At 48.4% G+C, this 57671-nt stretch carries 48 protein-coding genes and 2 pseudogenes (2 of these 50 running past the window's edge); 9 read left to right on the forward strand and 41 right to left on the reverse strand.

The features are described 5' to 3' along the window. From WH37_RS08580 to WH37_RS08590, 3 genes are all read right to left on the reverse strand, one after another. Positions 1 to 189 carry the 5' portion of an urease subunit gamma gene (locus WH37_RS08580; protein ID WP_046230112.1) on the reverse strand. 138 nt of this gene lie to the left of the window's left edge, so 189 of the gene's 327 nt are visible here — the first part of the coding sequence; its start codon is at positions 187 to 189; its stop codon lies off the left edge, out of view. 210 nt (positions 190 to 399) lie between these two features. Continuing rightward, positions 400 to 1356, reverse strand: a complete 957-nt coding sequence (locus WH37_RS08585; RefSeq protein WP_177217912.1) for a dioxygenase family protein — start codon at positions 1354 to 1356, stop codon at positions 400 to 402. Positions 1357 to 1434: 78 nt separating this feature from the next. Next, the gene (locus tag WH37_RS08590; RefSeq protein WP_046230114.1) at positions 1435 to 1893 is read right to left on the reverse strand and encodes an ester cyclase; all 459 of its coding nucleotides are present in this window, start codon (positions 1891 to 1893) and stop codon (positions 1435 to 1437) included. Between the two features lie 298 nt (positions 1894 to 2191). Here WH37_RS08590 and WH37_RS35435 point away from each other — a divergent pair, with 298 nt between their 5' ends. After that, a complete protein-coding gene (locus WH37_RS35435) occupies positions 2192 to 2368 on the forward strand; it encodes a hypothetical protein (protein ID WP_156182265.1) in 177 nt (58 codons plus the stop codon). Then, positions 2352 to 2713, forward strand: a pseudogene (locus tag WH37_RS36340) (MFS transporter); the annotation flags it as partial. The gene WH37_RS35435 and the pseudogene WH37_RS36340, both read left to right, overlap by 17 nt. 623 nt (positions 2714 to 3336) lie before the next feature. Here WH37_RS36340 and WH37_RS08600 read toward each other — a convergent pair. After that, positions 3337 to 4365 (reverse strand): Glu/Leu/Phe/Val family dehydrogenase, encoded by a 1029-nt coding sequence (locus WH37_RS08600; protein WP_414811829.1) that lies wholly within the window; start codon positions 4363 to 4365, stop codon positions 3337 to 3339. Between the two features lie 289 nt (positions 4366 to 4654). Further along, positions 4655 to 6772 carry an AAA family ATPase gene (locus WH37_RS08605; protein WP_046230117.1) on the reverse strand — a complete coding sequence of 706 codons (2118 nt, stop codon included), beginning with the start codon at positions 6770 to 6772 and terminating at the stop codon, positions 4655 to 4657. 146 nt (positions 6773 to 6918) lie between these two features. Here WH37_RS08605 and WH37_RS08610 point away from each other — a divergent pair, with 146 nt between their 5' ends. Then, positions 6919 to 10317, forward strand: a complete 3399-nt coding sequence (locus WH37_RS08610; RefSeq protein WP_052736882.1) for an S-layer homology domain-containing protein — start codon at positions 6919 to 6921, stop codon at positions 10315 to 10317. 82 nt (positions 10318 to 10399) lie between these two features. Here WH37_RS08610 and WH37_RS08615 read toward each other — a convergent pair whose 3' ends face one another. After that, the gene (locus tag WH37_RS08615) at positions 10400 to 12061 is read right to left on the reverse strand and encodes an AraC family transcriptional regulator (RefSeq protein ID WP_052736883.1); all 1662 of its coding nucleotides are present in this window, start codon (positions 12059 to 12061) and stop codon (positions 10400 to 10402) included. Positions 12062 to 12255: 194 nt separating this feature from the next. Between WH37_RS08615 and nikA the strand changes: the two genes are divergently transcribed. Together nikA and cntE are read left to right on the forward strand one after the other, a co-directional pair. Further along, a complete protein-coding gene (gene nikA / locus WH37_RS08620) occupies positions 12256 to 13896 on the forward strand; it encodes a nickel ABC transporter substrate-binding protein (protein ID WP_046230118.1) in 1641 nt (546 codons plus the stop codon). A gap of 1 nt (position 13897) precedes the next feature. Next, positions 13898 to 15094 (forward strand): staphylopine family metallophore export MFS transporter CntE, encoded by a 1197-nt coding sequence (gene cntE / locus WH37_RS08625; RefSeq protein WP_052736884.1) that lies wholly within the window; start codon positions 13898 to 13900, stop codon positions 15092 to 15094. A gap of 32 nt (positions 15095 to 15126) precedes the next feature. On the opposite strand, the gene WH37_RS08630 is transcribed toward cntE, so the two are convergent. The 16 genes from WH37_RS08630 to WH37_RS08700 form a co-directional block, all read right to left on the reverse strand. Next, positions 15127 to 15615: a substrate-binding domain-containing protein gene (locus tag WH37_RS08630; protein WP_046230119.1), complete on the reverse strand. Its 489-nt coding sequence runs from the start codon at positions 15613 to 15615 to the stop codon at positions 15127 to 15129. A gap of 139 nt (positions 15616 to 15754) precedes the next feature. Beyond that, a complete protein-coding gene (locus WH37_RS34515) occupies positions 15755 to 15916 on the reverse strand; it encodes an AraC family transcriptional regulator (protein WP_082110713.1) in 162 nt (53 codons plus the stop codon). 12 nt (positions 15917 to 15928) lie between these two features. Next, positions 15929 to 16468: a helix-turn-helix domain-containing protein gene (locus WH37_RS08635; protein ID WP_156182267.1), complete on the reverse strand. Its 540-nt coding sequence runs from the start codon at positions 16466 to 16468 to the stop codon at positions 15929 to 15931. A gap of 213 nt (positions 16469 to 16681) precedes the next feature. Then, positions 16682 to 16771: an iron chelate uptake ABC transporter family permease subunit gene (locus tag WH37_RS34520; RefSeq protein ID WP_414811825.1), complete on the reverse strand. Its 90-nt coding sequence runs from the start codon at positions 16769 to 16771 to the stop codon at positions 16682 to 16684. Between the two features lie 765 nt (positions 16772 to 17536). Then, positions 17537 to 18463: an ABC transporter ATP-binding protein gene (locus WH37_RS08640; protein ID WP_046230121.1), complete on the reverse strand. Its 927-nt coding sequence runs from the start codon at positions 18461 to 18463 to the stop codon at positions 17537 to 17539. Further along, positions 18427 to 19530, reverse strand: a complete 1104-nt coding sequence (locus tag WH37_RS08645; protein WP_046230122.1) for an ABC transporter ATP-binding protein — start codon at positions 19528 to 19530, stop codon at positions 18427 to 18429. Before WH37_RS08645 ends, WH37_RS08640 begins: the two co-directional genes overlap by 37 nt. Before the next feature lie 13 nt (positions 19531 to 19543). Next, positions 19544 to 20557 carry an oligopeptide ABC transporter permease gene (gene opp3C / locus WH37_RS08650; protein WP_046230123.1) on the reverse strand — a complete coding sequence of 338 codons (1014 nt, stop codon included), beginning with the start codon at positions 20555 to 20557 and terminating at the stop codon, positions 19544 to 19546. Then, on the reverse strand, positions 20550 to 21491 hold the full coding sequence (locus tag WH37_RS08655) for an ABC transporter permease (RefSeq protein WP_046230124.1): 942 nt from the start codon (positions 21489 to 21491) through the stop codon (positions 20550 to 20552). The genes opp3C and WH37_RS08655 overlap by 8 nt, the downstream gene beginning before the upstream one ends. Positions 21492 to 21672: 181 nt before the next feature. Further along, positions 21673 to 23358: a peptide ABC transporter substrate-binding protein gene (locus WH37_RS08660; RefSeq protein WP_046230125.1), complete on the reverse strand. Its 1686-nt coding sequence runs from the start codon at positions 23356 to 23358 to the stop codon at positions 21673 to 21675. A gap of 235 nt (positions 23359 to 23593) precedes the next feature. Then, on the reverse strand, positions 23594 to 25105 hold the full coding sequence (locus tag WH37_RS08665) for a monooxygenase (RefSeq protein ID WP_046230126.1): 1512 nt from the start codon (positions 25103 to 25105) through the stop codon (positions 23594 to 23596). 27 nt (positions 25106 to 25132) lie between these two features. Continuing rightward, a complete protein-coding gene (locus WH37_RS08670; protein WP_231594167.1) occupies positions 25133 to 25642 on the reverse strand; it encodes a MarR family transcriptional regulator in 510 nt (169 codons plus the stop codon). A 100-nt stretch (positions 25643 to 25742) separates the two neighbouring features. Continuing rightward, entirely contained in the window at positions 25743 to 26303 is a 561-nt protein-coding gene (locus WH37_RS08675) for a nitroreductase family protein (protein ID WP_046230127.1), read from the reverse strand. Positions 26304 to 26705: 402 nt separating this feature from the next. Then, positions 26706 to 27689 (reverse strand): glycoside hydrolase family 43 protein, encoded by a 984-nt coding sequence (locus WH37_RS08685; RefSeq protein WP_046230129.1) that lies wholly within the window; start codon positions 27687 to 27689, stop codon positions 26706 to 26708. A gap of 22 nt (positions 27690 to 27711) precedes the next feature. Then, positions 27712 to 28557: a carbohydrate ABC transporter permease gene (locus tag WH37_RS08690; protein WP_231594168.1), complete on the reverse strand. Its 846-nt coding sequence runs from the start codon at positions 28555 to 28557 to the stop codon at positions 27712 to 27714. Continuing rightward, positions 28554 to 29411 (reverse strand): carbohydrate ABC transporter permease, encoded by an 858-nt coding sequence (locus WH37_RS08695; protein ID WP_046230130.1) that lies wholly within the window; start codon positions 29409 to 29411, stop codon positions 28554 to 28556. The genes WH37_RS08690 and WH37_RS08695 overlap by 4 nt, the downstream gene beginning before the upstream one ends. A gap of 81 nt (positions 29412 to 29492) precedes the next feature. After that, on the reverse strand, positions 29493 to 30839 hold the full coding sequence (locus WH37_RS08700) for an ABC transporter substrate-binding protein (RefSeq protein WP_046230131.1): 1347 nt from the start codon (positions 30837 to 30839) through the stop codon (positions 29493 to 29495). Between the two features lie 189 nt (positions 30840 to 31028). Here WH37_RS08700 and WH37_RS08705 point away from each other — a divergent pair, with 189 nt between their 5' ends. Continuing rightward, positions 31029 to 32111, forward strand: a complete 1083-nt coding sequence (locus WH37_RS08705; protein WP_046230132.1) for a GntR family transcriptional regulator — start codon at positions 31029 to 31031, stop codon at positions 32109 to 32111. A 96-nt stretch (positions 32112 to 32207) separates the two neighbouring features. Here the strand turns inward: WH37_RS08705 and WH37_RS08710 are convergent, their stop codons facing one another. The 3 genes from WH37_RS08710 to WH37_RS08720 all read right to left on the reverse strand — a co-directional run bounded on the left by WH37_RS08710 (position 32208) and on the right by WH37_RS08720 (position 35497). Next, entirely contained in the window at positions 32208 to 33272 is a 1065-nt protein-coding gene (locus WH37_RS08710; RefSeq protein ID WP_046230133.1) for an LLM class flavin-dependent oxidoreductase, read from the reverse strand. Between the two features lie 266 nt (positions 33273 to 33538). Then, on the reverse strand, positions 33539 to 34675 hold the full coding sequence (locus WH37_RS08715) for an SMP-30/gluconolactonase/LRE family protein (protein ID WP_046230134.1): 1137 nt from the start codon (positions 34673 to 34675) through the stop codon (positions 33539 to 33541). A gap of 42 nt (positions 34676 to 34717) precedes the next feature. Continuing rightward, a complete protein-coding gene (locus WH37_RS08720; protein ID WP_046230135.1) occupies positions 34718 to 35497 on the reverse strand; it encodes an SDR family NAD(P)-dependent oxidoreductase in 780 nt (259 codons plus the stop codon). A gap of 400 nt (positions 35498 to 35897) precedes the next feature. On the opposite strand from WH37_RS08720, the gene WH37_RS08725 reads away from it, so the two are divergent. Further along, a complete protein-coding gene (locus WH37_RS08725) occupies positions 35898 to 36563 on the forward strand; it encodes a TetR/AcrR family transcriptional regulator (protein ID WP_046230136.1) in 666 nt (221 codons plus the stop codon). Positions 36564 to 36586: 23 nt separating this feature from the next. Here the strand turns inward: WH37_RS08725 and WH37_RS34525 are convergent. The 5 genes and pseudogenes from WH37_RS34525 to sigJ all read right to left on the reverse strand — a co-directional run. Further along, positions 36587 to 37117 (reverse strand): annotated as a pseudogene (locus tag WH37_RS34525) (hypothetical protein); the annotation flags it as partial. Between the two features lie 187 nt (positions 37118 to 37304). Continuing rightward, complete coding sequence (locus WH37_RS08735; protein ID WP_052736887.1) at positions 37305 to 37583, reverse strand: Crp/Fnr family transcriptional regulator; 279 nt, start codon at positions 37581 to 37583, stop codon at positions 37305 to 37307. 91 nt (positions 37584 to 37674) lie between these two features. Then, positions 37675 to 38205: a PadR family transcriptional regulator gene (locus WH37_RS08740; RefSeq protein ID WP_046230137.1), complete on the reverse strand. Its 531-nt coding sequence runs from the start codon at positions 38203 to 38205 to the stop codon at positions 37675 to 37677. A gap of 66 nt (positions 38206 to 38271) precedes the next feature. Further along, positions 38272 to 39435, reverse strand: coding sequence for a YhgE/Pip domain-containing protein (locus WH37_RS08745; protein ID WP_052736888.1), 1164 nt, complete (start codon positions 39433 to 39435; stop codon positions 38272 to 38274). A 185-nt stretch (positions 39436 to 39620) separates the two neighbouring features. Then, complete coding sequence (gene sigJ / locus WH37_RS08750) at positions 39621 to 40496, reverse strand: RNA polymerase sigma factor SigJ (RefSeq protein WP_046230138.1); 876 nt, start codon at positions 40494 to 40496, stop codon at positions 39621 to 39623. Between the two features lie 241 nt (positions 40497 to 40737). Here sigJ and WH37_RS08755 point away from each other — a divergent pair, with 241 nt between their 5' ends. Then, positions 40738 to 41058, forward strand: a complete 321-nt coding sequence (locus WH37_RS08755; RefSeq protein ID WP_046230139.1) for an ArsR/SmtB family transcription factor — start codon at positions 40738 to 40740, stop codon at positions 41056 to 41058. Positions 41059 to 41153: 95 nt separating this feature from the next. Continuing rightward, positions 41154 to 42233, forward strand: a complete 1080-nt coding sequence (locus WH37_RS08760) for a saccharopine dehydrogenase family protein (protein ID WP_046230140.1) — start codon at positions 41154 to 41156, stop codon at positions 42231 to 42233. Between the two features lies 1 nt (position 42234). On the opposite strand, the gene WH37_RS08765 is transcribed toward WH37_RS08760, so the two are convergent. From WH37_RS08765 to WH37_RS08815, 11 genes are all read right to left on the reverse strand, one after another. Next, positions 42235 to 42891 (reverse strand): M48 family metallopeptidase, encoded by a 657-nt coding sequence (locus WH37_RS08765; RefSeq protein ID WP_046230141.1) that lies wholly within the window; start codon positions 42889 to 42891, stop codon positions 42235 to 42237. Between the two features lie 3 nt (positions 42892 to 42894). Beyond that, on the reverse strand, positions 42895 to 43371 hold the full coding sequence (locus WH37_RS08770; protein ID WP_046230142.1) for a GNAT family protein: 477 nt from the start codon (positions 43369 to 43371) through the stop codon (positions 42895 to 42897). A gap of 609 nt (positions 43372 to 43980) precedes the next feature. Further along, entirely contained in the window at positions 43981 to 45141 is a 1161-nt protein-coding gene (locus WH37_RS08775) for a hypothetical protein (protein ID WP_143088422.1), read from the reverse strand. A 154-nt stretch (positions 45142 to 45295) separates the two neighbouring features. Further along, positions 45296 to 46507 (reverse strand): VWA domain-containing protein, encoded by a 1212-nt coding sequence (locus WH37_RS08780; protein ID WP_046230144.1) that lies wholly within the window; start codon positions 46505 to 46507, stop codon positions 45296 to 45298. 3 nt (positions 46508 to 46510) lie between these two features. Beyond that, positions 46511 to 48820, reverse strand: a complete 2310-nt coding sequence (locus tag WH37_RS08785; protein WP_046230145.1) for a DUF5682 family protein — start codon at positions 48818 to 48820, stop codon at positions 46511 to 46513. Then, a complete protein-coding gene (locus tag WH37_RS08790; RefSeq protein ID WP_046230146.1) occupies positions 48817 to 49920 on the reverse strand; it encodes an ATP-binding protein in 1104 nt (367 codons plus the stop codon). Before WH37_RS08790 ends, WH37_RS08785 begins: the two co-directional genes overlap by 4 nt. A gap of 57 nt (positions 49921 to 49977) precedes the next feature. Then, positions 49978 to 51765 carry a hypothetical protein gene (locus WH37_RS08795; RefSeq protein WP_046230147.1) on the reverse strand — a complete coding sequence of 596 codons (1788 nt, stop codon included), beginning with the start codon at positions 51763 to 51765 and terminating at the stop codon, positions 49978 to 49980. Positions 51766 to 51794: 29 nt separating this feature from the next. Then, on the reverse strand, positions 51795 to 53234 hold the full coding sequence (locus tag WH37_RS08800) for an SWIM zinc finger family protein (protein ID WP_046230148.1): 1440 nt from the start codon (positions 53232 to 53234) through the stop codon (positions 51795 to 51797). Positions 53235 to 53404: 170 nt separating this feature from the next. Then, positions 53405 to 54613, reverse strand: a complete 1209-nt coding sequence (locus WH37_RS08805) for an MFS transporter (protein WP_046230149.1) — start codon at positions 54611 to 54613, stop codon at positions 53405 to 53407. An 84-nt stretch (positions 54614 to 54697) separates the two neighbouring features. After that, positions 54698 to 55249, reverse strand: a complete 552-nt coding sequence (locus tag WH37_RS08810) for a MarR family winged helix-turn-helix transcriptional regulator (RefSeq protein ID WP_046230150.1) — start codon at positions 55247 to 55249, stop codon at positions 54698 to 54700. Positions 55250 to 55415: 166 nt separating this feature from the next. Then, on the reverse strand, positions 55416 to 57671 hold the 3' portion of the coding sequence (locus WH37_RS08815) for a winged helix-turn-helix domain-containing protein (protein ID WP_046230151.1). Its footprint extends 309 nt past the window's final position; the window shows 2256 of its 2565 coding nt (coding positions 310-2565); its start codon lies off the right edge, out of view; it ends in the stop codon at positions 55416 to 55418.

A 57671-nucleotide genomic window follows, 5' to 3' on the forward strand; every position in this document is an offset into this window, starting at 1 on the left:
AATCGTGCGCCCGAAGCTCATCAGCTCAGCCACGGTCCTCCCGTCTCTTGCACCTTCCATAATTTCATACGTAATAATGGCGACGGCTTCAGGATAATTAAGACGGAGGCCTCTAGCCTGCCTTCTTCGTGCCAAATCCGCTGCCAAGACGATAAACAGCTTCTCCTTCTCTCTCTCCAGCAAATACATCGCTACACTCCTTTTATCGCAACGTCTTTATTGTACCAGCTAAATCCCGACCTTCTTGTCATATATACTAACATGAAAACCCTGATTTTTGGATATTTTAATTGAAAAAATTAAACAATTTCCTTTTCCATACAAAAAAGAAGCCCCCAGCGCCACGTTATCCGTGTTGCTGGAAGCTTTCCTTACCGCCGTTTTCGGAGTACAGCAGTCCTAGTTCGCCGCTAACCGATAATTAAACGTCGTTGTAGGCAACCCGTCCACCTCAGTGAAGGTTACCTGATTGTACGCTGGCAAGCTTTGGGCAATATTATCCTGCGCAGCAGTCATTTTATCGCCACTCAAGCTTGGAATAATAAGCTGTGTAATCACACTCTTATATCCGGTTGCCGTCGTGTTCGTGTGAATATGGCGCGTACGCCCTGTATACTCACCCGGATAAATCGTTGTGTACTCATAATAGCCGTTTGCATCCGTCAGCACATAGCCGCGCAGCGAAAGCTGGCTCGCCGTGTAGCTGCTGGCAGCACCATTGGAATTCGGATGGTAGTTGCCGCTATCATCCGCCTGCCAAATTTCAACCTTGGCACCGGCTACAGGCGTCGTTCCCGTCGCTCCAGCATACACATAACCCTTCACCTTGATTTTCTCGCCTGTGAGGCTGTCATAATTCAAGTTGCCGCCGGTTAATTGGCTCGTTCCCGTAACGTAGTACGGCCCTTGTGTAACCTGCTGTGTAAGTCCCGTATCGTCGGTTGACCCCGATGTGGTCGCACCCGTTGTCGTACCAGTCCCTGTACTGCCCGTACCGCTAGTCCCCGTGCCTCCAGTTGGCGGCGTTCCGGTCGGCGGCTGCCCACCGCCCCCACCACCATTGATAGTGACGGTTTTTGAAGTGCTGTCATACGTTACATTCATGCCGAGCGCCTCCGAGACACCGCGCAGCGGCACGTAGACGGAACCTGCATAATTGAACGGATCCAGCACTGTTCCCGCCTCATCCTTCAATGTAACGGTACTGCCGTTGACATTCACCTTAATGTCGTTGTACACGACAGAAATCGACTTCTGAAGCGACTGGGCAAAGGTCGTAAACGGAAGTGTTACTGCAGCCGTGATTACTACACCAACAACAAAGCCTTTGTAGCCTTTTCCTGCATTTTTAAACATAGCTGTTTCCCCCTTCCCCATTAAAATAGGAAGAAGCTTCAGAACATAAAAGTCCATGCCAGCTTCTTCCCTATCATTCTACCTGTTTCCCTCTTCACTAGCCTGAATGGCAACTGAAAGTTTTGCATTGCGCTCCAATTGAACCCGAATGCCCTCACGGTCGATTTGAATCCAATATTCGGCGATTTTGCCTGCCTCGACCCGATAAACGGCGCTCGCTATTTCAATAACCGGTTTGCCAGTCGGCGCAAAACCATCTATTTCTCCCAAGTGGGCGCCAACCTGCTTCCAGCGCACGTAAACCTCATTCTCCTGAGCTAAAAAATGTTCAACCGTTAACGAGAATGCGCCATAGCTCTCTATCATTTCACGAACATGATCTGCATAATCCGCTGGCGATCGCTCTACCGTCACTTCCTTTTCCGATTGGACCTGATGAGCCAATACGCGTTCTGCCATCACCTCATGTACCGCATCAAGCTCCTTGCCCGAGCGAACCTTTTCAAAAAAATCACGTACAACCTGTGCAGCTGTCATCCTCATCCCTCTTTCAATATTGGTTATGATTCTAGCAAGCTCAATATCCTATTCATGCTATTTTCACAAAAGAACGATCTGAACGGGCTTTCATCAATACTGTAAAATTTAATAACGATCGGTATTCAATTATATTAAAATTGAATAGGAGAATTGTCAATATTCAAGCATTAATCCTTGACAAGTCCACGGCTTTATCATTATAGTAATCAAGCATAATTATATACCGATCAGTATTTTATTTTACGCAATGAACGGCCCTCACAAACCCGAATCCATGAAGGAGTTATTTTTGATAATGAAAAAAAGCACACCGTCTGCGAACATCGCTGTCGGTTTCTCCACAAGCTCAGCTGTACTGTTTGCAGGCATTGCCGTCGTCGGGCTGCTTGCTGTTGTCACCCAAACATGGGTCGCTTTCGCGGCAGCATTAAGCATTAGCGGCAGCGGCAGCGTGAGCAGGACGGCTTGCTGACCCGCGGCTTTGGGCAACGAACAACTGGCATCGCCTTGTGCTGCTGCTTATTTCGTGGCTGGCTATTTGTTACGCCGACCAATCCCTTTTCCCGTTAATTATAGGTATTATCTTGCTCGATTTAGCCGTACAGGCGGTACATGTCACCAATTAGAGCATGATCCTCAGCGTCCGATCAGACGCATGCAGCAGACCGACCACCGATTACATGGTATTTTATTCCATAGACAGCGCATCTGGCTCTATTGCTTCTACTAGCATTTACGCTTATGCTGGCTGGGAGCAAGCGTGAGCGCCATAGCGCTTCTATTTTGGGCAGCAACCCGCTTGACAAAGTCTGCTTAGCTCTCCCTTTTTCAACGGTGCATCCAGCGATCGTACTCGAGTTCCTTCGCTTTGGACCATTATCCCCTTAGCTCAGAAAACATTCGCACACCGTTTCTGAGCTAAGGGGATAACATAGCAAAGCAGAAAGAACAGCATTAGCGCTCAACATTTTTACACTTTATCACTTTATTGTTTTATTACTTTATCGCTTTATCGCTTTATGATTCATTCGCATCCAACCTATTAGAATAATCGTGAGCATACTGCCCAGTATGAGGGCAAACCAATCACAAGCGAGTGTTTGTCTTAAATACTGGGTAACCATTCCGAGTCGTTCCAATCCATTGGTCCAAATACATTGGAATAGCTGAAGCGAATATGCTTGTAATTTCCCAGGAAATAAAGGAAGCTATTACGGCTACCTTAAAAAGCTTGCGAATACCTTTAGGCACCTTCGCAAAACCAAGTTTTCCTTGTTTTTACTTTTAATTCCTGCATAGGACAGCAATAAGGAGGCCACTCCCGGAATAATCAGCAGCATATGAGCTACATAGGAAAGCAGCTTTGGCATAAGTGTAAACTTAGGCAAAGCCGGTCCTTTCTATTAGATGTTCACTTGACTGTTACAAAATCACGCTCATTTACACCCGGTGTTTATCTATTCGCACCTCCGCCAGACGATCCGCTGCACGGAAAGAAGGAATTTGCTGTTGTTTCGATATTTCAAAAATGCGCTGCAGCTGGCTGTAAATCCCCTCTACCTTGCTGAGCACCCGCTCCCGGTTATAACCAAACCATTCATCAGCTACATTAATTAACCCGCCAGAGTTGACGACGTAGTCTGGAGCATATAATATGCCTCGGGCAGCCAGCTGGTCACCGTGCTTTTCTTCCCTCAGCTGATTATTGGCAGCACCTGCAACCACTTTAGCCTTGAGCAGCGGAAGCGTATCATCATTAATAATTCCACCCATCGCGCAAGGCGCAAAAATATCACATTCGACACCATAGATATCATCCACACCTACCGCTTTTGCCCCAAACTCAAGCACTGCGCGCTCCGCATTTGCTTGCACGACATCGCTCACAATCAGCTTTGCGCCCGCTTCGTGCAAATAGCGGCATAAATGGTAGGCAACGCTTCCCACACCCTGTACCGCGATCGTTTTTCCCTTCAGTTCAGCTGAGCCGAAAGCTTCAAGGGCGGCAGCACGGATGCCATGAAATACACCCAGTGCCGTAAAAGGCGAAGGATTACCCCCGCTACCAAACTCTGGCGATACCCCCGTAACGAATTTCGTCTTCTGCCGAATAAAATCCATATCCGCCACTGTCGTCCCCACGTCCTCCGCCGTGATGTATCGACCGTTCAAGGTTTCAATGAATCGTCCAAACGCATGGAACAGCTCCTTGCTTTTATCTGTCACGGGGTTACCGATAATGACCGCCTTGCCCCCGCCCAGATTAAGCCCTGCCGCAGCCGATTTATAGGTCATACTCCGTGCTAGCCGGATAACATCATGGACTGCGGCCTCCTCCGTTGCATAAGGGTACATGCGTGTACCGCCAAGTGCGGGTCCAAGCGTCGTATCATGAATGGCGATAATCGCCTTTAAACCCGATTTCTGATCATAGCAGAAAACTAACTGCTCCACACCATATTGCTCCATGCGCTCAAAATACAAAACACCCACTCCTATCTCCATTAAAACAATGTCAGTTATATATTCGTTTTGATGCGAGAAACGGTCTAATCATATCCGTGAATATCCCTCAAATCAATCTATTCTTCAAAGCTATGATTTGACTCATCAGCTTGCCTAGCCAAATCATAGAACCCCCTCATTAATGAGCAGCAAACAAAAAAACAGCCTTATTTTCTCAACAACCCGGAACCGTAATCGTTCCAAGTGCGAGCAAATAAGGCTGATTAGTCAAGCGGCCTATATTATATTCCTCTTAAGCTTTCAACTTTCCTTCACACTCCCGGGCCAGCACGTAGCCCAGATGGCTGAGCGCTAGCCGCGAATGGCGATAGAACGTGGTGCGGCTCATATGAAAAGCTTCAGCAAGCTGCGACTTTCTATACTCCTTTTGCAGGTAACTTTCTCTTAAAATGCGCTGCTCAAGCTCTGTCAGCGGATAAGGCGGCTTATCCGCCATTAATAAACGTTGCACCTGCTCCCGTACGGCCGCTCCTAAAAGGCCAAGCTCCTGTAAGGCAGGCATCGCCTCCAGTATCGCATCATCATACAAATGCTGAACGATTTGCTTCACTTCATTCCATGACAAAGATTGCGCTGGCCGAGCAATAGACTGAGGCTCCGTTCCAGCCGCCGCATTCCCCGCGTACGTCGTCTGCTGAATGACCCGCTGCACCCAGACCTCGAACGTCACCTGCCGAAAATCCAAATCCCATACCGCCATTTCAGCTGTATGAGCTCTCTCAAGCTGCGGCTGTGACTGCTTTTGAAAACCCAAAAGCGGCAGCAGCCTATTCAATGGCCTATCCGCTGTCGCCATAATCGCGCGCAAGCCGCTGGTCGTAGAAATCAGCCATGCATGGAGCAGCATAGCGCCCAATTCCTCCGGGCGATAATGCTGCTGCTCCACATCTACTGCAGCGAGCAAAATGCACATCGTATCCGCCGCCTCCACGGGGAGCGTACGCAACAGCTTTGCTTGCTCTCCCAGCACGTCGATATAGGCAGGCGCATAACGCTCCAATAACGGCAGCGTCACCGCATTCAGCCATAAGCCCGCGCAAAACGCCAGTGGAATTCCGTTGCTGTCGCGTATGATCCGAATGCCTTCCGGACTATGCCTCGCAATATCATCCAATAAATGATGGTATTCGCCCGGCTCGACAAGCTCCGACTGCCAATCCGATTGCGACAGAGATGCCGATAGAAAACGGTGTAAATGCGAAAGATCGTTCGGCTCAAATCCCCACTGCCGCTCCTGCTTGCGAATCCCCGAAAAATCGACATATGGATGGGCAGCAGGCAGCTGTTCACGGTAGAGTTCCAATGCGTGGGCGGCAATCTGCATTTGCTGCAGCTTATTCACCGACGGAAATTGCTCCGCCAGCTTTCCAAGCACCTCGCTGCGCATTGCCTGATATTGCCCTGGGTCACGCCGCTCATAATCCTCGCGCAAAATCCGCGAAACCACCTGATGCAGGGAAAGGCCATGCGCTGTGGCATGGACACAAGATAATCTACTCAGCGCTATATAGTCGGATGCACCGATCGGACGCTCCAATAGATGATTCAGCATCGTCTGATCCGCTGCCGGAAGCAGAGACAACAGCTGCAAAGCTTCATACATAAATGGAGAAGCCGCTTCCATCAACATCTCCGCACTCAGGATGCCCGAAAGCTGATACCCAAGCTCCCGTTTTTCCTCCTCCTGACGGCGCAGCATATCTATGGTCAAAGCGAGAAGCAGCGGATGACCTTCCGTCTTTTGCGCAATGTCCAGTTGTACGTCCGCAGGCAGCCCGCTATCCTGCAAATATTCATGCACCTCTTCACGAGAAAACAGCTCCAGTGGAAAGGACTGAATCCGAGTTGCCCAAAAAGGGTTCGTATGCCACTTTATCGGCAGTCCCGTACGCGATGCCACAATGAGCAAACATTCGCCTGCTGCAAGCAGAGGAAGCAGGCTGGCAAGCAGCCAGCTTTCGATACGCTCTATTTTTTCACAGTTGTCTATTATAATAACGGAGCGCTGACGGGTTAATTCCGCCACCACATGGGCAAGGAGTGCCACGCTTGCCGCTCGCTTTCGACCATATTCCGTCTCCAAGCTCATCTCCAGATGGGTCAAAAAAGCTCCCGGCGTGTGCAGGCAGACCTGTCCATCCATCCACAGCGTAAATACGGATGAGCGTCTAGCTTGTGCAGCCATTTCCGTGAGCAGCGTTGTTTTTCCAATGCCGCCAATGCCCGACACCAAAAACAGCTGCGAATCAGCATCAGATGCAGCTAGCCACTGGGATAGTGCGTTCCTTTCTCGGGTGAAGCCGATAATTCGCTGAGTAGGGTTTCCTTTTTTAACCGAAAAAAGTTTCATGCCGCACACTACTTTCCATACCAAAGTTGAAACAAAAACGGAACAATCGAACTCTCTAAATATACTATACTATTTCTTGATTCGTATAGATTGCCGCTTTCATAGGCTGCATTATTGACTATTGCACACAAAAGGGGAAATTGGTAATGAAGAAACGTTTATCTATTCCGGCGGCGTTGCTGCTTATCGTCATGATCGCGGGACAATTCGGGCTATTTGCAGCATCTGTCACTGCTGGTTCCACACAAAGCGTTCCAAACACTAAACCGCCTGTTGCAGAAAACGGTTGGGTGCAGGTATTTACCAAAGAGCAGCTGGTCTACATAAACCAGAACCAGACGCTTTATTTGACTGAACAAATCCGCTTAATGAACGATATCGATATATCTGGATATGACTGGGTTCCTTTTGGCGGCAATTCCTTTGCCCCCTTCAGCGGTATTTTTGATGGGCAGGGCCATGCCATTACAGGTGTAGAAATTTATGACAGCTCCAACGAACTCGTTGGTTTTTTTGGCGAAGCTAACGGAAATATTCAAAACATCAGCTTATCTGTCGATATTGTTGGCGGTAACCAAACCGGCGGACTAGCAGGCACACAATCAGGCGGGAGCATAGACCGTGCATACACGGAAGGGAGTGTTATTAGTGGATCAATCAAGCCGACTGTAAGCTCTGCCGGAGGAATAGCAGGAGCTCTTAAAAATGCCAGCCTTGTACGCTCTTCCTCTTCCGCCTCCGTCTCCGTTGGCAGCAACTATAATATGTATGCAGGCGGCCTTGTTGGTTTTGTCTCTTACGGTTCTATAAATGACTCTTACTCTACAGGGGCTATCAGCAATGAACCTTCCAGCTATCACCTTTCCACCAGCGGAATATCAGCCTACCAATTATTTAATACAATTAAAAACACCTATGCCACAGGAAATATTTCCACCTTAAACGCTGGATCTTCCACGCTAAGGGCTGGCATTGCAGCTTATGCCTATCAAACTAATATTTCAAGCACATTCTTTGATACCACGACAACCGGGATGAACGAGGGAATAGGCTATTTTTATGAAAGCACACTCGAGATTACTGGAAAAACAACGCCCCAAATGAAACAGCAAGCCACATATATAGGCTGGGATTTTATAAACACATGGATCATTCATGCCAATGTAAACAACGGTTATCCCTATTTGCGACCTGCTGTTCTAACTTCAGAGCTGCCGAGAGCGGTTCAGGGCTCCCCCTATTCCTTTAACCTTGCAGGCTTTGACGGCGCACATGCAGGATTGACATGGAGCGCCGCCGGTCTTCCGACTGGGATGATCGTCAGCAGCTCGGGCGAGCTTCATGGCACTCCTGCACAGTCCGGCATCTACAACGTCAGGCTTTCGCTAACCGATGCTGGTTCTGCAACGGCTTCACGCGATATTCAGCTTGTTGTTGATCTGCAAGCTCCCGACATCGAAGTATATGCTATCCATCCCGGCCAAGCAGTAGGCTCAACCAAGATAACAGCTGCGCCTAATCAGGCAAGCCATACGTTTGCTTATGTTCTGGGCAGCACCAGCACTTCTCTGCCACTTGTTGGCGATGCATTGCCAAACGATGCGCTCGAGTATGTTTCAGGCGAAGATATCCCTTCCGTGAGTACAGGGCAATACCTTGATCTCTATGAGGTGGATGATCAGCAGCTTATTCAGGCCTGGCGCAGAATCGAGCTTGAGGACCGTCATATCCAGCTGTTCGTGCCGGTTAGCGGTATTCGGCTGGCCCCATCCACCGTCACCTTATCGGAAGGTGGAGAGTCCATGACGCTGACTGCGACTATTGAGCCTGTTGCTGCTACCAATCAAAATATCATTTGGAGCACTAGTGATGCTGCCGTTGCTACGGTCAGCCAGTATGGGGAAGTATTCCCCGTTGCAGAGGGAACAGCTATCATTACTGTTACAGCTGAGAACAGCTCCTATACAGCGGCGGCGACCATTACTGTAATCCCGCCTCCGGCTATGACCGGGACGGTTACAGGCTCGGTGTACGGAGCGGGAAATGCTCCGCTGAATGGCGCCACTGTATCCATAAACAGCATCAGCACGGTAACTGATAGCGAAGGTAAATTCACGCTGGACAACATTCCTAATGGCGAACACACCATTAAAGTGACAGCACAAGGATATGAAACCCTCGATCAAATTGCGAATGTCCTTGCTGGGCAAGTTGTTGATTTAGGTGCTATTACTTTAATCGCCATCGTAACAGCAACGCCTGATCCAACAGCAACGCCAACGCCTGTTCCAACACCAATACCGGCAGTCGGTTCCTCACAGGGAGCTACTTCCGCCGCTGATTTAGCCTTATTAAAGCTTACACTGAACAACCAAGAAATATCGGTGAAAACGACGCTAGAGACCGCCGCTGACGGTCAGCCCGCAATCCGTCTTAAGCCTGATGCCGTTCCTCTGGTGCAGGCATTCGCTTCAAGCGAGGAAGTCTTAATCAAGTTTAATGATAGCAGACCCGTCGTTTTCATCGATTTGCCCGCAGAAGTGCTGCTGAATGTGTTAAGGAAGCAGCCGGGCGCTGCTATAGCTATTGAAGTGAATGGTTCAGGCTATCAACTGCCCCTCCACACGCTGAAAAATATGAAAGACAGCGGTATTGTTACAATCGCGATTGGGAAAGCCTCTCCCGATACCGTAAGCAGCTTGAGTGCCGCTGTTGCGAAGCAGGGCTTTGAGCTGATCGGCAGTCCTGTGGACTTCTCGCTATATATGAATGGTCAGCTGGCAGAAGGCTTTAATGAGGTATACACCGAGCGAGTGCTTTCTCTTAGCTCACCAGTCGATCCAAGGAAATCAACGGCTGTATGGGTTGATGCCAATAATAAGCTGCATTTTGTACCAGCGGTGTTCAAAACGGACGGTCATGCAGGCAGCGCCGTAATCTACACACCGCATAACAGCTTGTATGCCGTCATTTCATCCGATCATTCTTCCTTTGCAGATTTAGAGGGGCACTGGGTGCAAGCCGACATTGAGCTGCTTTCTAACAAGCTGATTGTTCAAGGGTACAGCCATTCTGGCTTTGCACCGGACCAGCAAGTGACCCGTGCCGAGTTTGCCGCATTACTTGTGCGCGCACTTGGGCTTGCCGATCATAAACAAGCAGGCTCCTTTTCAGATGTAGCACAGGAAGCGTGGTACGCGGGAGCCATTGGAATCGCGCAAACAGCAGGTTTAATAGAGGGCTTTGAAAATGGCATGTTCAAGCCAGATGCCCCTATCACACGTGAACAAATGGCTTCTGTCATCGTCCGAGCGCTGAACTTCGCTGGACAAACGCCACAGTCGAATGCAGCGGCACTCGATACTTTCTCGGATCGGTCTGCCATTGCGGACTGGGCATTGGAGCCTGTGGCCAAGCTGTTGGAAGACAATCTTATTCAAGGCTATCCGGCAGCTGCCTTCTCTCCAAAGGAGCCGACGACTCGCGCGCAAAGCGCCGTTATAATATTGCGGATGCTGCAATATTTGAAGTTTATTAACAACTAAACCAGCGCCCCATGCTTGTGTGTGGCATTTGCCGCACAGCATGGGGCGCTGGTTTGGAATAATCTCTCATCCTATCACCCTGCTACGGCAAGCGAAAAATACGCGGCAACGCGGGCAAAAGCCTGTCCCTTGTAATTGGATCATCGAAATTCCATTTTGCCTCCGTTACATAAACCCGGCTGCTGTCAAACGAATGCCAATAAACGCTGTTTATTATTCGCGAAGCCTCGCTTCTGGAACGCTCGCTTTCACCTACTAATAAGAATAGACGGTCAGCGTGATAATCACTCATTTGCTCCAGATTAATCGCTTGGAAAGGAATTCCTTCTTCAATTAATTGCCTCACCTTTACAGCTGGCTCAAACGCCATCGGATGATAAAGCGTCAAGGCGATGCCCCTCATGCCCATCACATACAAATCGCCATCTACCAGGACGAAAATAGCAGCCGTTTCCCTTTCCTTCGTGTGTAAAGCCAAATGCCGCCACATTTCCCCGGCTTTGCGCTCATAGCTTTCAATCCATTGCTTGGCCTGCGCTTCCTTTCCGAACAGCTCCGCCACCTGCATGAGCCGATTATAGGTCGGCTGCAAGCGATCAATGGATACGGTAGGCGCTATTTTGGACAGCTCCTCCATTCGATCCTGACGGAAGCTGCTGTAGAGAATCAAATCCGGACACAGCGCCTTCACCTTGCCGAGCTCCCCCAGCAAGCCAATATCTGAAATATTTTTCAGCTCATTGCGATAAACGACCTTCCTGCCGATGACAGTCATGTCCGCTCCTACTGGCCTAATGCCCAGAGAGAGTAAATCCCCAAGCACATAACCAACTACAACGACTCGTGAAAAAGGGTTAACGTCCTGCTTAATCGTCTGATTGCTGACGCCGCGAGTTTTAGCATATTGCTTTGGAGTCAGCCCCATGGCATGCCGGAACCTGCGTGCAAAATAATATTCGTCCTTAAACCCTGCCTGGCGGGCAATTTCCCGTAAAGGATCATCTGTTAGCAGCAGCAGCTCCTTCGCCCGATTCAAACGAAGCTCCGTCAAATAATCGAGCGGCTTCTTGCCCGTCAAAGTTTGGAACAAAGCGCTATATTGCCAGCGGGCTACACCGGACATTTTCGACAGCTGCTCCACGGTCATTTCCTCGCGGTAATGCTGTACCATATAAGCGATGCTTTCCTGAACAGCCAGCTTAGCATCCGATGAAGAATGTGAAGCCTCAACATGCTCCATCAGCAAAACAAGAAGCTCCTGCAACCGAATCTGCTGTTTGAGTTGGTCCACTTGCTTGCCACGTTGATTATTTGAGGCACCTTCAGCGGCTTGCTCCAGCAAATCAACGAGCCGGGACATCGCTGTCACATCAATTCTCGTCTCGTAGGGTAAAGTTAAGCCAATCTCTAGCGCTGGCTCCCGTTCCCCCATACGATAGGCATCGAAAGCAATAACATACACCGCTCCACGATGACCATCCTTATCCCTTTCTTCTATTTGCGCTTTTGCACCAGGAGCAAGAAGAAAGCATGCCCCCTTTTCGGCATAAATAGAGTGGCCCTCCAGATGGAGCTTACCCCCGCTTTGGGCAAAGGCAACGATGCGATGTCCCTCGCTCTCTAATGAATGGATAGACAGGTCAAGCGCGCAATCTACTATGTTAACATACCTAAGAATATACAAGTAAGACACCGATAGGGAAGCTGACGTTTCACCAGATTTTAACACTGGATGGTCATCCATTGGCAAGCCCCCTTCTCATCATAATTGTACTAGTATATCGGAATATAAATAGGCTATCAAGAAACATCCGAGTCCGCTCTTCATTTTGTCCAATAAAAAAACAGACATTTCTCTATTGTTAGCTATAGAAAGAATCCTTAGTATTATTGAAGGTAATAATCATTCTCAATAGATGAAAAGGGGTACCTGCTCAGATGTCCAGAACAAAAGGAATTACCACCCTGCAGATGATTTCCACTCTATTCGTGTTAGTCATCCTCGCAATGGGATGCTCGCAGCAAGAGGCGTCATCTACCAACAACAATGAGGCGGGAACAAGCACAGCCGCAACGCAGGAAAAAGCGATTACCGTTGCTTGGCTAAGAGATATAGGCCCACTTAATCCTCATGTCTACTATCCATCGCAATTATTTGCCCAGTCCATGCTCTATGAGCCATTAGTCAGCTACAACGAGGGCGGCCAGCTTAAGCCTCATTTGGCCGAGTCGTGGACCATTTCAACCGATGGCAAGGAATATACGTTCAAGCTCCGTCAAGATGTCAAATTCGCGGATGGAACGCCGTTTAATGCAGCCATTGTCCAGAAAAACTTTGATGCTATCATGCTCAACAAAAGCGTTCACAGCTGGATTGGACTCGTAAAAGTGCTTGAAAAAACGGAAGCTGTCGACGAATATACGTTTAAAATAACGTTGACCGCTCCCTATTATCCAACCTTGCAGGATTTGGCAATTGTGCGGCCTTTCCGTTTTCTTGCCGAAGCTGGATTCCCGGATGACGGAGATACGACGAAAGATATCAAGCAGCCGATCGGCACTGGGCCTTGGCAGCTCGCTGACTATAAGAAGGATGAATATGCGGTTTTCACCAGAAATCCGAATTACTGGGGAGAAATGCCGAAGCTGGACAAAATAACGGTCAAAATTATACCGGATGGTGAAACGCGGGTACTCGCTTTCGAGAAAGGCGAGCTGGATCTGATTTTTGGCGAGGGAGCGATCAGTATGGATGCCTTCCAGCAATTAAGGGATTCAGGCAAATATGAGACTGGACTATCCGAGCCTGTTGGCACAAGAAGCCTGCTGCTCAATACGTTAAACGACAAGCTGGCTGATCACCGGGTGCGGCTTGCTCTTCAGCAAGGCTTTGACAAAGCAACCATGGTGGAAGGCGTAACGGGTGGCGTAGAGGAAGCCGCAAACAACATTTTATCGAAAAACTATCCTTACTCCAATATCGACTTTGAGCCTATCGGTTACGATGCTGCTAAAGCAATTGCCTACCTGGAGGAAGCCGGATGGAAGCTCAAGGCTGGTAAAACGGTAAGGGAAAAGGACGGCCAGCAGTTGGAGCTTGAATTAATGTACGATAAGGGCGACCTCATTCAAAAAGCGATGGCAGAAACGATTCAATCCCAGTGGGCCGAAATTGGAGTTAAGCTGAACCTCAATGCTGTTGAGCTCGCTATGATACCTCAGCGCTTGCGGGAAGGCACTTTCGACATCCACTTCTGGTTCAATTACGGCGTGCCCTATGATCCGCATACGCTGATTAATTCGGTCAGCGAGCCGGGATTCGGCATTTCGGAAGCACATAGCAGCCTCCCTATGAAGGCAGAACTGGATCAACAAATTCACGCAGCACTAGCTTCCACGGACGAAGCCGAACGCCAGCAGCTGTATACGTCCATTTTGAAAACGTTGAATGAACAGTCGGTTATTTTGCCAATCTCTTATATTAAACAAACTATCGTTTACCAGAAAAATTTGAAAAACTTCAAATTTCCAGCCAGCCGTTGGGATCATCCTTTTGAAGGACTCGAAATGAATCCGTAAAATGAGAAAAAGCATATCTGTTTCCGTATCCTCGCCTTTTATGAGGCTTTATATTGTGACTTTTTTATTTTTCAGCGCTAATCCGATTATCAATATCGTTGTCCCGCTGCGCGGGAAAGCCGAAGGAGCAAGCAATGCCGAAATTGGCATCATGATGGGTGCTTATATGCTCACCAGCATGCTGCTGCGGCCATGGGCAGGCAATGTGGTGGCCCGCTTTGGCCCGCAGTTTGTGCTGCGTTTATTATTACTCGCAAATTTTGTTATTTTGGCATTATATGCGTTTTTCGGCCTGGAATGGTATGTCATGCTTCGTGCGCTGCAAGGCGTTACGACCGCCTTTTTTTCCTTAGCGCTGCAAATGGGCATTGTCGATACACTGCCTGAAAAGGAGCGTTCGCAAGGGCTGTCGCTATATTTGTTAGCAGGCATGCTACCAACCGTTGTCTTGCCAATGGCTGCGCTTTACTTGTGGAATTGGGGCGAAATGCACACATTCACAGCCACCATGCTCATTATTGGCCTTGCAGCAGGCTTTGTGGGGTACCATTCCCCACTCCCTTCCCGCTTGGCCAGTTCCAGCACGAATGTGCAAACAAGCTCCACACTGGCGCAGCTTAATCAATTATGGAGCAATCGGGCTTTTCTTGTGTGCAGCACGGCCATGCTCATTGCTTCTATCGGCTTTGGCGCTGTCGTCACCTTTATTGCCCTTTATACGAAGCAAAGCGGGGTCGGCAATGCCGGCATCTATCTCATGATTCAGGCTGGCGTCATCGTAATCTCCCGCTTCGCACTTCGGAAGAAAGTCCCCTCCGATGGCAAGTGGCCGGCGGGCTTAACGATCCGTTTGCTGCTTTGTATGACGATAGGCACCGGGCTGCTAGCGATGTCGATTTATTGGGGAACAGCCTATATGTATGTGGCAGCCGCATTAATTGGGTTTGGCATGGCTCTGCTTTATCCTACCTTAATGACGTATTTGACCTTCGTGCTGCCAGCCGCCTCCCGAAATACGCTCATTGGCTTATTTATTGCCATGTCCGACCTTGGCGTTGTGCTTGGCAACATGGCCATGGGACCAATCGCTGATCATTTATCCTACTCCATTATGTACAGCGTTTGCGCCTTATTATTGCTTGCCGCTGCTGCGGTTGTAGGCTTTAACGGCCGCCGTTTGATAACGGATTCCCAATAATTACGTGTACAAAAAAAACGCTCATTGATCGGCTATTTTGCCAGCAAATCAATGAGCGTTTTTATAATATGCTGCCTTCCCAACGGCGTCCAGCTCATTACGAACCAATTAGGAATCGCATGTATATTTCCCTTTTGAATAGCCCCCGTCTCCTGCCACGCAGTTGTTTGTATCATCAGATTGAATATTTCCTCGCTGCCTGCCAGCACATGATGCTTCTGAATAAACAAATGCTCCGTTTCCAGCACAGGCAATGCTTCCGGTGGAATTTCCAGCCTCCACATATCGTTCGGCACTTGTCCGCCCGGCTTTAGAGCAAGCTCTTTATAAATCAGCTCATTAAGTGGATGGGCCGTTTTCCCCTGAATGCCGACAGCCCGGTGACTGACCTGCATAACCGTGATTCGCTCCTCTCCCATTGAATGGTGCAAAAGCTGCTTGGCATCTTCAATGCTCAAATCCAGGCGGGTGAGCACGGCTGCCGCTTCACGCTCCCGGTTTACAAGCTCGGCAATTTTCAAAAAAATTTGTTTCCAATCCTACACGGAAGAATCGAGAAAATACGGTGTTGCGATTTGCTTAAAGCTGTCTTTAAAATGCAAATGGTAATGATCTGCAATAATTAAATCGCAATTGGAATTCTTTAGTTGGCTAAGCTGCTCAGGACTGCAAATGCTCATGAAAGCCAAGGGAAGAAGCGACCGCAATTTTCATCGTTCCGCGTTTCATATGAACGGTTGGCGATACGCCGACTAAACGCTGAAACATGCGGCTGAAATAAAACTCGCTGCGAAAGCCGACGAAATCGGCCACTTCCTTCACACGCCGATCCTCCTAATCGAATATTTGCTTCGCTTTGTCCATCCGAATTTGGCTCAAATATTCAATAGGGCTTGCGACCTTCATTTTGCGAAAGAGGCGCGAGTAAGCGGTCGTCGTCATTTCGGCAGCCTCTGCCAAATGGTCGATGTTTATTTTCCGCATATAGTTTTCTTTCATATAAAGGATGCTGCGCTCGATCCGCTCATCGCTTGCTGCACGCTGCTCCGGAGCATTTGCAATAATAAAGCTAATAAACTCTTCTAACAGCAGCCGCAAGGAAAAAGCATCCGCCCTCGCTGCCCCTCTGCTTTGGTCATACATATGCAGCAAACGTTGAAGCACCTGCTGAGGCTGGCGAATAGGAATATGGCCCGGCAAAAAAGCGCCGGACAGCGATAATGATTTTACCCCTTCGAACCTTTTGCCTTCCTTCATTAGCATGACGGGCTCGAAAAAAAGACCGTAATAAGTAATCGTGCTGCAGCGGTCCGGAATATCAACAATCATTCCCGGCACTAATAAATACAGCTCGAAGGGCCGAATTCTGCACAATACGCCATCTATTAAGAGACTTGCTTCGCCTTCTAAAATAAAACAGAGCACATGCACGCCTATCCGATGGCTGCCTGCTCCTTGATGAACGGGGAACTTCCGTTTCCTCAAGGATGAAAATAAATAGAGCTGATTCGTCTTCGAAGACGCAACGGCATACGGTTTAGCACCGACCTTTCGTAAAACCGTGACAATTTCTTCTATTATATAGGATTACGCCGCAGCTGCCCCCGAATTGAGCCCAATAATGCCTGGCGAAGCAAGCGGATTGCGAGTAATGATTTGCAAAATCATGCCAGACAAGGCGAGGCCGCATTGCCGCAGCCCGATAAAATGAGGAGCAAAATCATGAACCCTGCAAAATGAATCGTAAAACGGTGTTTTTTGTCTAAAGCTCTTCCTAGCATGTACGACATCCCCTGCGATTAATAATGATTATCATTAATAATAAGAATACCAAGCCCCCTAGCAAGCTGTCCATGCAATAAGCTGTCGATCTCATGCATTATTTTTATATCCAGTGAAAATTAATCCATTTTTATCCATGAATTATTCATTATCAGTTGATAAATTAGCATACTTGCCAGCTCCAATAAATTGCTCAGCTGTGATCCATAGCATATTTTATGATTAACGGAAATCAGGGAGTTGTCTAATCGACAACTCCCTACAACTCCCTTCCATCATAGTCTCATGCTTAGTGGCGCTTTGGGCCATTATCCCCTTAGCTCAGAAAGCCCGGAGTTGCAGCCAGTCACAACGTTAGCTTGCCTTTCAGTTAGCCTGCCTTTCATCAACAAATATGAACGTAGAAGGGGTTAAACACGAGGGTTAAGTTGAGGCTGCAAGTTTGAAGCTGTACCATTACATTACTTTATTTTAATTAACCTGCTTATACGGATCTTCTGAGCTAAGGGGATAACAGCTGTAAGCAAACGACAATTAGCAAACCATAGCTGGTTGAAGGTAACTGGCTGCCGGCAATTGACAGAACGTCAATGGAAAACAACAAACAGCTTATTGCTAACAACGCGACCAGCCCCCTTATAGCAAGCTGCTTGCTTTCATTTATTTCCCGGTCCACAACGAAAAATCTTCCTCGGTAGCAAGTACGCTGTGAGTCGCCGAAAGGGCCTGCTCCGTCCCTCTCGCATAATCGATCCCGCTGTCGGCATAGTCGTAGGAGAGGGTGACTCTCGTTTTTTCCTTCAACGGATTGGCGTGGGGAATCGCCGATAACAGCGACTTCGTATACGGATGCACGGGACGCTCGAAAATAACCTCCGTCGTTCCCGTCTCGACTAAATATCCTAAATGCAGCACACCGATTCGATCGGAAATGTATTTAACCATCGATAAATCATGGGAAATGAACAAAAAGGCCGTGTTCGTTTCCTCTTGAATGCTCTTAAGCAAATTCACAACCTGCGCCTGGATCGACACATCGAGCGCGCTGATCGCCTCATCCGCGATAATAAGTCCCGGCTCCATAATAAGCGCCCGGGCTATGCCTATACGCTGCCGCTGTCCGCCCGAAAACTGGTGCGGATATCGGTTCGCATGCTCACGCGACAGCCCTACTTTTTCAAGTATGCGCTCTACCTTTTCCTGACGCTCCTGCTTTGTGCGGTACAGCTTATGAATGTCCAGCCCCTGCGCAATAATGTCGATTACTTTTTTCCGCGGATTAAGCGAGGCCATCGGATCTTGAAAAATCATCTGCATTTTGGTGCGCAGCAGCGTCTGCTCCTTCTCCCTCAGCGTGCCAGAAATATCCGCACCTCGAAAAGTAATCACGCCCGCCGTTGGCTCATACAGCCGAATAATCGTTCGCCCAATCGTCGATTTGCCGCTGCCCGACTCTCCTACGAGCCCATAGGTTTCCCCTTCATGGATGTCAAAGGAAACCCCATTTACCGCTTTGACCGTATAATGCTTGCTCACTTTAAAATGCTGCTTCAGATCAGCAACTCGTAAGATTGTTTCTCGCCCCACTCGCTTTCCGCCTCCTTCGCCACATGGTCCATTCTCGCTTTTAGCGTCTCCGACATTTCGATCTTCGGCGCATTCTCATGCAGCAGCCATGTTGCGGCATAATGCGTGTCCGTTACTTTAAACATGGGCGGCTCCAGCTTAAAATCAATGTTTAGCGCATGGACATTTCGCGGTGCGAACGCATCTCCAGTAATCGGATGAAGCAAATTCGGCGGACTGCCGGGAATCGTGTACAGCTTTTCATTCGGCGAGCCCATATCCGGCATCGAGGACAATAGTCCCCATGTATACGGGTGACGGGGATCGTAAAAAATTTCTTCCACCGTTCCTCGCTCAATCATTTTTCCCGCATACATGACCGTCACATAGTCCGCCACCTTCGCAACAACGCCTAAATCATGCGTAATGTAGATGACGGAAATGCCCGTTTTGGCTTGAATTGTTTTAATCAGCTCTAAAATTTTAGCTTGAATTGTCACATCAAGCGCCGTCGTCGGCTCATCGCAAATGAGCACCTCCGGATCGCAGGCAAGCATAATGGCAATGACGACACGCTGACGCATGCCGCCGGACAACTGATGCGGGTAGCATTTCATCCGTTTCTCAGGATCGCATATGCCAACGAGATGCAGCAGTTCAAGTGCCCGCTCATGCGCTTCAGCGCGGCTTTTTTTCAAATGGATGATCATGCTCTCCATAATTTGATTGCCTATTGTCATCGTCGGATTCAGCGACGTCATCGGATCTTGAAACACCATGGCGATTCGCCTGCCATTGATTTGCGAGCGCATTTCCTTTTGTGACAGCTTAAGCAGGTCCTGGGTCACACGTTTGCCTTTTTCCTCATAGTGGAACAGGATAGAGCCGGCATTAATTTGCCCATTGCTGCTCAAAATCCGCATGATTGCCTTTACCGTAACGGACTTGCCGCTGCCGGATTCCCCGACAATCGCGACTGTTTCTCCTTTGCGCAGTTCCAGATCCACTCCGCGTATTGCATTGACCATTCCACTCGCTGTTTGAAACGATATCGATAAATTCCGGATTGAAAGCACCGTTTCGCTCATCTGCTTTCCCCTCCTAGCTTTCTTTCATTTTCGGATCAAGCGCATCGCGCAGCCCATCTGCGAGCAGATTGAAGCTCAGCATCAACAGCGCCAGCACAAAGACCGGCGCGACAATCATATACGGATAAATCGTCATCGACTTGAAGCTTTCACTAATAAGCGAGCCTAACGACGCCATTGGCTGAGGAATGCCAAGACCGATAAATGCCAGAAAGGCTTCTGTAAAGATCGCACTTGGCACTGAAAACATCGACATAATAATGATTTGCCCGAAAATATTCGGTAAAATATCTTTAAAAATAATGCGGAAATGACCCGCCCCTAGCGTCCGGGATGCCAGTACAAACTCCTGTTCCTTCAGCTTTAAAATTTGTGCCCGCGCTACCCGACTCATCCCAATCCAGCCCGTAATCATTAAGGCGAGCGTTACCGTCACAAACCCCGGCTTCAGCACGACGATGAGCAGCGTCACAATGACCAAATTCGGAATACCGCTTAAAATTTCGATAAATCGCTGCATCACATTGTCAACCGAGCGGCCGAAATAACCAGAAACGAGGCCATAGCACATGCCAATAATCATATCTACTGCAACGGCGATTACCGCGATATACAAGGAAATGCGCGTCCCCTCCCAGGTACGGGTCCATAAATCCCGCCCAAGCGTATCGGTGCCAAAAATATAATAGACGTCGGTCAGCCCCTTCTGCTCGTACGCATTAACCCCATTGGCTACTCCATTAAAAATAAAAAAGTTCTCTAAGCCTTCGATGCGCGGGGGCAAGCTTTTATGCTTTATATTGATTGATTTATACGTATGCTCATTCATCATTGGGCCGAACGCAGCGAAAAAAGAAATGATAATAATAATGACTAAACCAAAAACAGCACCTTTATTCGCCTTAAACCGCAGGAAGGCATCCCGCCCATACGATTGGCTCGTATAGGTATGGTCCATTTGCGCCCGCTCGCTATTGCCGGCAAGCTCAAAGTCGCCACCTGTAAAAGATTGAACCGGATTACCCATGTTTCTCCCCCTTCGCCAAACGAATGCGCGGATCTATGACGCCATATAAAATATCTACGGCCAGCATGATCGCAATAAACATAATGCTGTAAAGGAAGGATACGGCGATGATGACATTGTAATCATTGATTTGAATCGCCGTCACGAGCAAACTGCCGATGCCTGGAATGGCGAAAATTTGCTCAATAACGAGACTGCCGATCATTAAAGCGACAACGAGCGGCGCCAGCACTGTAATAATGGGAATAAGCGCATTACGCAGCGCATGAACGATAATCAGCCTCGCGCTCCCTACTCCCTTGCTCTCCGAAAGCCGTATGTATTCCGAGCTAAGCACTTCAATCATTTCAGAGCGGGTAAACCGCGCAACGGTCGCAATCGTAAACATCGAAAGAGCGATCGTTGGCAGCACCGTAGACACAAACGGTGCTGCTGAACTATATAAGAGCGGAAACCACTTGAGCTTCCATCCCAAAAAATACGACAGGGCGAGGGCAAATACATAGGAGGGAAAGCTGACACCAATGACTGAAATAAACGTCGTCAAGCTGTCGGCAAAGCTATTGTGCTTAAGGGCGGCTACGATGCCTAATAGTAATCCAATCGCCGTTCCCAGCAGCACAGCCTGAAACCCGATTTGTATGGATACGGGCAGACGCGCCTCCAGCATCGCGGAAATCGGCATATTTTTCTGAATGACATAGGAAACTCCAAAATCGCCGCTCAGCATCGCTTTAATATAATGGACAAAGCGATTAAACACAGGCTGATCAAGGCCATATTTGGCATCCAGCACCGCCCGCTGCGCCTGGGTAATTTTCTCATCGTTAAATGGAGAACCCGGCATAAGCTCCAGCATGAGGAATAGCGCCAGCAAAATAACGAGCAGAGTAACAACGGCTAAGCCTAATCTTTTTAACACATAGTTTCTCAATCGTTTCACCTCTCAAGCGTAAACGGCTGTCGCCGTCCTCTGGCGGCAAAGCTATCGTTTCGCGATGAAATGTAAGCCTATTATAAGTGTAAAACTTATTAATGCTTATATTTAAAAAATGCCGGATCGCAGCTGCTTGAACTTCCGCTTCTGCGATCCGGCCCTTTGAGGGAGCAGCCCGTTATTGTTTATCGGCTAATTTGTAAGAAATGCTACCGCCTATAGAGCCAAGATTAACTCCGGTTACCTCCGGTTTAATTAAAATAGCGTTGCCCTTCTGATACACGGGGAAAATAACCGCTTGCTCCAGCACTTTCGCCTCGAGCTGCTTTAATGCTTCCCACCGTTCCTCAGGCTTGCTGGCAAGATCACCTCTGCTCACCCGATCCGCGAGTTCATCATAGGCTTTCTCGCTCCATTTGCCAAAATTGTTCGGGTTGTCCGTCGTCCACATCGCCAGATAGGTCATCGGATCGTTATAATCTGGCCCCCATCTGGTCAGGCCCACTTCATATTCGCCGTTGTACATGAGCTCGACACGATTTTTCTTAGGCTGGGACTTGAGCGTAAAGGTCACTCCCGGCAGCGCGGTTTCGATTTCCGATTGAATGAACTGCGATACGAGCGTCGCTGATTCCGTATCTTCAAACAGCAGCTCCAGCTCAATGGCATCAATGCCAAGTTCTGCCTTCGCTTTTTCCCAATATTTCAGTGCTTCTTCCTTATTGTTCGATGGATAGCTGCCTGCCGTTTCCCGGTAATCCTTACCGTCCGGCCCCGTCGCCAGAAACTGTGGAACGACAAAGTCTGCTACGATGGAACCATCCTTCAATATCTCATCAACGACCGCTGTTTTGTCGTAAGCAAGCGAGATCGCCTTGCGCAAATTGATATTTTCCAAGCCGGGAACCTTCTGATTAGGTGATAAATACCAGAGAAACCCTGTCAGCACGCTGTGGTATTCAGGACTTTGCTGATAGCTTGCAATTTGTTCACCGGAGAGCGCGACATAATCGATGTCTCCATTTTCGTAGGCGAGCACAGATTGCTGGGTGTCTTTAATAATTTTATAGTTCAGGCCATCCAGTTTTACGCTTCCTGCATCGTAGTAATCGTTATTTTTCTCCAAGTAAAAGGTTGTGCCGCCGACTTCCCAGGTTTTCAGCTTGAACGGGCCATTCGCCAGCAGCGCTTCTGGGGTCAATGCGTATTCCGTGCCTTTCTCCTTCAAGAAGGCTTCATTTACAGGAAAGAAAGAAGGAAAGGCAATTACAGAGTTAAAGAAAGGAATGGGACATTCAAGCTCTACCGTCAGCGTCTTGTCATCAACAGCCTTTACACCAAGCTCGTCGAAGCTTTTCTCGCCGGCGATGATGGCATCGGCATTTTTCAAACCGGCTACCCCTGCGATAAAGCTGTATTCACTAGCCGTTTCCGGATTAACAAGACGCTTCCAAGCGAATTCAAAATCTTTCGCTGTGACTGGAGTGCCATTGGACCACTTCGCATCTCGCAGCGTAAACGTATAGCGGAGGCCATCCTCGCTCAAATCTACTTTTTCAGCTAAAGCCAGCTGGGGCACACGATTCTCATCAATCGTATACAAACCCTCCGTCGTAGCGGCAATCACTTCAAAAGACAGCCCGTCTGTCGCAATGGCAGAATCCATCGAAGCAAGCTCCACGTCTTTGCCCAGATTAAGCACCTTCGCTGCTGCGGGACTTTCCTCTGGTGCTGCGCTTGCCGTAGGGGCACTTGGGCTTTCGGTTGAGGCTGGCGTTGTACCCGAGCCCTGCTTTGCGCTTGTGCAGCCTGCTAATAATAAAAGGACCGAGAATAGGGCTATTGCTATCTTTACTTTTTTCAACAACGTTTCCTCCCCAAATACTAGAAATAAAAAGGAATCTCATTCCATGTAAAATTAAGGATGTTTCAACCTTTTTAAGCATTATACAAGTCGATATTTTTAAAGTCAACTATTCTTATTGGAATTATCAAATTAATTGATATAACGATAGAAAAATCAAATAACCCCTATCTCGGCAGCGAGACAGGGGGAACTAGACTAGCCATTCAATTAGGGAATAGATGAGGAAATATACTTATTTCAAGTGTACGGAGCCAGGCTCACACCAGCGCGCAAGTCCTGCTTTGACCGCCTCCAGCGGTACCGCTTCTGAACGGTCGACCGCCCATGCTATGTAGCCATCGGGGCGAATTAAAGCTGTATGGACATTTTCCCAATCGGCTGCCTCTTCGGCTATAGAAGCTTGCACGCCTTCCACATGCCCATATTTCTCCCAATCGACTAGCTCGCCAAATTGGGGATCACCAGCGAGGTGAAGCAGCACATAGGAGCCAGCATGCATCAGCTTATAGGATTTCAGAAGAGAGCCGTTAGCAAGCCTCAAAGTAAGCTCCGAGAACCGGCGTCCATTCAGGGCATGTGGCGGCGAGTGCAGGTCAGGCGCATAGCCCACATCGAAGGCTGCAATTTGGGCAGACAGCAAAGCATTGGCTTCAGGAATTTGCAGAAGGGATGCCATTAGCTTTCTTAGCTCCATAATGCCCGGCATCTGCCTAATCAATAGAGCCTGAGCTTCGGTATTGCGGAGCAGCGCCGTGCTGACAGGATAGCGTTCCTCATGATAGCTACCCAGAAGCCAGTCCGGAGCCCAGCCCTTCAGCTTGGCAGCCAGCTTCCAGCCCAAATTTACAGCCTCCTGCAAACCGACATTCATGCCTTGGCCTCCTGCTGGAAGATGAATATGCGCCGCATCTCCGGCCAGGAAGACCCGTTTTTTTCGAAATTGCTCTGCTTGGCGGGTTGCATTGCCGAATCGCGAGAGCCACTCCGCTTCTCCAATGCCAAAATCTTGTCCATAAACACGCAGCATACTGGACTTCAGCTCATCTAGTGTAACCGGCTCATCCTTAGCAATGGCCATCCGCTCAGAATCAAACACAATGACCCGGTGAATCTGCTTCGTTACAGGTACAATCATAATGCCGCCCTGCTCCGTAAATTGGGATACCATTTTCCCCGGTTCAAGTTCTGGCAGTTTGACATCCCCAAGCATACCCGTAAAAGTAGCATCCGTTCCTAAAAAAGCGATTTCCATTTGTTTGCGGACAAGGCTTCCGCCGCCATCAGCGCCCACGGCGTATTCAGCAGCCAGCCTATATTCCCCTTCCGGCCCTATGGCCGTCACTTCAACACCTTCGTCGTGCTGGCGGATCGATTTTACTTCCGTTTCCCGGAAAATAGCTACGCCTAGCCCTCTTGCCCGTTCCTCCAGCAGCTTCTCAGTTTCACTTTGCGCAAGAAATAACGTATAGTTGGAGGCTGAATCCAAAATAGAAAAATCCAAAGGCGTTGCCAGGCCCGCGAAATGCCCTCTCGGAATTGGCCTTCCCCTCTCCAGCAGTTCTGGAGCAAGACCTCGCATATCTAAAACCTCAAGCGTACGGGGATGAATCGTTAAAGCACGGGAATAAGGGGTTGTTTCCTTCAATCGTTCCAGCAAGCAAACTTTTATGTTAGCTAAAGCAAGCTCCGAGGCTACCATCAGGCCAACCGGTCCACCTCCCACAACAATTACGCCATAATTCATCTTTAGTCACACCTCTCCATTGATCATTCATAATGTCTGCTCCGTTATCTCCGCAATGCTATGCTCATAAAAACCGATCAAATCCAACAAAAACCGTTTGACCACTTCAAGCTCAGCCTCGTTATAGGCATGCAAAATCCCCATAAATTGCGCCTGCACCTTGTCATGCAGCTCTTCATGAATGGCATACAATTGCTTGCCTGGTGAGGTCAGACGAAAAAAAACTTCCTTTTTATTGTCGTTTAATTGCGTTTTACGTACCCAGCCGTTTTTCAAAAGCCGAGTCGTCACCTTGGAGACGTTTCCTTTGCTCAGCACCATTTTATCGGCAATTGCCGTCAAATTAAGCGGCTCGTGCTGCCCGATGCAGGATACTACATGAATTTCCGTCATATTAAGCGGCGTATCAAATTCAATGCTGTTGCGCAGCTGCTGTAAAAACAGGCTGCCTTCCTCCTGCTCGAACTGCTCCTGCTGATGCAGCAGCTTTATAAGAAGTTCGTATACATATTGCTTGTTCATTTGATATGTTTCCATCCTTAACCCATCCTTTGTCAGCTTCACTCCCTTCATTATAGCGCATAAATTGTTTCAAATGAAACAATTTGATCAATAATAAATGTGCCGCAGCAACGGGTCACAGGACGGTCAGTTTCTTTTCAGCAGGCGTACGCGGCTTTGCTTTCGGAATTTTATCGTAATAGCCCATAAGCAGTATACCAACAATACGCTCGCCCGACTTGACGCCTAACCCTTCACAAAATATAGGAGAATGGATACATTCGAGCGTCGACCAAACCATCCCGATCCCTTGCTCCCAAGCGAGCAGTTGAAAATTTTGAATGAGGCAGCTGACAGCCCCATAATCCTCCTCTTGCTTATGCGCATCCTTGTCTGCTTTCATCACGACAATTAAATACGCAGGGATTTTGCTGTAATTTAGCTTCATCATTTGCTTCAACTTTCCCGGCATTAGCTTAAGGCGCTTCAGATGGCCCATCGATTCCATCATTAGATCGACCAGCCTGACTTTCGCCTCCATGCGCTCGGCTACGATAAAGCGCCAAGGCTCCCGCAGCCCATGATTGGGTGCCCACACAGCATCATTTAACAATTGGAGCAGCATATCCGGCGCAATCGGTTTTTCGTTAAACTGCCGAATACTCCTTCTTTCCCGAATCGTAACCGCGATGCTCATCGAAATGCCCTTCTTTCATTTTATTTTTCGCTCCAGTAATTTTGTTTCAAAGGAAACCATATAAATACAGGAAGAGAATCAAATTCCGCAATCCCCATGAATATTGTTTCCCTTGAAACAATTTAATCACAACCATCTGCCATTCGTCAATGAAGGGTTGAAAATGGTCGCCGCGCCAAAACCTATCGCCCCATTTCGCAATCGAAAAAAACCAGGAAGTGTCTTCAAACCGATAGCACACTAAACGAAGGGGGTGATAATGCGTATCCAGCCGTTTTAGGCGGTTGAGCCTGTTTTTCCCTATCATCGTTTATAAACCGCTCTGTTTGAAGACATTCCCTGGCTAACTTCATTTTTTGATCATTACTGAGGCATTTGCGTTTGTTTGTGTATCGTCTTAAATTAGGAAGGATCGTCAGCTGCCGGCTCTCCGAATACCGGATTCCCATCCTCGTCCCAGTCGATTTTCTTCAACCTGGCATGGCGATTGGGGTCATACAGCGGATTGCCCACAATCTCCTTATAGCTCCGCGCATGATAGACAAGCACATCCTCCAACTCGTCCTCCGCAACCGTGAAGCAGTTATGTCCAGGTCCGTATTGCCTTGTCCGCTCGCTCGTCTGAAATACCGGCTGCGGAGATTTGCTCCAAGCAGCAGCATCAAGCGGATCACAGTCCGCATCTGCTGTCAGAAGTCCCAGGCAATAATGATGATCCGTTGCGCTTGCGGAATATGTGATAAACAGCTTGCCGTTTCGCGATAGCACCGCAGGCCCTTCGTTCACCTTGAAACCTATGATTTCCCAAGAAAACTCAGGCTTCGTCAGAAGCACCTGCTCGCCGCGAAGCGTCCAAGGATTTTCCAGCTCTGAAATGTACAAATTGGAATTGCCTGCAATATGCGGCGCTTTCTGCGCCCAAACCAGATACTGCTTGCCTTTATGAGAGAAGCTGGTCGCATCAAGCGCGAACGTGTCCCAGGCGGTATGGATTTGTCCCTTCTCCGTCCATTTGCCTTCCAGCGGATTGGACGAAGCATTTTCAAGGACAAACATGCGATGGTTGAACAAGCCGTCAACGATTTCCTCGGAAGGTGCCGCCGCGAAATAGATATACCATTTTTCTTCAATGAAATGAATTTCCGGCGCCCAGATTAGAGCGCTCATTGGCCCAATGCTCGGCTTCGTCCATACAACGACTCGCGTACTTTCGGCAAGACCAGTCAGCACCTTTGCCCTGCGCAGCTCAATCCGGTCGAATTCAGGCACGGATGCTGTAAAATAGTAATACCCGTCAGCATGCCGGTAAATCCACGGGTCCGCTCTTTGTTCGATAAAGGGATTAGGAAAAAGCTGTTTATTTACTGTGTTAGCCGCATCTTTCATCGTTGTGAGCCTCTTTTCGTCGTTAGCCTTTTACCGCGCCCGCCGTTACGCCGCCAATAATATAGCGCTGAGCGAATCCGTAGAAGATCATAATAGGAATCATGGACAGGATAATAGCTGCGAATGCCATATTCACCTGAGACGTATATTCGCCGAAAAACTGGAATTGCACGAGCGGCAGCGTGGAAACCGCCTTTTTCTGCACAAGCACCATAGAAACAACGAAATCGTTCCACGCCCCCAGGGCGCTAAGTACGATGATCGTCATGTTAATAGGCTTGAGGAGTGGAAAAATAATACTAAAAAACGTTCGATAACGTGAAGCTCCGTCCAGCAAAGCCGATTCTTCCAGCTCCCTTGGAACCGTCTTGATGAACCCTACATAAAGGAAGCAAAAATAACCGATTTGCACGCCCGTCAACGAGGTGATGAGCCCCGGCAGCGTATTCAGAATATGAAGGTCCGCCCAGGTTTTGTACAGCGGAAACATCAGCACCTGAAACGGCAGCATAATGCTCGACATAAATAAATAATAGAAAAACGAATAAAAGCGGTTATTGTTTCGGGCAATGACGTAGGCTCCCATGGAGCAGACGAGAATCGTCAGAGCAACCGTCGCCGACGTTGTCACAACACTGTTGCGAAGCGCGAGGAAAAAGTTGGAGGCTTCAATAGCATCCGCATAATTGCTCCATGAAATGTGCTTGGGAAAGCTGAGCGGACTTTCGGCCGTCTCCATCGGCGTCTTAATGGAATAGACGATTGCGATATAGAAGGGGAACAAGAACAGCAGGCCAATTGCATAAAGGATAGCAATGCGAATTCGTTCCACCCATTTAAACGGCTTGGTAGCTCGCGATGTGTTCAATATTCCACCTCCCTTCTGCGGAAATAGCGGGTAACGAGAACTGTAATAAAGAGAATGAACGCGAAAAGCACAATGGCGGACATCTGCCCGTAGCCTGCCTTGAAATAAGGGAATTCATAATTGTAAACATACATAGCCATCGTCTGGGAAGACGTCCCTGGACCACCTTTTGTCGCAACCATTGAGTAATCAAATTGCCTCAAGCCCGTACCGAGCCACAAAGGAATGCAATACGTAAAGGCAGGCATCAGCAATGGGATTGTAATGCTGCGGAACTGCTGTACGATGCCAGCTCCATCAATACGGGCCGATTCATACATGTCTTTGGGAATGGTTTGCAGGCCCGCATAATAGATGACCATCGCAAGACCAACCTCTTTCCAAACAGCAATGATGACAATGCCCAGCATGACAGTTGAAGGATTGCCAAGCAGACCGCTATCGGTGTGGAATAAAATCGGATAAATATCACTGTAAATATAGCGCCAAATAATGGAGGCCAACACAAGGCTGATGACCATCGGCATAAAAATGAACGTCTTTAACAGGTTGACCCCTTTGAATTTGGTATTGAGCGCCACGGCTAGCAAAAGACCCAATACGTTCACGAGAAAAGTCGTGGAAAAAGCGAAAAACAACGTATTTTTAATCGGCTCGATAGCATCGGTGTCGCTGAACAGCAGCTTGAGGTTGCGCAAGCCAACATAGTCATAGGTTGGGCTGATGCCATCCCAATTGGTAAACGCAATGTTCAGCCCGCGGAAAAAGGGGAAAATGACAACTAAAGAAAAAAATAAAAGAGCCGGAATCAGGAACGTAAAGGTTACGAGGTTGTTTTTATATAGTCTCTTCATCCACTCACCGCCAAATATTTATTAAGAATGTAGAGCTTCTCGGCGCCCCCATGCCATTCAAGCGCCGAAAAGCTAGAGCTGTTAATTCATTTTATTGATTTTTGCAAAGCCATCGTCCAGCTTCTTAATCGTCTCATCCACATTGCGCTCGGCAGGATCGGTAACGAGGAAGAAGGTCATCACCTTTTGCCATGTATCGTCATATTGGCCGTACCAAAGCGGTTTCACCTGATTGTTGACAATTTTCCCGGATTGGAAGACGGCTTGGAACTCAGCCGAGATCGGATCCTGCTGCGCTGGTTTAATATCTTTGGATATAGTGCTGATGGTCTGTACGCCATCCGCCCAAATTTGCGCTCCCTCATCGGAAGCCATAAAATCAAAGAATTTTTTCGCCGTCTCGATATTCGCCGACTTGGCCCCGATCATCCATGTGTCATCCGTGGAATACGTCATGTAGTTGTCTTCTGGATTATCAGTCGCCGGGTACATAAACACTCCGAAATTGCCGCTCGGATTGTAACTGCGAATGCTGCCAATCGCAAAGCTGCCCATAATATCCATCGCTGCTTTGCCTTGTGCAAAATATTGCAGCGAACGGTCATAATCGATATCCTTGGCGTCGCTGTTCGCATAGGCGCTAAGCTGGTTTACCCGCTGCAGGAAGTCCTTGTAGCCAGGAACGTCCGAGAAGCTTTTTTCGCCAGCTATAATTTTACTCGCATAATCGGGGTTATTCACAAGCAGCGTCCCCCACATGTCTGGCCACATAAAGCTCATGTAGGAAGCTCCGTCCTTCCATGAGGCTGCAAATGGCGTAATGCCTTTGGATTTCAGTGTCTCGGCGGCCTTCAGCAGCTCCGAATAGGTTTTCGGCACCTCAACGCCTGCCTCTTTAAATAAATCCTTGTTGTAAATGACGGCATTCGTCATCAAATCAATCGGCAAACCGTATACCTTGCCTTCATAAGTGACATTTGGAATATAGGCTGGATCAACCCTTTTAACAAAAGCTTCATTCGTGACATCCAGGAAGGCTCCGGCCTTCGTCATATCGACCATGCCTGCAGGGCGTCCAAATATAATGTCAGGCGTATCTCCTGCACTGACTTTCAACTTAATGTTATCGTTGTATTTATCTACCGGCATAACCGAAATATCGAAGCTTACGTTTGGATTCAGCTCAGTGAATTTGTCTGTCAGCTTCTTGAAGGTATCCACCTTCGGCTTCTCAACCATGTAGTGAACGACGCTCAGCGTAACTTTCTCACCAGCGTCTGTTTTAGCAGGAGCGGACGCCTGCTCCGATGGGGATGCACCTGTCTGGGAGGAATCCTCATTGCCATTGCTCGCACTTCCACAACCAGATAACATCGTTACTGCCAAAAACAAGGTGCTTGCCATTGATAATGCTTTCGCTTTTCTCATTTTTTTGACCTCCGCTTTAGTTATGAATGGGTTTTTCAAATTGTAACCGCTTTCTATTTGGATTATAGAATAAAAAATAACGATATTATATATCCAATTGGTTATAAAAATCACTTAATTATATTTTTCTTTTAACTCCCTCTATTTTGATGATATATTATAATTATCATTCCTTTTGAGGTGGCGCCAATGGGCAAATTGCCTTTATACAAACAAATACAAAGCTATTACAGAGAGCGGATTTTAACAGGCGAATTGCGCTATAAGGACAGAGTGCCATCCGAGCAAGAAATTATGGATGAATTCCGGGTCAGCAAAATTACGGTGAAAAATGCGTTGATCTCTCTGGCGGAAGAAGGACTGATCACCCGTATTCAAGGGAAGGGCACATTCGTCGCTCAAGTGAACGATGAGGCTCTCAGCGTGAATTCGGAGCTGCAAAGCCGCTCGCCTGCAGACGGCATGAATGACATTATTGGGTTTATCATTCCTACCCTGAAGACGAAGGTCATTCAAAAGCTGGTAGATTACGTAGAGCTTCATGCGAAGGAAGCGGGGTACCAGACGATTTTGCATATTACGAGGGAATCCTCTGTGGAAGAGTCAAAAGCGATTAACAAATTGACTGAAATCGGGGTAAAGGGAATTATCGTTTTCCCTACCGAGGACGAGAAATACAACGAATCCTTGCTGCGATTATCGCTCGATAAGTTTCCCTTTGTATTTATTGACCGTTACCTGCGAAACATTGATACTTATCAAATTATTTCAGATAATGCAGCTGGGTCCTACGAGACGATCAATTATTTATTAAGCAAAGGGCATCAGAATATTGCTCTAATCTCACCCGATAATACGAATACAGCGATTGAAGACCGCACACTGGGCTTTGAGAAAGCATATATCGATAGACGTATCTCCATTGACAAAACACTGTGGTGCCATGTTCCGCTCGATATTTTACGCACAGATCAGGCCGAGCCATACGTAACCGCCTTCCTGAACCTTCATCCCGAGGTGAGTGCTATCTATGCCTTATCCGCTGAAACGGCTCAAATTGCCTATCAATCGCTTGGGAAGCTTGACCGCAGGGAAACCGAAATCGTCTCCTTCGATAATCCCGACCTTCCGGGTATTTCCTATGTCAGCCAAAACGAGAATCTGCTAGCCCAAGCAGCTGTCACCTTGCTAAAATCGCAAATGGAGGGAGAATATTTGCCGCAGCAAACCGTCATTGAAGTAGAGCTTATCTTAAATGACCAGCTACCTTAGTAATGAAAGGAAGTCTGTTACAAACGGCGCAAAGCCAAGAGGAATTTCCTCTTGGCTTCATCTTTGACGGCACAACGTTGCAGGATTGCCTGGCTATCAGACCTTCTGATACGAGAATAACGGTTTGCCCTCCCAAACCTTGCTTGGAATTTCCCGCTTTAATACCGGAATCACATCAGCGGCAAAACGCTCCATCTGCTCGCGCTGCTCTGCCTCCGTCAGTCCATCCACGCTTATGCTCAGCACCTCATGCCCAAACGCTTGATGATAATCCAAAATCTTCTCAATCACATGCTCCGCACTGCCGACAAGGGCTGGCCCATTCGTAATATTATCCTCCAGATCTTTGAACGGCGATTGATTATGCTTCGCAGAATCCGTTGACTGAAACGCGTTATAATAGGGGCGATAGCGCCGAATCGCCTCTTCATTCGTGTCGGCCAAATATAAGCTGCCGGCTCCCGAGCCAACGACCGCATCCTTCGGATCATGTCCATAAAACGCCCAACGCTCCCGGTAATGATCGATCAGCGCCTTATATTTCGCCTGTGGATGGAAGCTGTTGGAGGAAAAAATCGGCTCGCCGTATTTAGCCGCCAGCTCCGTCGATAAAGGGCTTGATGCGCTGCCATGCCAGATTGGAATGCGCGCTTGGAAAGGGCGCGGCTGCGTCGTCACCTTGTCGAGCGGAGTGCGGTAACGGCCTTCCCAGCTTACATTTTCCTCTGTCCATAGCCGATTAAGCAGTCCATACCGCTCCGCCATTGACTCCCACTGCTCCTCCTCCGTAATGCCAAACAGCGGATAATGCCGCGGATCATTGCCCTTGCCAATAATCAGCTCCAGCCGCCCGCCGGACAGATGATCCAGCGTCGCATAATCCTCGGCTACACGCACCGGATCAAGCACACTTAATACGGTAACCGTCGTGAGCAGACGAATGTGCGACGTTCTGGCGGCAATTGCAGTGAGGATGACCGGAGGTGACGAGGACAAAAACGGCGTGCCATGCCGCTCTCCCACTCCATAAGCGTCAAAGCCAAGCTTTTCTGCCAGCACCGCCTGATTCAGCACATTTTGAAATTTTTGCTGCGTTGTGAGCGCCTCTCCAGTGACGGCATTGGGAATATTCATCAGCAAGCTGAATAAAGCAAATTTCATGCTTGTTGCTCCTCTCAGGATAAAAAGTCAATATTCTACTATTCACATGATTATAATATGAATTAAGTTAAATTCACCTTATCACCTGTTTCCTGCTGCCGTCTAATAGAGATTATTGATTTTCCAATTTAAATAATAAATACGAAAACTAGCCGCTCTTTGAAACATTTTTCAACATAGCTTCTGACCTCCAACTTGGATTTGTAAAACCCCGACTTTTCCGCCGCCGCAATGGGCTCGCAGATAAGTCGGGGCTCTTCTGATTTTTACTGGGACAAAGGTACGCGATACACGCCTTCGCTGCCGCCCGGCGCCGTCCCGATATATAAATAGCCATTATGATTAACCGCTGTCGTTATGCCATAAAGCGTGCCTGCCGGGTCATGCCAGCTTTCGAGCAGCTCCCCTTGCGGGCTGTATTTGGCAATAAGCCCATGCTTCACCGGGGCACTGGCGCCATTAAGCAGCGCTTGCGGCACTTTAGCCATCAGGCCAGCCAGCCACGGACTGCTGTGCATTTGATCAACAAACGCTAGGCGGGTCGTGAAAATGCCAACCCAGAAGTTGCCTTGCGCATCACGCGTCACATTGTCCGGGAAGCCCGCCATATTTTCAGCAAAAATATCCGCCGTCCCCTGCTTCTCGCCCGTAAGCCAATATCGGGTCATCTCATAGCGGTACGACTCTGCCACCAGCACATACTCCTCATCTGCCGACAGCGCAATTCCATTGGCAAAATAAAGTCCTTCCAGCAGCACTGACGTTTGCTTCGTCGCCGGATCATATTTGAGCAGCCGTCCATGCGGCTTGTTTTCCGCCATTTCCTTGAAGGTCACCTTGCCATAATTCGACGTATCGGAAAAATAAACCGTGCCATCCTTCGCGATATCGAGCTCATTAGCTAAATAAATCGGCTCGCCGTCCACTGAATCGGCAAGCACCTCTATGCTCCCTGTCTGCGATACCGAAAGCAATCCTTTCTGCACATCGGTCACAATGAGATTCCCGTTAGCATCAAACATCATGCCATTGGGTGTTCCTTGCGTATCTGCAAACACTTCTGCCTGCCCGGGATTGCCCTGCGCATCGAAAGGAACTTTATAGATTTTACCGTCGGAATCCCCTGTATAAAGCTGTCCTTCCTTATCAAAGGTAATGAATTCCGGAAAATGCGGGGCATCCGTAACCAGCTGGGCGGAGCTGAGCTTGTCGTTCTGCTGCCACGGCCCTTCCGCCTCGAAAGAAGGCGCGGTTGGCGCGACCCATTTTACCGGCTCGACTGGGGATGGCATAACCATAAAGACCAGCGCTCCTGCCACGAGCAGCCCTAAAAGGGATAAGCCCACCCTGCTGATGATTTTGCGTCTAGAGCTAGCATTCGTTTTTCTCGATGTAGATGTCATTTGAATATCTCCCTTATGATTATGATGATGGCTGATGCATGATTAGCGCGGCTTGAGCATGCCGCCTACGATCCGTAGCGACTGCTTGCGCGTTACGAACCGCGACAGCTGTGCTCCCATATAATTTTGCATACCCGGTACAAAATAGGTCTTGCCTTGCGCCAGCTTGCGCAGCGCCAGCTTGACGATTCTTTCCGGCGTATCTTTTTTCCCGACGGAGGCGGATTCCGTGCCTACGACCTTAAAGAAATCCGTATCGGTCGAGCCGGGACAGAAGGCAAAAAACTTCACGCCGCGTTCGCGATTTTCCCACGATAGAGCGTCCGTAAACGATAAGACGAAAGCTTTCGTCGCCCCGTAGACGGCCATATAAGGAAGCGGCTGAAAGCCAGCAGTGGAAGCTACATTAATGACGGTACCCGAATTTCTGCGCAGCATGCTTGGTAAAAACAGATGTGTCAGGCTCACTACCGCCGCAACATTGAGCATGATTTCCTCATGCTGGCGCTCACCCGATACTTGCTCGAACAAACCATGCGTAGCAAAGCCTGCATTATTAATAAGCAGTTCTATATCCACCTTCAGCTGCTGGCATTGCTGATACAGCTCGCTCGGCGCACTCTCCTTGGATAGATCAAGCGCAATGACCTTTGCTTGAATACCATGCTTCTTGCTAAGCTCCGACGCCAGATTATTCAGCTTGCTCTCCGACCGCGCTACGAGCACCAAGTGGCTGCCTTTCTCCGCTAATTGTCTGGCGAATTGCTCGCCGATACCGGACGATGCTCCAGTGACGAGCGTCCATTTCCCTTGAAGATTCATATAAAGTCCTCCTGTTTATATACAATGTATTTTTCAAGAAACACTGTTACCAATCTTTTAAAAATAAGCACGATTACTTTTGGGTTAGAACGAGTAGGCCGCCCAATTGGTAACAGTGTTTCTGTATAGAATCATAGTAATCTGACTTCATAATGATGTCAATGTTTTTTTATCTAACTTGCTCTGATGACGGCTATAAAGGGACTACGGCAGCTTGTCAAAAGCCTTGTCCTGCGCATTCAGCAACGCCATTTTATAATTCATTTTCTCTAGCGTTTTCATTAACCGTCCCATATGCTCCTCATTGACAAGGCTTCATCGCCTGTATAGAATTTGGGTATGCAAATGGGAAACTCTGTTTCTTTTCAAAAACAGGTTATTCGAGACGAAGGTGATGAAGATGAGTGAACAGGAACATTCTGTCAACAAGGACAAGCGCGAGCTGAAAACCTATCAGGAAGCACGACTGCAAAATACAGAAAATCTCCGCAAGCTCGTCGTAGACGCTGCGGCCACTATTTTGCAGGAGGAAGGCCCAGAGGCGGTTACCGTTCGTAAAGTTTCGCAGAAAATGGGCTGCTCCACCAAAATTATTTACAGCTTGTTTGTCAACAAAGAGGGACTTGCCCAGCAGCTATATCTCGATGGCTGTAAAATAATGGCTCGCGAGTTTGAAGCAACGCCTGCTCTGGCTGACCCTAGGGAGCATTTGCTCGCTTTAGGCGAAACTTACTGGCAGTTTGCACAGCGCTACACCAGCTATTACAAGCTAATGTTTGGCGGGGCTTTCGGCGATTTCAAGCCGGATGAGGAAAGCTTGCAGGGCACCGTAACGGCTATGCGGCAATTGATATATGTAGTCGGCAGCGCCCAGCAGCAAGGTCTCCTATCGGCGTCGGCACCAGCGGATACCGTAGAAATTGTCCGCCTCGTCTGGGGCGCTCTCCACGGGGTCATCCATCTGCAAATGGGCGGGCATTTGGGTGATGTCCCATCCGCCTACGCCACCTATCAGCAAACGCTCTCCCTATTATCCAGTACATTGTTTGCTAAGCAGGACAGCTAAGCTTGAACCCAGTCACCTAGCAGTCAGTCAAGCTGCCAGGTGATCAAGCAGACATCCTTATTCCAGCGTAAAAAGCCGCCAATCCCAAACGGGACTGGCGGCTTTTCACTTTTTATTTTTGATTCGCCGTCATTCAACCAGTTGCTCACAGAATCCTGCACATATTTTGCCGGGTCGGAACAAACCGCCTCCAATAGCGGCAAAACAGGAGCAGGCTCTTCCTTTAAAGCCGCAATATGCTTGGCCCATACGCCCACCGGACGCGTAGCTTCGATGGCAAACCTTCGAATATTTGCATCGGCATCTGTTACCCAGCTTATTTCGCGCACGCCAAAATGATGATCTGCAGCATACGGACGGATGCCCGCCAATTTTTGCTCCAAGCTCAATTGGGCATCGAGCCCGATGATGTATGCGGCCCAGCAGCGGACACTATCCGAGCGGTGGCCCGCCAGCGCCTCGTAAAGGCCGGATCGCTCCGCAGCGCCTTTGCCTTCAAACCATGTAAGCCATTCTCCGGCAATTGCTGGAATGACCTTCATGATTTTACGCTCGCTGAATGCACAGGTATCAGCGTTTCGGTATCCATGAAACTCTCCCTTTCCTTTTAAAAATAGCAGCGTGCCAGTACGCATCGTCGGGTAATGGCCGATAATGCCTTCAAGGCAGGCTGCTCTTTATAAAATACGCTATAAGGAAACGGTAAAGCTGTAAGGCAGCTTACAGCTTTTGTTTTTGCAGCTAAGTTGCCGGACGCTCCAGAAGCTTGCCTTTGTGGATGCAAACTGTTCTAAAACCGGTGCTGATGAATCCTTCTTTAGCGAGCTCTTGAAGCGCGATAGTTACTGATTCCCGGCTAGCGCCAACGAGATGGGCAATTTCCTGATGAGAGAGCGGAAAATTAATTTTATCAAATTCACCAGCGCTTATAAGCCCGAAGTCCTTGCCGAGCCGCATAAGCGCATGCAAAATTTTATCATGCAGGTTCCCGAGCGCCAAATGCTGCGTCAACTGGCTCATGCCGTTCATTCCATCTCGATTAAATCTTCCATCGACAACGAATGAAGCAAGTTAAATTGCGACAAGTATTGGATTTTATCCACTATGGGCTCTACTCGCTTCGCACATAAACGAGCAGCTTCTTAAGCCAAGCAACGTCGCTCTGAATCGAATGGTAGGCGTGGTCGGTCAGCAGTTCAAGCGGCTGTTGCTTCTCCTGCGGAATTTGCAGCGTATCCAGATCCGTATCCTCGATCAACTTGAGTTTATCCTGGCGCTTGTCAATCGCTTCCTCAATCAAATAAGCCAGCTTGTTTTTATCAATCTTGTCCAAATAAAAAAGCGTAGCATATAAAGCAGATATGCTCGTGACGTTTTGATAAGCGGCATAAATTTCAGTTTCCAGCGCTTTGAGGCCTTTGTCTGTAATGCCGTAAGTCGTCTTTTCTGGACGATTGTCTGACTGGACGACCTCAAGCTTTTGAATGAGCCCTTTTTTTTGCAGCACATCAAATTGGTAATACAGCGTTCCGTCGTTTATAGGAATCGTATTGCCGAGCGACTTAAGCAACCGTTTTTTTATATCATACGGATGGCTCTCCGCTTCGCTCAACGTTCCAAGAATAAAAATTTGCAAGGTCATTGCATCGCCTCCATAACTAGCTTAAAGGGCTGACAAGCTGCTAGACAGCCTGCCAACCCTTTTATTTTACATGAATTGCGGCTGCGCTGCAGGCGTATTTTCTTCGTTCGTTGTCTTAACCCCTTTAAATTGGTGAATCAGCGTATTGATCAGCAATGCTCCAGCGCCAATTAGCGCGAGTCCAAGCAAATACTTTGACGTCTGCCCCCCGCCGAAGAGCAGGTTGTAATCCAGCTGAATCGTATAAAACATCGGGGAAATGTAACTGATTGCTTTGAACAAGCCTGGCATCATTTCCTGCGGCATCATCGCTCCGCCGGCGATGGTCTGCGACAGCAGCAGCGGCATATTAAGCAGCATGCCCGCTTGGCCGGCTAGCATACAAAAGATGCTCGTAAACGAAATAGCTGTAAATAATTCAAGGGCGTGTACCATCCAGACTTTGATAAACGTTTCAGCACCATAGCCATGAATGGAGAAATAAATAGTCAAGCCAATAAGCGGAACGATTAAGGCTAGCAGAGCATTAAGGCCCTGCAAACCAAAAAATGCTTTCCATTTGCCCAGCTGCCCTTTCAATTGCTGCAAAGCGCCAACACTAATCATCGAATAAATCATTGCCCCAACATAACCAGCCATCGCCAGAAACATAGATGCCATCTGGTTGTGCATGCCGGCAGGCTTCGGGTTGGTCACAACCATATTGGGAGCTACTTTGGTCATGACGCCTTCCACCATCTGCTTCGCCTGATCCTCTGGCAGCTGCATATTTTGCAACAGGCCTTCAAAGCTTTGCGTCTGAATTTGGGCGACCATTTTGCTGGAAATTTGGTCAGTCACGCTTTGCATCGCACTGCTTGTCGTCGCCGGATTAGAATCATTCATGAAAAAATCCAATTGTGCCTGTTCACCCTGCTGCGAAAGCTGCTGCGTGAAATTTTGCGGAATATGAACGATTAAATGAATGCTTCGATTGTCCAGCTCGGCTTTGGCCTGCTCTAGATTAAGAGCGGTATTGATATGAAATGGCAGCTGTTCTTCCAATTGCTCAACCATTTGCGCACCCGTCTGCTCGTCCTCGCTTACAATCGCCACCGTGAGATCAGGCAGATTTTTCGGTACGGCGCTGTACCGTACATAAACATCCCGATCATCGCCACCTGATAAAAAACCATCATAAAAATACCGCCGATGACGACTTTGTTTTTCAAAAATGCTTTCATGCTCCACTCCACCTTATACTTTGTTTTATATACTTTAATTAGAGTAATTAATTTAGTGTATACTGTCAATGTAAAAGGCTTCCAGATTCTGCTTGTTATGGAGCTCACAATGATCGTTCCCGTTATGGCAAGCTATGAGACTGAAAAGAAAAAGAGATGGAAAGCGGCTGCTTCCCATCTCTTTATTTTGCGTTATAAGGCCTGCTCGTTCATTCGCTCCAGCTTATCTGGATTGCGGATAATATAAATATTTTGCAGCAGCTCGTTTTTGATATGGAGGAATACAGCGGAGGTTATGCGCTCTTGCTGCTTGAACATGATGGCGGTCTGGCCTTTCAGCTGCGCTATCTCGATCTTGAAGCCATCGTTCTCTCCTTGGCCCTCCTTGCGAATGATGCCAAGCAGGAAACGTGCCACATGCTCGCCCGTCTGGATCGGACGAATAGCGGCACTCACCTTGCCGCCTCCATCGGATAGCAGCACGGCATCTCCGGCAAGCATAGACAGCACCGTATCCACCTTGCCCTCGGACAGAGCTGAGAGAAATTGCTGCGCCCACTCGTCGCTAACCGCACCTGCTCCCACAAGCTCCTGCTCCGTAACACCCATTTTTCCTCGGGCCCGGCTAAGCAGCTTGCGGCAGTTCATTTCACTTTTGCCCGTAATTTCCGCAATTGCAGCGTAATCGAACGAAAGCGCCTCTCTTAGCACAAATACCGACCGCTCTGCTGGAGATAGACGCTCCAGCAATGCAAGCATCGCATAAGATAGCAAATCGCTGCGCATGACGGCTTCAAATCCATCATCAATGGTCATTTGCATCGGCTCGGGCAGCCATGGCCCGATATACTGCTCCCGGCGTTTGCGCGCAGATTTGAGCAGGTCATAGCAATGATTCGTAATCATTTTGCATAAATACGCCTTAGGCTCCTGCAGCCGCTCCGGGTCTACTCGCTGGAGTTTAATGAATACGTCCTGAACAGCGTCCTCGGCGTCAGAAACCGAACCGGTGAGCTGGTACGCCAGCCGGAATAAAAGATTTTTGTACCGTTCATATAGCTCAGTCACTTCGCATGCCCCCATCTATGCTTACTGGCATTTCTTGTTATGATCATATCAAGCTCCCCATAATGCGTCCATACGCTTCACTAAGCACTAAGCAAGCACTTTGTCTCCTTTTTATCCCTTTGACCATAAAACGAGGAGCGACTGTTTTTTGTGACATTTCATGTTGATTTGAATTTTTTTAGGAAATCGCTTATACTTAGCAATACGTTTAAACAATTAAACCATATAGCGGAGTGGAGCCATGAGCGAATTTATCGGCAATCAGAAAGCAATTCACATTTTTGAAAGTTTAAGCCCTTATTTTCAAGGCTTGGGGGACCCTGTTCGCCAGCAAATTATATCGCTGCTTATCGATAAAGACAGTATGAATGTCACGCAAATTGCCGAGCATATTCCAATGTCGCGGCCTACGGTATCCCATCATCTGAAAATATTGCGCCAGACAGGGCTGCTTACCGTTCAGAAAAAAGGAACTGAAATGTACTATCGGCTTGAAATCAATGACGCTATTGCGCTTATGAAACAGCTTGTCCAATTCGTGGAAGAGGAATGCCAATGCTAGTGCCAATATCCAGGCTAGCATGATGACATTCCTTTTTTAAACGACTATATGTTGAATAACTTAAACGTATAAACATTTAATCGGAGGTTCATTTTATGCAAAGAAGCAAAGTTCTCATTGTTGGGGGATATGGCGAAGTTGGCAGGCAGATCGCCCACATCTTACTTGATCGGCATGCGGATTTGGAAATTGTATTGGGAGGAAGGTCTCCGGGGAAAGCCGCAGCCTTTGAGTCTGAACGGGTACATACTGCCGTTGTAGATACGAATGCGGAAGATCCGCTGCAGCATGCAGGCGAGCATATCTCGCTCATCATCAGCGCAGTCAACGATTTGCAGGATAAGCTGCTTCTAGCTGCCGTGAGAAGAAAAATCCCGTTCATCGACGTTACGCGCTGGACGGAGTTATTCGAGCAGGCTTCTGCTAAATTGAGAAATGTGGAGCTCCATGCCCCTGTCGTGTTATCTTCAGGCTGGATGGCGGGAACGGCTTCTCTATTCGCTATGCTGCATGCCGATTCGCTTGAGAACGTAGCAGTCGATATTCATGCCCTATACTCCCTGCGGGATAAAGCGGGCCCAGATTCTACAGCCTATATGGATCGGATGACGATCCCTTTTCATATTACGGAAGCGGGAAAAAGCCGCCTTGTACATCCGATGACCGATCCGGTGAAGGTCCAATTTCCCAATGGCTATAAGGCAAAATGTTATCGGCTTGACACCCCCGATCATGTGACCCTGCTTAAGGCCAGCCATATGGATACAGCCAGCTTCCGCATCACCTTCGACAGCAAGGCATCCACCTCTTTGCTTGTGGGACTCGTTAACAGCGGCATATGGAAAATGATCAGCGGAAAAAGGTTCCGTTCGTTCAGACAACGCCTGCTCTACAATCCAGGTACCGGCAGCGCCCATCATGTGCTTATTCACCTAAAGGGACGTGACCATAATGGCCGCCCGGCTGAGCGGCGAATCGCCATTACGGATCCGCTTGGCCAGACTCACCTTACTGCTCTCGGAGCGGCTGTCCAAGCCGAGAAATTGCTGTTAATGCCAGAAAACGAACCGCTCGCTCCCGGCGTTTATTATCCAGAAGACCTGCCGGATTCGCGGATGGATACTGCTGCGATTATGGACTTTTTCAAACAATATGGCGTTCTTGTCTCCTACTAAATTAGAGCGTCATAAAACTTCCATATCTGGCCAAATATAGTTCTTTTTCTTTATAATCCGGCATAATGCTGCCTACGCGCCGCCAAAAGGAGCGGTCATGATTCATGTGGAACAGATGGCAAAGCTCATGGATAATGACGTAATCAATCACATCAATTGGTGCCATCGCCAAACGATAGTTGAAGGTTAAATGCTTGCTTGAGCTGCAGCTTCCCCACTTCGTCGTGGACTCGACAATCTCAACGGATTTGGGCTTTATTCTCAGCTGCGCCTGATAAATAGGCAGACGTTCCCCCATTATTTTTTTACAGCTAGCAAAATAAAACTTCTTGAGGTTTTTTCGAAGCTCCTCCTCTGTTAAACCATCGGTCTCCATTAACTCATGCAGCAAATGCTCTTTGCCAAGGTAGAGGAATTTCTCTTTATCTTGGTATTGCTTCGTTTGGGGCGTTTTTGCAGCCTCCGCAAGATGCTGCGTTTGCTCCAAAATCCATTTCCCATGCCGCTCGACTGCCCGTTTAATGACCTCTTCACTTGCTGCTTTCGGAGCTTTAACGGTGATAAAGCCTGACGGCTCAATCTGAATCGATATTTTCTTCTCCCGATTGCCGTATTCAACATGAAACGATAGAGTTTGATTTTCAAATTCAATGTTCATCGGCTAATTATAGGTCATCCAGGCTGTCGTGCCGAGCACTTCAAAGTCTTGCTTAAACCAGAAGTTGCGCGATTTATCCAGCGTGTACACATACATTCTCTTTTTGGGATATTTCGCTTTAAGCCAGTTGATAAAGGAAGCCGCATGCCCTTTGCCTTCATATTCCTTTAACACATCCAGCGCTTCTATAAAAACAAAATCCTTTTTATTTTTAATATCGATATAAAAGTCCTTTTCCAAATATTTTTCGTCATCGCTAAAATAATCTTTTTCGGCTTTTTCAATGAGCTGCTTGCCGCTCGCATATTCCCAAATAACGCCGTAGCCGACCATCGCCTCTTCTGCTTCAATCACATAAATGTTTTCCGGCAGCTCCGATTGGTCCTTCTGGCTCAACTCGCTTGCATGATAGGTCGTCGTAATCTCGCCGAGTGTGTTCTGCATTTCTTTATCAAATGGTTTCGCTATAATGGTAAACATGATTTTGATCTCCTTTTTGTCTGAAAGCTTATATTGTTAGTCGCTCTGACTCGTGACCGTTATCATACCATACTCGGTGTAACAAGGTGAAACGGCTCTCGCCGTCCTCTGGCGGCGCGGCGCGTTTCATTCCGAGAAATATAGAGAAAGGATAACGTTAGGATATCCTTTCCTATATTTCAAGCGTAAACGGCTGTCGCCGTCCTCTGGCGGTAAAGCTACCGTTTCGAGGATGAAATATAAGCCCATTATAAGAGTGCAACTTATAAATGCTTATATTTTGAAAAAAATAAAAAAAGACACGGAAGCATCTCTCCATGTCTTTAGGAAACAAATTTTCACTAGCTAAATAATTTCTATATAGTTGAACTATTAATTAGTATGAGGATCATGGTCTCCACTGCAAGAAAGGTTGGACTTCCGGCCGCTGTTGTTTTCTGATTTCTTGCTTCTATTCCTCATTGAGGATGAAATAAGAAAACAAATGCGGACGCTAAGCAAATGCTTACGAAGCGGCTTTCCTTTGGATAGCTTTACTCACTCCAGTTCCAACCTTTTTCTCCGTTTCTCCCCTCCCCATTGCTTTCTTTAGTTCAACTTATATAGATTCTATTTCAATTCATATTTAGCTATTTTATTTGCTTTTTCGAAGTGAGAAAACACGGTATTGTCATTATAATAAATGATTTCAGCATCAGTATCATTTAATACGAACTCTTGAAGTACAGATAATTTTTTCTGATCAAGAACATATTGAGCTGTTCTAAGATTTAATAATATATTATCGTCTCCTGTTATTTCTGCTAGTGGATATATCTGAATTTCAGTATTCAAATTACTAAATGTTCGCTTTGCTACAAGTCCCTTAGTATTATACAATGAGACCGTTTTATTTAAGTAAACCATGTAATTGTCTCCGGCTGCAACGATCTCTGAGTTTCCTGGAATATCACGTCCCCACAACACCTTGCCTTTTGATGAAAGGGCTATGAGACGATTGCCTGTTTTGTTCAAATTAGCCCTAAAAATAATATTTCCATTAGATAACAGCAGAGAATAGCTTAGATCTGTATAAGAGCCTTGCGGAAAGCTATAACGAAAAACTCTGTTCATCGAAGAATTGTAGATATCCGCTTTAAAATCGGTATAGGATGCCGAATGATTTTCCACTATAATTAAAGTATCCGATACTTTTGCAACGGTACCTTTAATTAATTTTTTGAATATTTGTTTACCTTCCTTATTATATCCATACACCGTACTAGTTTCCTCTCCAGCTTTAGAAGAAGTAGAAACAATATGCAGCAATGTGCCATCTTTCATTAAGTGCATTTTTCCTTGCTCTGGAAGTTGAATCATCCAATTTTCTTTGCCGCTTGCATGAATTGAAAAGAGAACATTTCCCCATTCAAAGTAGGCATAAACCGTTCCATTGGGAGCGTATAAAAAAGAATTTTCTGTATTAAAATAACCAATGCCTGCTTTATAAAAATGATACGTCCATTTAATTTTCCCTGTGTCTAAATCAATAGCCTTCAGAGTATCATAAGGCCATACTTTGGTATAAACTTTTTCATCTTGCATATGCATATAAACTGTTTTTTTGTTCGGCAACACATGAATGTCCCTCTTTACTTCCAGATATTCAGAGCCAGTCCCTTGTGTCCATTGAGGAGTAGGCAGCTTGCTCCACTTTTCTGCCGAAACGCTTGCACTGGATGATAAGAATAATAGACAAGAAACTAACAGAACAGCAATTGATTGTTTCATGGAAAATACAACCTTTCGATCATCAATATTTGGCCCATCTCTTTCATTAAGAATGAAAGAAATGGGCCAACTTTTATATACAAAATACGACTATAATTTTATATAGATTTAAATTCCCAATTACAGCATCCTATATGCTGCCGCTGCTTCAGCCTTACAAAGTCCCAATCCGCTTCGACAGCTCTGCCAAATCCTGCCCCTTCAGTGCGCCTTCCACCAGGGTAGGGAGCAACGCGGGCGTGCAGGCAAAACACGGTGTGCCATCGCGGGACAGCTGTTTAGCAAGTCCTTCGTCATAGAATGGCTTGCCTTTGTCCGACAAAGCCAGCAGGCACATCGTCCGTACACCCGATTCCCGCATTTCACGCATTCGGCGTATAAGCCCGGACTGATTGCCGCCTTCATAAAGATCCGAGACAATAATGAACAGCGTTTTCTTAGGCTCCTCAATAAATTGCTCACAATATTTGACCGACTTATGAATATCCGTACCACCGCCGAGCTGAATGCCGAACAGCATATCGACGGGATCGTTAGCACATTGCACTGTCAAATCCACGACCTCTGTATCGAACACCACTACTCTTGTATTTAGAGCCGGAATGCTTGCAAAAATCGAGCCAATAACCGAAGCCCAAATAATCGAATCGGCCATAGAGCCACTCTGATCAATATCGATAATAACCGTCCATTCTCGGCTGCGCTGCGCCCTGTCAAAATAATAAAATTTCTCAGGAATGATTACCCGCCGCTCTGTATCATAATGCTTCAAATTCCGCTGAATGGTCCGCTTCCAGTCCAGCCCGCTTAGGGACGGCAGCGGCGAATGCTGCCGCTTGTTGAGCGCCCCCGTCACCGCGCGGCGAATATCGGTTTCCAGCAGCTTTACCAGTTCATCTACTACCGCTTTCACAAGCAGGCGCGCCGTATCTTTCGTTTTCTCAGGAATTTTCCCCTTAAGCGAAAGCAGCGTGCCAACGAGCTGAATATCCGGCTTTACGGAGGCGAGCAGTTCCGGCTCGAACAGCAGCTGCTTCCAGCCTTTGCGCTCCATTGCATCATTTTGAATGATAGACACGACATCCTCTGGAAAAAACGACCTGACATCGCCGAGCCACTTGGACAGGTGGAGCGCCCCATGTCCTGAGCTTGACCCTCTTCCGGCACCAGTGCCCGAGCCGCCCTTCGTGCTGCCAGCCGTGCCGCTTTCATCATAAATCGCTGCCAGCGCCGCATCCATAATAAGCTCTTCTTCCGTCAGGTCAAGCCGGCCAACCTCGCTGCAACTAGCCAGTTGGCTTTCCGCTTCTTGTCCCAAAATCAGCCGCCAGCGCGATACTGTATTTTCTTTCCGATTTTCCTCCATACGTTAAAGGTCCTCAAAATCAAAATCATTCAGATCGTCCAGCATTTTTATCTCTTCCTCCATTAGCTCACCCGTAATAATTTCTGCCGCTTGCTCGCCGCTGACTCCCCACAGCTCGCCCAGCAGCTCGCCAATCATCGTCTTCTCCCTTGAAGAGAAGGAGCTGAAGGCTCTCCGTAAAAAGACAAGCGCCCGTTTAAACTCATCGTCCTGCAGCGAATTAATGTAATGGTTCAGCTGTTCCCACAAGCTTGTCCGCGACAGCAGGCTGTAACGGTTGCGCATCGATAACCCTTCAAACCAGCCTGCACCAAGATCAGCCGTAATTCCGGGTGACAGACGCCGTGAAACTTCCGCAGCACACTGCTCAGCCGTAATCGCACCCCGTTCCATCAAAATAGCGCAGGCGAAGCCGGACAATTTGGGATTGCGGTCATCCCGCTCCGATAAATTCAGCAGCTCTTGCACCCACAGCTGGTCATCAATGATTTCACTATGATCCTGCGAAATGCGGTTTAGCTCATTTATCGCCGTAATCATGCCGCCTGCCGCTTCATCATTGCAGCCCGAGCCATCCAGCAAATATAAGGAGCCGCGGTGGAACAGCTGCACAAGCAGCGGAATGAGCGGCTCAGTATCTACCTTGCGAATGTCGCCATAGCCAATAATCATCGATAATTCCCGCGCTGCTGCTGCAATCTTCACGACATCGCGGCTGTCGGCAGCCAGCTTCTGCAGCACCCTGCTGCCTTCCTCCATCTGCGAGGTCATGCCACAGCAGCAAGCAACATGAATAAGTGCCGAGGCTTCTTCAATGGAACGGCAGGTAAGAAGCTTTTCACGAAGCATATAAGCACAAGCCACTTCGATAGTTTCCCCAAGCAGCGTCGCTTCTACGACTTGAATTTCAGCCTCCGGCGACCACTGGATGAGCCAATTTTCCGCCCAGGTTGCTCCTTCCTGACCGCTAGGCTGGCTCTTCACAAACGATATGCCCAGCAGAAGCAGCCGGTGAAATAAAATGGAACGGTTTAAGTCCAAAAAAGCAGCTTCCGCAGAAGCGACCCTGCGGTTTTCTCTGAGATCAAGCGTTAGGGTGCTGGCCACCGTCGTCTTGTACTTTTCCAGCTTTAATCTTTTTAGCTGCCGGTTCAAATCGTCCTGAATAGGGGTTTGACTTACTCCTTCGGCCAAGCTGCCTATAGCCGTTCCCACATCAACTCTAGCGAGCGCTTCTGCGACAGCAGATAACTCCCCATGCCCAAGCAGCGTTTGTGCAGCATCGTGGAGATCGCGCAAAGTAGGCGCGCTGCCATCATGCAGTGCGGCGAGCGACTCCGCCATACGCACAGCTTCAATAACCTCAGCGGTAGAGCGGTGAGTGCCGCCGCTCCTGACCAGTCTGGCAACCGATGCGAGATAACGGTGAGGAAGCTGCTCCAGCACTCCGCTCTCCATCGCCTCCCACATCATTTGAAAATAGTGGGGCGCATCATTTCCGGCACCATAACCTGACATCGTCGATAGCTTATAGTAGGAGTAAGGCATTAACGTATGCTTGGTGCTGCGGGAAGGAAGTCCCGCTGCCTCCTCATCGCTCATCGCCTCGGTCAAATCCGCCAGAGCAGCAGCATGATAGGCACCGCAGACGACCACGATACGCTGTGGATGATGGCCCGCTGCTATCGTTTTCTGGATCTGCCTCCGCATATAAGACTCCCGTAATGTATTATAGGCATGCTCGGCCGGGCGCTCGCGCTGCTCCTTCGCCTCGCCAAGGGTTCTCATCTCCGCAGAAAAAGCGAGAATGGCTTCCCGGTATGCGCCGGGATTGGCATTTTGCTCAAAGCTGCGCTCCCAATACATATCATAATCGCTTTCACCCGCAAGCTCGGCAATCCGGCTGTAAATGGAGCGCCTCTCTTCCCCTTCGGGTATAGCAGAAGGCTCCTTTTCCTTCGATCTAAGCGCGTCCTGCAGCGCCAGCGTCACCGATGAAGGAAGATCGATAAAAGCCGCAGCCGCGCCATGCTCCTTGGCCCATTTCATCGCCTGAAACTCCGGCGAATACACAGCGAAGGGCCATAGAACCGTACGCACCGGCAGCTCCTCCGTAAAAGCTAAAATGGCCGCTGGCAGCGTAGTAGCAGCATGTGTCAAGTGTTGGATCTCGCCAGTGGCATCGGAGGGGCCTTCAATAAGTACCGCCGTCGGTTGAACCTCATTCAGGTACTCCAGCAAATGCTTCGCCCCGCCAGGAGACAAATGGCGCACTCCGAAAATAAACACTTGATCCTCAGCATTTACATTCACTCGTTCATCTCCTTGCAGGCCTGATACAGTTCCCGCCACTGCGCTCCCCGCTTCTTCATGACGTTATCCAAATATTCCTTCCAGACCAGCTTGTCTTTGTCATCATCCTTGACGATTGCGCCCTGCAGCCCGGCCGCCAAATCGCTATCGGTCAGCTCTCCGCTGCCGAAGCTCGCTGCCAGCGCCATGCTGTTGGTTAGCAGAGAGATCGCTTCCGCGGTCGAGATCACACCAGCTGGCGATTTCAGCTTCTCTTTCTTGTCGAGTGTCATTCCGCTGCGCAGCTCGCGGAAAATCGTAACGACCTTGAGCAGCGCCTCATCTGCTGGAAGGGAAGCCTCCAGCTCATAGGATGCCGCAATTTCGCCGACCCGTTTTTTCACAATTTCAAGCTCTGTTTCCAGATCGGATGGTGCAGGCAGCACAATAATGTTAAACCGGCGTTTGAGCGCCGCAGACATTTCGTTGACTCCGCGGTCCCGGGTATTGGCTGTCGCAATAATCGAGAAGCCTTTGCGGGCGCTCGACTCTTTTCCAAGCTCGGGTACAGATATTGTTTTTTCAGAAAGGATTGAAATAAGCGCATCCTGCACCTCTGATGCACAACGGGAAATTTCTTCAAAGCGGGCAATGCCGCCATCCTCCATCGCCCGCATAATCGGACTTTTAACAAGCGCCTCAGGCGTAGGTCCATTAGCCAGCAGCATGGCGTAGTTCCAAGAGTAACGAACCTGCTCTTCACTCGTTCCCGCGGTTCCCTGCACGACCAACCCGGAATTGCCATAGATGGCGGCTGCCAAATTTTCCGACAGCCATGATTTAGCGGTGCCCGGCTCCCCAATTAGCAGCAAGGCGCGGTCCGTAACAAGCGTTGCAATCGCCATCTCGATTAAACGGGTATTGCCGATGTATTTGGGCGTAATAACCGTCTTGCCGGCTTTGCCGCCAATGATGAAGGTCAGCACCGAGCGGGGCGACATTTGCCAGCCTGCCGGAATTTTTCCTTTGTCCGCCTTGCGCAGCGCCTCCAGCTCGTGGCTGTATAAAACTTCCGCCGGCAGCCGCATCATATCCTGAAGCTGTTCTTGATTTGTACTCATTTGTCCATCTCCTTTAAGTTTAAATAGGCTGTTGAACATTCAGCGCTAAGGCAGCCCTTATTTTCGCAATAAGCCGATAATTTCTTCCAGTTGTCTCGCACAGTCGTATCTATAGCTCGGAAGAATAGCTTCCAAGCGGTCTGCATAGCTCTTAGGGAAATGAAACATCAAATGGAACAGATAAACGGAGAAGCTGTACAGGCTTCTGTCCTTTGAATCCTCCAAAATCTCCATCAACAGCTTGAGGCGCCGAGCTTCTTCCACTCCGGCATGCTCCAAGCCTTTAAAAACATGCTCGCCAATTGTATTTAAACCGCTTTTCTTCTTCTCTTTCCACTCTTCCAGACTCTGCAGCAGAAATTCTTCTACCCTCTTGTGTCCAGGCCGTGCAAAAACAGCAACCAGCTCCAAATGTTTACGATCAATGAGCCAGTCCAGCCAGCGGGCATCCCAAGCTTCAACCAGCGGCGCTGCGGTATTTATCTCCCCATTGTAGTAGTCATAGCTGACTACCATGTACTCCATCGTATCCAACAGCTGGCGCTCGCGAGCGCTTGATGCTTTGGTGACGACCGATTTCAGCTTGCTCGCAGTAGAACCTACATAATGCATGTATACTTCCTCAGGAGGTAAAAGGCGCTTCGCCATGCGGAATGAATAAGGCAAATAACGATGATTTTTGTTATCCAGCTCCTGCAGCAGACTTAATACTTCCGTTGAATTCGTTTGTTCCAAATATTGAGCTGCTTTGTCCAGCAGCGTAATCCAACTTAAAGAGGTGAAACGGTCCGCTTCACGTACAATCTGATAAAAAAGCGCCTCAAGCAGCGGCATGCGCACATATTCAAACGCTCTCAAAAACGGCTGGACTTTCGCCCACGCTTTATCGCTAGCCTTCTCATCCTTATTATTCACCGGAGCCTGATCCAGCTCCGTCCTAAGCAGAGGAATAAGCCTTTCCGTCAACGGCTCAGAAGGAAAGCGGTTGAGCGCCTCCGCCGCGAGCTCCTTGTCCTTTCCAGAAAATGCAGCAAATAAACGCTCTATGCCCTGCGCGGAAGCTCCTGCTGCCAACGCGGTATAAGCCGCTTCACGAATGAGCTTCTTTTTGTCCAGCGTCCAGCCTATTAAGGCATCTGTATACCCCTCATGAACGGCAAGACATTCGATGGCAGCGACCCTAATTTCATCTGCCCCATTCTCCGCCGCATCATAGATGAGCTCCAACTCCTCAGCACCACCTGCCTTATAAATAACACGCAGCTTGCGCACATCGCTTTTGCCGCCGGAACGGTTAAAGCATTGGATCAAATACGGAACTACAGCTGCGCCATAGGAGGGCAATATTTTATCCATAGCAAATTCGGCCATTTCAGAATAGGGGTCGTCCAGTGCACGAATTGCAAATGGAAATAGGCGCAAATCGTTGAACAGCCCTTCAGCAAAAGCATCGGTCACGATTTCGTAACGGCCGCTGCCTGTCGTAGAAAGCGCCTTTTGCACCTCGGCCAGCTTGCGATAGGAGTAGCTTGTGGATAATGGAATGCCTCCGCCTGCTATATCCAAAACCTCACCATCAACCGCCGTATGGCCCTGCGTGTATAGCACGGAGCCAAGCAGCATGGCCAGCTCTTGCAGCTTCACGGATGTTCCCGTGCCTTCTCCTGATTCAAGCAGCGCTGTGATGCCCTCTCCCAATCTTTTAAAAATCGCTGCGCGTTCGCCTAGCTGCTGGAATTGCGGCTGAAGGCGTTTTAGGCGAAAATCTCCCGGAGCCAGGTCGCTCCCGGCAATATAAAGCCTTCTTACCTCTTGATGAAGCTCTTGCAATAACGCTGTACTCATGGGCTGTCCCCCTAAAATTATGATAGAAGCTAGTATAAAAGCCGAGTTATGGCTTCACCCTTTATGATAGTCAGCGGCTGAGCAACAAGCCGCCCTTGGTCCATCCGGTGCTCAAACATGACCAGAACACAGCAGTCCTTCAGCTGAGAGTTATGCAGATAAGGCAGCAGGGATACCGTGCCTTGCGGCAGCGCTGAAATATCCTCCAGCACAAGCTGCCCTCCTGCTGCATCTATTAGAGCAAACTGCCCGCTTTCTGTTGTTCCGACTCTTGCGGCATGCAGCAGCATAACAGGCGACTTGTCACTGAGCGGGTTTTTCAGCTGGTTCTTCACGGTCTTGACAGCTTCCGCATAAGAACCGTTCGCCTTCGAAGAAACGTTCGCCAAATCAGCGGCTGTCACTGCTCTCGGCAGCATTTCCTCAAAGCGCACCCGGGCATTCATATCTCCTGGATACTTGTACAAGTAAGGCACCTGGGCGACTTCAAAAAAGCTGTCATCCTCGCGCATATGCTTTGCCGCTTTGCGGGGACGATATTGCACGGTGCGGTGAATTTCCCCGCTGGCCGCTTCAAGCCAATAACCAACATCCACAAACTCCTGGCGGGCGTCATCGTCATAGCTGTAGAAGGCCAGCTGCAGCAGCTCTGCTTGTTCCGTTACAAGACCAAATTCCTTCAGCTCGGTCAACTGCCAGGCATGGCCCAGCCACTCCTCAATCGTTGACGTATGATCCAGCGCGAGCTCCGGGTCGTCCAGCTTGGAGAGCAAATATGCTCGGCCTTTCTTGATAAATGCATGCAGCCTGGTCAGCTGTTCCGCCGCATAGGTATAACTTGCTTCACGGTCGCGACCACCTGCAAGCAGCAGCGCAAACCGCCGCAGCTCAATTTGCGCGCCCGACAAATAATAGTTGCCCAATTGTTTGACGTGCTCTTGGATAGCTTTAAGCATTTTGCTGTCGATGGTGCCAAGGCCGCTGCGAATAAGCGAGAGGATCAGCTTTTCCAGCACATCAAGCCCCTCTAGCTGGGAAGCTATTTTTTTCTTCAGCGCCGTCTTGTTCACCTTCTTCGGTTTGGGCGGCTCATCACTATTTTCCTTTTGCGCTTTATTTTCAACGCGTTTTTCAGCTTTTTCGCGTTTGCTTATAATATCTTCAGGAATCGGCGCCACTTCAAAGGACAACCCATCCGTGTATGCATACAACAAGCCTAAACCATGCTTGCAAGGAAACTGGCGGCTGGGGCATGTGCAGCGAAAGGTCGGCTTCTCTGGGATGATAAAGTCAACCGAGCACTCATAATTGGACTTGCCGCTGCCTGAGCATTGCCCAAACAATAGCTCCCCTTCTTCAGAACGGTTTAGTTGCACAAAGCTTTTTTTCTTAACTAGTCCTTGCCCGTTCTTAATAGCGGCAGCATTCGGAGCAAGCGAATCGACATAGGATGCTGAAATTTCAAGCAAAAAAGATTCCTCCCTACTCATTTCCTATAATTTACTTCACATTCTATTATAAGACATTTGCTATTATTTTTGATAGAGCACTAGAATCTGAATAAATCGCCGATTTAAAAATATATTGTTATAAAAATAGGTCTTTCTACACAGAAAATATTGTAATTAATCTATTTTTACTATTGTTCACGCTTTTCACGTCGGATTAGGCACGCCGCCAGCAAGCCGATGCCGAGCACAAGCGCCAGTAGGAAGAAAGTTATGCGATAACTGCTTATTTTCATGAAAAATAACGAAAGCATCGGCCCAAAGCTGGTTCCCGCGAACAAAATAAACGTATAGACGGATACGGCGATCCCCCGCGATTTCCCGCCTAACTGCCCAATCAGCGACACAAGTGACGGGACAGCGAGTGCTATTCCAGCAACAAATATGACGCTCATTACGATTAATAAGGGCAGGCTGCGCGCGAACCCCAAGGATGCCAGTCCGGCAACCGCGAGCATGAGCCCGCCTCGCAGCACCAAACGGACGCCAAGCCGTTTCGCAAGCGCTCCTGCGAAAGGGGAAACGAGCATGCCGACTACTCCTATGGCACGTACGTAAAGCAGGTCCTGTTTGCCTAGTCCAAAAGCCGGTCCGCTTAAATAGCTGCCCAGCACCGTATACATGCTCACGAAGGACATAAGCAGCACGAAAGCGACGATGTAGCTTAGCACCAAATAAGGCTGCTTCCACACGGTTCCCATTTCCCGCAGCGGTGCCCAAACACTCGCATGCACTTGCTGCGCATTCCCCTTCGGCAACAGCGACTGTACGAGCAGTGCTGTCACGGTATAGACAACCGCAAGCAGCATAAAGACGGCATTCCAGCCAAAATGATCGCTTATTAGACTGCTCATGACTTGACCAGCGATTCCCGCGACCAGAAAGCCGGTGCTAATAAAACCAATCGTCGTTACCCGTTTCTCTATCGGAAACATTTCCACAGCATATGCAAGTGCCACAGGCGAGAAGGTTGCAGCCGCAGCCCCCTGCAAACCTCTAAGCACAAGGAGCCATGGAAATTGGTCAACTAAACCAATCGCCAATGATAGCACCGTTAAAGCGGCCAGCCCGATAACAATAATCTTTTTGCGGCCATACTTTTCAGATATTGCCCCATACAGCAGACAGCCTATCGCAAAGCCGAGCGAAAAAATGCTGCCTGCGGCGGCAGCTTGGGTCAGCGTTACGCTGAAATGCTCCGCGAATAGAGACAACAGCGGTAAGGTAACATAGAGACTAGACATAACTGCCATACCGGACCAGCACAAAATCAAGGTCATTACTGAATAGTTGGCAGATCGAGCGGGTAGAGTGACAGATGAAGCATCTTTTTGTAACATACAGCACCTCTTTCAAAAAAATGATTTGATCCTTTATACGGGTTCGGTAATTTAATTAGATTATCTAACTATTATCATAAAAAATTATCTTCCCACCCCCAGTCTCTTTTCGATGCTTGCATTCAGCTTTACAATTACCTTGTCAAAAACCTGCTGTTCTTCCGGCTCAAGCTCGATTAGCAAAGATGAACAGGTCGACCAAAACACCGGCAATATTCGGTTCACTAAGGCGCGGCCCTCCGATGTAATGCTCACATGAATCATGCGGCGATCAATAGCGCTTTGTTCGCGGGCAATCCAGCTGCGCTTCTCCAGCCAATCCAGCAGAGCCGTTACAGAGGCTCTGCGAATGCCAAGCCGCTCAGCAAGCGCGGATGGCGTCACAAGCTCCCGGCCTTCATGCAGCGTTAGCAGCAGCAGCAGATCGAATTTGCTTTCGGTAATGCCAAATTCGGCTAAGTGGTTATCCATGACGTCCAAAATATGATCGCCCAGCCACAGCATAAGCAATCCGATTGAAGCCGATTTCCGGTCCGTGTCCTGTGCAGCCGTAGCCTGCATGAGCTCCAGGTAGGGACTTGCTCCGAGCTTTGGCAGCTGCTCAGCCGTAAGCTCCTTATTATTTTTTCTAGCCATTGCGTACCTCCGCCTTTGCGGCTGCCTTGGTATCTAGTTTTTGCAAGGCAACGATTATAGTTAGATAATCTAATTAAATTTAATTTACGCTATTTTTTGCAATAAGGCAAGTCGTCTATGAAAAAAATAAGCCTTGCCCCGCGGCAAGACTTACAAATCCAATTTATTACAGAAAAATATTAGATTCCCTTGCGACCTGCAGCGCCTGGACGCGATTGCTCACACCAAGCTTTCGGTATATGCTCTTAATATGCCACTTTATCGTCTCGCTCGCATTGCCGAGCTTGGCGGCAATTTCCTTATTCGCTAAGCCATCAGCAATGAGCCGCAGCACCCGTATTTCCTGCTCCGTCAAAATCACTTTCGCCTGCTGCTTTTCTTCTGGTTCTACATGCAAAGCAAGAAGCAGATCCCTTACATATTCAAGCGTTACAACGGAGACTCGCTGCCCTTTATCTTTCTCATTTCCATGCCTAGTCCGTGTATAAGCGATGAGCAGTACGGCCATCGGTTCGCCTTCATCAATGAAGCTGCGAATGTAGCCTTGCGGCTCGGCAAGCCGCAGCGCTCCCTCCAGATGTGCAAGCGCAGCATCCATTTGGCCCATTTGCTCAAAAATCAAGCTTTGCAAATTCATGCTTTTTATGCGGTCGCGCAGCCGATTCTCCGCGCTTAATAGCTGGAGCAGCCTTCCCAACAAATGCAGCGCATCCTCCGGTCTGCCGCAGGCAGCAAGCACTCTGGCCAATATGAGATGCTCAGGCACACGGCTTAGCGATACCTCGTCCGTATGCAGCATGCCGCAATGATGGAGCCAATTTTGCGCCTCTTGGATGAAGCCTTGCCGCAGAGCGAGACGAGCTTGCTCCGCCTCAATTCGCAAATGGAACAACACTGCATCGGGAGAATCGATGTGCGACTTCAGCTGCATGAGCAGCTCCGCGGCCCGCTCGCTATTTCCCTTGGCCTGCTCAATTTGTGAAGCGCTAACCGCTAATTGAATCATAATTCGGGCAAAAGGCTTAATATCGTCGCGTCCAAGTGCCTGATTCGCATAAAACGAAGCTTCATCCAGCCGATTCCATTCATAAAGCAATTTGCTGTACGACACGTTGAGGAAGCCGATAAACGGGTATTGTTTTTTATTCTCCCATGCTTTAATCCATTTCAGCAAAAATGCACCCGCCGCATGAAGATCGTTTATAAATGCCAAATGGTCGTCAAAGGCATCATAGCCTTGATAGCGATTGCGTCCCATCGTTTGAAAAAAACTGCCCTCTGGCATGTATTGCTCCACTAGCTCAAAATAATCCGACGTCAGCTTGAGGTCTTTATGTAAATAGGAAACGATGGAGCAAAAGAAATAAATATTGCCCATTGCCTGCTTCCAATCCGCTTCGTTTAATTGCCCTTGCAGCGCCGCAAAGCGAATTTGGGCTTGCTCTATTTTGCGAAAAGCTGCCTTCCATTCGCCCACTCCGAGCAGGACAGAAATATAAAACATTTCGACCATCGGCTTGTCTGCAAAGGCGCTTTCCGGCATGACGGACAGCCATCTATTTAATACAATGCTTTTGGTTTGCATGAAGGCCATCAGATTCTTTTCCATTAAACGTACGGCATCGCTATACTGCTGGCCTTGCAGAAAATGCTCAACCGCCTCCTGCTCAAGCCCCCGGCTCTCCAGCCACTGGGCGGCACGAATATGCGCTTGCAGCATTTTATCTGGATTTTTCCTCGCCAGCTGCTGCTGCAAAAAATCTGAAAGCAAATGATGATACCGATACCAGCCGCGCTGATCGTCTAGCGGGATAATAAATAAATTCAAACGTTCGATTTTTTCTAATTGCTCCTGGCTGTTGGCACAGCCCGTTACCGCCTCGCATACAGAAGCGTTCAACCTATGTAAAATAGACGTTTCCAGTAGAAACTCGCGCAGCTGAACCGGCAGCTGACTAAATACTTCCTCCAGCAAATAGTCAGAAATATGATGATGATGCCCATTAAACTGTTCAATCGATTCCGTTATGTTGCGGCTCTGCTTTAAGGAAATGGCAGCCAGCTGCAATCCGCTGATCCAGCCCTCCGTCTGGAGACACAGCAGTGTCACCTGTTCTTTCGTTAAATGCAGCTCCGTCATATCGCGAAAAAAAACAAACCCTTCCTCCAGCTCGAACCGCAAATCGTGCATTTTAATTTGATAATATTCGCCTTTCGCCCGCAGCCTTGCTGTAGGAATGGAAAGTTCATTTCGACTGGCGATATATATATGAATGTGAGCAGGCAGGTGCTCCAGCAAATAAATGAAAGAATGCTGAATGGCCGGCAGTTCAATAAAGTGAAAATCATCAAGAATGATGACCAGCTCGCCTTCCAGAGCAGCCAGCTCATCTTGCAGCATGCTCATCGCGGGCTCTGCGGA

The sequence above is a fragment of the Paenibacillus algorifonticola genome, from assembly GCF_000971975.1.
Taxonomy (GTDB): domain Bacteria; phylum Bacillota; class Bacilli; order Paenibacillales; family Paenibacillaceae; genus Pristimantibacillus; species Pristimantibacillus algorifonticola.

What these genes read in the sequence shown, in the direction of transcription:
- WH37_RS08585 (WP_177217912.1), bottom strand. Translation starts at nt 1,356, where the DNA reads ATGTTTAAAAATGCAGGAAAAGGCTACAAAGGCTTTGTTGTTGGTGTA.
- WH37_RS08590 (WP_046230114.1), bottom strand. Translation starts at nt 1,893, where the DNA reads ATGACAGCTGCACAGGTTGTACGTGATTTTTTTGAAAAGGTTCGCTCG.
- WH37_RS35435 (WP_156182265.1), top strand. Translation starts at nt 2,192, where the DNA reads ATGAAAAAAAGCACACCGTCTGCGAACATCGCTGTCGGTTTCTCCACA.
- WH37_RS08600 (WP_414811829.1), bottom strand. Translation starts at nt 4,365, where the DNA reads ATGGAGCAATATGGTGTGGAGCAGTTAGTTTTCTGCTATGATCAGAAA.
- WH37_RS08605 (WP_046230117.1), bottom strand. Translation starts at nt 6,772, where the DNA reads ATGAAACTTTTTTCGGTTAAAAAAGGAAACCCTACTCAGCGAATTATC.
- WH37_RS08610 (WP_052736882.1), top strand. Translation starts at nt 6,919, where the DNA reads ATGAAGAAACGTTTATCTATTCCGGCGGCGTTGCTGCTTATCGTCATG.
- WH37_RS08615 (WP_052736883.1), bottom strand. Translation starts at nt 12,061, where the DNA reads ATGGATGACCATCCAGTGTTAAAATCTGGTGAAACGTCAGCTTCCCTA.
- nikA (WP_046230118.1), top strand. Translation starts at nt 12,256, where the DNA reads ATGTCCAGAACAAAAGGAATTACCACCCTGCAGATGATTTCCACTCTA.
- cntE (WP_052736884.1), top strand. Translation starts at nt 13,898, where the DNA reads ATGAGAAAAAGCATATCTGTTTCCGTATCCTCGCCTTTTATGAGGCTT.
- WH37_RS08645 (WP_046230122.1), bottom strand. Translation starts at nt 19,530, where the DNA reads ATGAGCGAAACGGTGCTTTCAATCCGGAATTTATCGATATCGTTTCAA.
- opp3C (WP_046230123.1), bottom strand. Translation starts at nt 20,557, where the DNA reads ATGGGTAATCCGGTTCAATCTTTTACAGGTGGCGACTTTGAGCTTGCC.
- WH37_RS08665 (WP_046230126.1), bottom strand. Translation starts at nt 25,105, where the DNA reads ATGAATTATGGCGTAATTGTTGTGGGAGGTGGACCGGTTGGCCTGATG.
- WH37_RS08670 (WP_231594167.1), bottom strand. Translation starts at nt 25,642, where the DNA reads ATGGAAACATATCAAATGAACAAGCAATATGTATACGAACTTCTTATA.
- WH37_RS08675 (WP_046230127.1), bottom strand. Translation starts at nt 26,303, where the DNA reads ATGAGCATCGCGGTTACGATTCGGGAAAGAAGGAGTATTCGGCAGTTT.
- WH37_RS08685 (WP_046230129.1), bottom strand. Translation starts at nt 27,689, where the DNA reads ATGAAAGATGCGGCTAACACAGTAAATAAACAGCTTTTTCCTAATCCC.
- WH37_RS08695 (WP_046230130.1), bottom strand. Translation starts at nt 29,411, where the DNA reads ATGAAGAGACTATATAAAAACAACCTCGTAACCTTTACGTTCCTGATT.
- WH37_RS08700 (WP_046230131.1), bottom strand. Translation starts at nt 30,839, where the DNA reads ATGAGAAAAGCGAAAGCATTATCAATGGCAAGCACCTTGTTTTTGGCA.
- WH37_RS08705 (WP_046230132.1), top strand. Translation starts at nt 31,029, where the DNA reads ATGGGCAAATTGCCTTTATACAAACAAATACAAAGCTATTACAGAGAG.
- WH37_RS08710 (WP_046230133.1), bottom strand. Translation starts at nt 33,272, where the DNA reads ATGAAATTTGCTTTATTCAGCTTGCTGATGAATATTCCCAATGCCGTC.
- WH37_RS08715 (WP_046230134.1), bottom strand. Translation starts at nt 34,675, where the DNA reads ATGACATCTACATCGAGAAAAACGAATGCTAGCTCTAGACGCAAAATC.
- WH37_RS08720 (WP_046230135.1), bottom strand. Translation starts at nt 35,497, where the DNA reads ATGAATCTTCAAGGGAAATGGACGCTCGTCACTGGAGCATCGTCCGGT.
- WH37_RS08725 (WP_046230136.1), top strand. Translation starts at nt 35,898, where the DNA reads ATGAGTGAACAGGAACATTCTGTCAACAAGGACAAGCGCGAGCTGAAA.
- WH37_RS08735 (WP_052736887.1), bottom strand. Translation starts at nt 37,583, where the DNA reads ATGAGCCAGTTGACGCAGCATTTGGCGCTCGGGAACCTGCATGATAAA.
- WH37_RS08740 (WP_046230137.1), bottom strand. Translation starts at nt 38,205, where the DNA reads ATGACCTTGCAAATTTTTATTCTTGGAACGTTGAGCGAAGCGGAGAGC.
- WH37_RS08755 (WP_046230139.1), top strand. Translation starts at nt 40,738, where the DNA reads ATGAGCGAATTTATCGGCAATCAGAAAGCAATTCACATTTTTGAAAGT.
- WH37_RS08760 (WP_046230140.1), top strand. Translation starts at nt 41,154, where the DNA reads ATGCAAAGAAGCAAAGTTCTCATTGTTGGGGGATATGGCGAAGTTGGC.
- WH37_RS08765 (WP_046230141.1), bottom strand. Translation starts at nt 42,891, where the DNA reads ATGAACATTGAATTTGAAAATCAAACTCTATCGTTTCATGTTGAATAC.
- WH37_RS08770 (WP_046230142.1), bottom strand. Translation starts at nt 43,371, where the DNA reads ATGTTTACCATTATAGCGAAACCATTTGATAAAGAAATGCAGAACACA.
- WH37_RS08775 (WP_143088422.1), bottom strand. Translation starts at nt 45,141, where the DNA reads ATGAAACAATCAATTGCTGTTCTGTTAGTTTCTTGTCTATTATTCTTA.
- WH37_RS08780 (WP_046230144.1), bottom strand. Translation starts at nt 46,507, where the DNA reads ATGGAGGAAAATCGGAAAGAAAATACAGTATCGCGCTGGCGGCTGATT.
- WH37_RS08790 (WP_046230146.1), bottom strand. Translation starts at nt 49,920, where the DNA reads ATGAGTACAAATCAAGAACAGCTTCAGGATATGATGCGGCTGCCGGCG.
- WH37_RS08795 (WP_046230147.1), bottom strand. Translation starts at nt 51,765, where the DNA reads ATGAGTACAGCGTTATTGCAAGAGCTTCATCAAGAGGTAAGAAGGCTT.
- WH37_RS08805 (WP_046230149.1), bottom strand. Translation starts at nt 54,613, where the DNA reads ATGTTACAAAAAGATGCTTCATCTGTCACTCTACCCGCTCGATCTGCC.
- WH37_RS08810 (WP_046230150.1), bottom strand. Translation starts at nt 55,249, where the DNA reads ATGGCTAGAAAAAATAATAAGGAGCTTACGGCTGAGCAGCTGCCAAAG.